Below are 51959 nucleotides of genomic sequence, written 5' to 3' on the forward strand. Positions count from 1 at the left end.
AAAAAATTGGATTTACCGGAAAAAGCAACACCGGATTTGTCACAATGGAATGAGTTCCTGCACAAACTGAAAAACCCGAAACACACCGTTAACATCGGTTTGGTAGGGAAATATGTAGAATTACAGGATTCGTATAAATCCATTTTGGAAGCATTCATTCACGCGGGAGCGGCAAATGAAACCAAAGTAAATGTAATCAGTATTCACTCGGAATACCTGGATGAGAAAACGGTTGCCGATAAACTGAAAGGTTTGGATGGTATTTTGGTTGCTCCGGGATTTGGAGGAAGAGGAATTGAAGGAAAAATAGAAACGGTTCGCTATGCCAGAGAAAACAAAATTCCATTCTTTGGAATCTGTCTGGGTATGCAGATGGCCGTTATTGAATATTCCAGAAATGTTCTGGGTTATGCTGATGCCAATTCGACAGAAATGAACGACAGCACGTCTTACCCGGTGATCAGCATCATGGAAGAACAAAAAAATATTACCGATAAAGGAGGAACCATGCGTTTGGGTGCCTGGAAATGTACTTTAAAAGAAAATACACTGGCACATTCTATTTATGGTAAAACCAATATTTTAGAGCGTCACCGTCACCGTTATGAATTTAACGGAGACTATTTGGAAGCTTTGGAAAATGCAGGATTAAAAGCATCAGGAGTAAATCCTGATACCGGTTTAGTGGAAGTAGTGGAATTAACGGATCATCCGTTTTTCATTGGGGTTCAATACCATCCGGAATATAAAAGTACGGTAGCTAATCCGCATCCGTTGTTTGTACATTTTGTAGAAGCAGCTGTGAAAAATAAAGTTTGTTGCTAAAAATTTTTGCAACTCACCATAAACAATAAACGATTAGAATGGAAGAAAAGAAATTAGACACAAAATCTATTTTAGGATTTGTTTTGATTGCAGGATTGATGATCTGGATGATGTACAACAACATCGACAAAGAGAAACAATCCATTGCAGAAGATGCTCAAAAAGCTAAAGTTGAAAAAGTAGAGAAAGCTAAAGAAGCGGCAGTTACCAAAGCAATTGCCGATACAACTCAGCCGGATTCACTTCGCGTAAAAGCATTGCAAAGTTCTTTGGGAGCTTTCGCATACAGTGCTTCATTGCCTTCTGCAAAAGAAAACGTTACCGAAATTAAAAATGAAGTTTTAACGTTAAAAATCGCTAACAAAGGTGGTTATATCGTAGAAGCTACCGTTAACGGTTTTGAGCAATTCAGCAAAAATTCGAAAAGAAATGTTGAATTAATCAAACAAAACAACGCCAATCTGAACCTTCAGATCAACACTCAGGACAATCGTATTTTAAATACTAAAGACCTTTATTTTGAGCCTACTGTAACAAAAGAAGGGGACAATCAGGTTTTAACAATGAGACTGAAAGCCGGTGCCAACCAGTTTTTGGAGTACCGTTATGTATTGAAACCAAAAGAATACATGATGGATTTCGCAATCCGTTCTCAGGGACTTAGCAATGTTATTAACACGGCTAAACCGCTGGATCTGGAGTGGCAGTTAAAATCATTCCGTAACGAAAAAAGTGTAAGCTATGAAAACAGATACACGGATTTGGTTTACGAATATGAAAGCGGAAAAGACAACTCGTTAAGCGCAACCAGTAAATTAGATGAGAAATCTGCAGAAAACGTTACGTATGTAGCCTTCAAACAACATTTCTTTACGTCTATTTTATTAACAGATACGCCGTTTAAAACAGCTCAGTTAAAATCGGAGAACCTGGTTCACGATGAAAAAATTGACACGGTTTTTACTAAAAACTTCGTCGCAAAATTACCGTTAGAATTCAAAAACGGTGAGTTGAACTATAACATGAACTGGTACTACGGACCATCAGACTATAAAACATTAAATTCATACAACAAGAACCTGGATGAAGTAATGCCTTTGGGATGGGGAATTTTCGGTTGGATTAACCGTTATGTATTTATCCCTGTTTACGGATTCTTAAGCGGATTTGTTCCTCACGGTATCGCCATTATTATCTTCACGATCTTAGTGCGTCTGGTAATGTCACCGGTAACTTATAAATCATATTTGTCTCAGGCAAAAATGAAAGTGTTGCGTCCGGAAATTGCAGAATTGAATGAAAAATTCTCTAAAGACCCGATGAAGAAACAACAGGAAACAATGAAACTGTACAATAAAGCCGGTGTGAATCCTATGGCAGGATGTTTACCAGCCGTCATGCAGATTCCGGTTTTCTATGCCCTCTTCCAGTTCTTCCCGTCTTATTTTGATTTAAGACAGAAAAGCTTCCTTTGGGCAGACGATTTATCGTCATACGATTCAGTGTTACACTTACCGTTCTACATTCCGTTCTATGGTAACCACGTGAGTTTATTCCCGATATTGGCATCAGTTGCTATTTTCTTCTATATGAAAATGACAACCGGCGACCAGGCAATGAGCACACCACCGCAGGAAGGTATGCCGGATATGGGTAAGATCATGAAAATCATGATTTATGTTTCACCAATTATGATGTTATTCTTCTTTAATAACTATGCTTCCGGATTGAGTTTGTATTACTTTATTTCGAATACGATCACTATCGGTATTATGCTGGTTATCAAGAACTATATTGTGAATGAAGAGAAAATTCACGCTCAGATTCAGGAGAATAAGACGAAACCTCAGAAGCAGAGTAAGTTTCAAAGAAAGATGCAGGAAATGATGGAGCAGGCGGAAGCACAGAAAAATGCCAAGCAAAACAAAAAATAATTGAAAAGCATCCGTCAGGGATGCTTTTTTTATACAATCCTTATTTACTTTAGCAGTTTAATCATCAGGGATTAAAATTATTTTCAGGATGATACGTTTAGTATAATTAAACCATTACAAAAATATGAGAACAACATTCTTAGCGATATTCACCTTATTGAACACCATTGCTTTTTCACAGGAAACAAATAAGAACGACGATAAAGGTCAGCGTCACGGATTGTGGAAAGGAATTTACGACGATACCAAATACCCGCGATATGAAGGAACCTTCGATCACGGAAAGGAAGTGGGTGTGTTTAAATATTTTGACAATACCAAAGCCACGGTTGTTATTGCAACCCGTGATTTTTCGGCAAATGACGGTTCCAATTATACGGTGTTTTTTGACCAGAAAGGCAATAAAGTCAGTGAAGGAAAAATAGTGGGCAGAGAATATGAAGGAGAATGGAAATACTACCATAAAGGCGGAAAAGAAATCATGACGCTGGAATACTATTCCAATGGAAAACTAAACGGAACCCGAAAAGCATTTTACCCGAACAAAGCCGTAGCCGAAGAAATTCAGTATGTAAACGGCGTTAAGCAGGGGATGTATAAAAAATATTCCGATAAAGGAGTGGTAATTGAAGAAACAACCTATGTGAACAATCTGTTTGACGGACCTTCTGTTTACCGCAACTCCAAGAATGAAATAATTACCAAAGGACAATTTAAAAAAGGGCAGAAATCCGGAATCTGGAAGTTTTACGAAAACAACAAACTGGTTAAAGAAGTAAACGCTGCCAAAATAAACGATGTGACCTTTAAGATCAAGACCGATACGGACGGGAAAAAGAAACCGACCGAGTTAAAAAGCAAAACCAATTAATAATGTAATTTTGCAAAAAAAATAGAAGAATCATAAATATAAGGTATAGAAATAGATGAAACGTGTAGTTGTTGGTCTTTCCGGTGGAGTGGATTCGAGTGTGGCAGCCTATCTTTTACAGGAACAGGGCTATGAAGTGATAGGACTGTTTATGAAAAACTGGCATGACGATTCGGTTACGATTTCGAACGAATGTCCATGGCTGGAAGACAGTAATGATGCGCTTTTAGTGGCTGAAAAATTAGGGATCCCTTTTCAGACAGTAGATTTAAGCGAACAATATAAAGAACGTATCGTGGACTATATGTTTAACGAATACGAAAAAGGAAGAACACCCAACCCGGATGTGTTGTGTAACCGTGAAATCAAGTTTGACGTATTTATGAAAATAGCGTTAAGCCTTGGTGCCGATTATGTAGCCACAGGGCACTATTGCCGTAAAGGGATTATTGAAAAAGAAGAAGGTAACGTATATCAGTTACTGGCCGGAGTAGATGGTAACAAAGACCAGTCGTATTTCCTGTGCCAGTTATCCCAGGAACAATTGGCAAAATCATTATTCCCGATCGGGGAACTGACCAAGCCTCAGGTTCGGGAAATTGCCGCAAAAATGGAACTGATCACAGCCGAAAAGAAAGATTCGCAAGGACTTTGCTTTATCGGAAAAGTACGCTTGCCGGAATTTTTACAACAGCAGTTACAGCCTAAAGAAGGCTTGATTTTTGAAGTGGATGCGAATCATGCTGTATATACCCAGACCCAAACCGGTTTTGCCTCTCTGGAAGAAGAACTGGCGTACCGGGCGAAGAATATCGACTATACTCCGGAAATGGGGAAAATTGTCGGAAAACACCAGGGTGCCCACTATTTTACGATCGGGCAAAGAAAAGGACTGAATGTAGGAGGAACAAAAGAACCGCTGTTTATTATCGCTACAGATGTAACGACCAATACCATTTACACCGGACAGGGACATAACCATCCCGGATTGTTCAAAAGAGCTTTATTTGTTCAAAAACCGGAAGTACACTGGATTCGTGAGGATCTGGCTTTAGCCAATGGCGAAAAAATGGAAGTAATGGCGAGAATCCGTTACAGACAGCCATTGCAAAAAGCAACGTTATACCAGTTTGAAGACGGTATGTATGTACTTTTCGAAGAACCGCAATCGGCAATAACAGAAGGGCAATTTGTTTCATGGCATATTGGAGATGAATTAGTTGGTTCGGGAGTAATTTCTTAAATTGCGCTTTCTAATTTGTGAAAGCATGAAAAAAATCCTCCCGTTTCTATTCGTATTACTGCACACAGTAACATTTTCACAAGAAGATGCCTGGGTTTATTTTAACGATAAGCCCAATGCACAGACCTATTTGAGCAACCCTCTTTCCATGCTTTCACAAAGAGCATTAGACAGGAGAGCTGCTCAAAATATTGCGGTCGACATTCAGGATGTACCCATCCACCAAAACTATATCGACCAGATTACAGCCATTTCCGGAATCAGCGTGATGGCAAAATCCAAATGGATGAATGCCTTACACATCAGAGGAACACAGTCGGTGATTAACGGACTGACAACACTTTCCTTTGTTCATCATGTCGATTTTGCCAACAAAACTTTAAATACCAATAAAAATACGAATACTGCCGCTTCCGGATTGTTTAATAAAACGCTGGATGTACAGGCAAACTTTCCTTATGGTGCTTCCGCAGCACAGATTCAGATGCTCAACGGACATTTACTGCACCAGCAGGATTTTACCGGAACCGGAAAGATCATTGCGGTAATGGATGCCGGTTTCCCGGGAGTGGATACCACCGATCCGTTTTTAAGATTAAGAACCAATAACCAGATTAAAGGCGGCTATAATTTCGTGAACCGAAATGCCAATTTCTATACCGGCTTCCAGCACGGTACGCAGGTATTGTCCAATATGGCTGCTTATGTAGACAATCAGTTGGTGGGCACTGCACCGGATGCTTCCTATTATTTATTTGTTACGGAAGACATCAACAGCGAAAGTCCGTTAGAAGAAAGCCTTTGGGTGGAAGCTGCCGAAACTGCCGACAGCCTGGGGGTTGATGTAATCAACTCTTCACTGGGCTATAACCTGTTTACCAATGCGGCCTATAACCATACCTACCAGGATATGGACGGGAATACCACCTTTATAACCAGAGGCGCTAATATCGCGTTTACCCGGGGGATGATTGTAGTGGTTTCCGCCGGAAATGAAGGTGCCAAACCGTGGAAATTTATAACAGCCCCAGCAGATGCTACCAATGTTCTGACGGTAGGAGCGGTGAGCGCTTCAGAAGTCAGAGCCGGATTTAGTTCACAGGGACCAACAGCCGACGGAAGGATCAAACCGGATGTAATGGCAATGGGTGCTGCTTCGGTTGTTACAACACAAACCGGAGAAATAGGCTATAATAACGGGACTTCTTTTTCGGCACCCACATTAGCCGGACTGGTAGCGTGCTTATGGCAGGCATTACCGAATAAAACAAATGCTCAGCTGGTGCAGATCATAAAAGAATCGGCTGACCGCTATACCAATCCGGATAACTTTTACGGATACGGAATACCGGATTTCCAACTGGCCTTAAATACAGCCTTATCGACCGCTTCGTTTGCAGTAAACGGCTTTAACCTTTATCCCAACCCAACAGCGGGAACGATAACCATTACGTCACCAGACAACACCGTTGCCCGTTTTGTGTTATACAACAGCCTGGGTCAGGAAATCATAAAAAAAAATATCAGCAGTCTTCAGGAAGAAACCATTTCCCTGGAATCGTTTACTTCCGGAATTTATTGCTACACCATTGTTTCGGGTGAAGCCACCTTTTCAGGAAAACTAATCAAAAAATAGTATATCTAACAGCATGAACAGAATCACAAAACTTTTCAATATCCAATACCCGATAATTCAGGGTGGGATGATATGGAATAGCGGATATAAATTAGCAAGTGCCGTAAGTAACGCCGGCGGACTGGGTTTAATCGGAGCCGGATCGATGTATCCGGAAGTACTGCGCGAGCACATTCAGAAATGTAAAAAAGCAACAGATAAACCTTTTGGAATAAACGTTCCGATGTTGTATCCCAACATCGAAGAAATAATGAACATTATTGTCGAAGAAGGCGTAAAGATCGTTTTTACCTCAGCCGGAAATCCGAAAACATGGACCGCTTTTCTAAAAGAAAAAGGCATTACGGTTGTACACGTGGTGAGCAGTTCCAAATTTGCCTTAAAAGCACAGGAAGCAGGAGTGGATGCTGTTGTAGCCGAAGGCTTTGAAGCAGGAGGACACAACGGAAGAGAAGAAACCACAACACTAACGCTGATCCCGATGGTAAAGGAACAAATCAATATTCCGTTAATCGCTGCCGGTGGTATCGCTACCGGAAGAGGAATGCTGGCGGCTATGGTTTTAGGTGCCGACGGTGTACAGATGGGATCCCGTTTTGCAGCATCGGAAGAAAGCTCATCACACGATAACTTCAAGCAAACGATCTTAAATGTAAAAGAAGGCGATACCCATTTAACGCTGAAAGAACTGGCGCCGGTTCGTTTGATAAAAAACAAATTTTATGAAGACGTACAAACATTATATACCAAATGCCCGACGCCGGAAGAACTGAAAGAACTCTTAGGCAGAGCCCGTGCAAAACGCGGAATGTTTGAAGGTGATTTGGTGGAAGGAGAACTGGAGATCGGTCAGATAGCCGGATTGATCCACGACATACAACCCGTTTCGGTAATTGTAGCCAATGTTATCGCAGAATTTGAAAAAGCAAAACAGGAAGCCGCAACTTTCTGATAAAACAAAAAACCGGCTACAGGCCGGTTTTTTTATATACAATATAATAGGTTACTATTCGGCCATTTTGCGCAGCTGATTCTTGTTTTTGATGCTGATTTTCTTTCCGGTCAGTTCGATTAACCCGGATTTATTGAAATCAGACAACAAACGAATACAACTTTCGGTAGCGGTACCGATAATACTGCTCAACTCCTCACGCGAAAGCTGAATTTTTAAGGTGCCATCTGCATTAGTGCCAAAAGTATCGCTCAGATACAGTAAGGTCTCGGCAAGGCGTTCTTTTACATTTTTCTGCGCCATAGACACCATGTGGTCATCGGCTTCTTTTAAATCACCGCAAATCGTTTTCATCACATTCATGGAAAACTGATTGTTGTTGTTAAAAAAAGAAAGGATCTCGGTTTTGGGAATAAAACAAACCTGCATGTCTTCCAATGCAATAGCGCTCAGGTTTGCCGGTTCATCACTAATCATGGAGCGTTGCCCTAAAAGCTCACCCGGTTTCACCAGTTTTACGATCTGGTCTTTACCGTTCTGGCTGAGTTTGGATAACTTACAAACACCATCTTTGACACAATAGATACCATTGGTAACATCACCTTCTTCAAAAATGGGTTCCCCTTTTTTAATAATATAAGACGTTTTACAGCTGGCAATCTTTAAAAGCTCCTCTTTACTTAAAGCTTTTAAAGAGCTAAACTCTCTAACGATACATTGTTCACATTTCCCCATATACATACTCCTTAAAATGGTTCATACAAATATACCAAAAGTATGACAAATATCATATTTTATTGCTACCCTAATTACAACCTTTGTCTCAGGTAAAATGAGCAAATTTATGGATACGCAAAATTGTTTCCATTGTGGTAATGATATTATAAAAGCAGAAGAAATCATTTTTGATGATAAATCTTTTTGTTGTCTGGGATGTAAAACCGTTTACGAGATTTTCAGCCAGAACGACCTGACCTGCTATTATGATTTCGAAAAGGCGCCCGGAGCGACACCACAAGACATAAAAGGGAAATATGATTTTTTAGAAAATGAAAGTATTGTAACCAAACTTCTGGAGTTTGAAGAAGACACAATACATATCGCTTCGTTGTATATTCCCCACATACACTGTAGTTCGTGTATCTGGATCTTAGAGAATCTGCAAAAACTTCAAAAAGGGATCAGCCTGTCGCAGGTGAACTTTTCGCAGAAGAAAGTCAGAATCACGTATGATCCGCAACAAACAAATCTTAAAGAAATAGTCCTTTTGTTAAGTTCAATAGGCTATGAACCGTATATAAGCCTGGAAAATTATGAAGGTGTCAGGAAAACGGTGGACAGGAGCTTAATTTACAAAATAGGGGTAGCATTTTTTTGCTTTGGAAATATAATGCTCCTGTCTTTTCCTGAATACTTTGAAGTAGGCGAGTACTGGATAGACCAGTACAAAGACTTTTTCAGATGGCTGATTTTCGGACTGTCATTACCGGCTTTCTTTTATTCCGGATGGGGCTATTATATATCCGCCTGGAAAAGCATTAAATCCAGAATGCTCAGTATCGACATCCCGATTGCTTTGGGGATTATCGTAATGTTCGTGAGAAGTACGGTCGATATTGTTTTCGACTACGGTCAGGGATTTTTCGACAGCATGTGCGGACTGATTTTCTTCATGCTTTTAGGGAAACTGTTCCAGCAAAAAACCTACAACTTCCTTTCGTTCGAAAGGGATTATAAATCCTATTTCCCGATTGCGGTAACCAAAATCAATACAGACGGTTCGGAAGAAGCAACCCAGGTTTATGAAATCAAAAAAGGCGACCGCCTGCTGATCCGGAACCAGGAATTAATTCCGGTTGACGGTATTTTAATATCCGGGAAGGCCTATATTGATTACAGTTTTGTGACCGGTGAGGAAATCCCGATTGAAAAGAAATCTGGAGATAAAATTTTTGCCGGCGGAAAACAGATCGGAAGGGTTATCGAAATGGAAGTACTCTATACGGTTTCCCAAAGTTACCTGACACAGTTGTGGAGCAATGATGTGTTCCAGAAAAAAGCCGATTTAAAATACAAAACCATTACCGATACGGTGAGCCGTTATTTTACACCGGCGCTGTTATTGCTGGCTTTCCTTTCCTTTGGTTACTGGATATTCATTGATGTCAACACCGCTTTTAATGTTTTCACAGCCATACTGATTGTTGCCTGCCCATGTGCGCTGGCACTGACGGCTCCGTTTACCTTGGGGAATGTACTCCGGATAATGGGGAATAAAAAACTCTACTTAAAAAATGCAACGGTGATCGAGCAGATGGCAAAAGTGGACACGATAGTGTTCGATAAAACCGGAACCATTACCTCCAATAAAAAGTCCTCGATAGCCTATACCGGACAGTCATTGAATGAAAAAGAAATCATGCTGATCAAAAATGTACTGCGTGGTTCCAATCACCCGCTAAGCAGAAGGCTGTATGATTTTTTACCCGATGCAGAAAGAGTGGTTGTTTCCGATTTTGAAGAAATTACCGGAAAAGGCATACAGGCAATAATAAAAGAAGCGGCAATAAAGATCGGTTCGGCTTCCTTCGTTGGAAAACAGGAAGAGAACGAAGTAAAACAAACGTCGGTAAATATCAGTATTGATGGTGTTTATAAAGGAAAATTCACCTTTGACAACCAATACCGGGACGGATTGGAACAACTGTTCCGCAAGCTGAATAAAACCTATAAGATCAAGGTACTTTCCGGAGATAATGAAGGAGAAAAAGAAACGCTCGCGGGATTACTGCCCAAAAATACGGAACTGATTTTTAACCAGAAACCGGAACAGAAACTGGCCTTCATCAAAACCCTGCAGGACAAAGGCGGAAATGTCATGATGATCGGTGACGGATTGAATGATGCCGGAGCCCTGGCACAGAGTAATGTCGGGATCTCCATTTCAGAAAATGTGAATGTCTTTTCGCCCGCCTGCGATGGTATTCTCGATGCCGGGCAGTTCTCTAAAATAGGCTACTTCCTGAACTATTCCAAAAACGCCATGAAAACCATTATGATGAGCTTTGGCTTGTCCTTATTGTACAATGTGATCGGGCTGAGTTTTGCTGTAACCGGGAACCTGTCGCCGCTGGTTGCTGCCATTATCATGCCGTTAAGCACCATTACCATCGTAAGCTTTGTGACCGTTATGAGTAATCTGTACTCCCGGAAAGCATAATAGTTTTTGAGGAATAGAGTAAGGTGTTGGTTTATAGTGTTTTGGTAGAATCGAAATAAATAAGAAGTATGATAAATATCATATTTTTTGAAAAACGGGTAAAGTAATTTTGTTTAACACAATTTTAAGGTATGAGTGTCATTTATATATTAATCTCCATCAGTATTATCGTTGCTGCGGTCTTTTTGTATGCTTTTATTAAAGCGGTACGAAGCGGGCAATTTGACGACGATTACACGCCATCGGTAAGAATGCTCTTTGATGATGAGCTTGCGAAGAAAAAAAAGAATAAAACAGAAACAAAAATAGAAAAACAGAACTAATTATGGAAGTGCAACAATTTTATTACGACAACAAAATTGTAAAGAAATTCCTTTATGCTTCAATACTTTTTGGAGTAGTGGGAATGTTAGTCGGGCTCCTTGTGGCTACGATGTACTTATTCCCTAATTTAACCGATGGAATTTCCTGGTTGAGTTACGGGCGTCTAAGACCATTGCATACGAATGCGGTAATTTTTGCCTTTGTAGGTAATGCCATTTTCGCAGGGGTGTACTACTCTTTACAACGTTTATTAAAAGCCAGAATGTATAGTGATATTCTGAGTAATATTAACTTCTGGGGTTGGCAGTTAATTATTGTTGCCGCCATCATAACGTTACCGCTGGGATATACAACATCTAAAGAATATGCAGAGCTGGAATGGCCTATAGATATTGCCATAGCACTTATTTGGGTAGTATTTGGTATTAATATGATTATGACCATTTTGCGACGTAGAGAACGTCATTTATATGTAGCAATCTGGTTTTATTTGGCAACATTTGTGACTGTTGCAGTACTGCATATCTTTAATAGTTTGGAATTACCAATTAGTGCGTTGAAAAGTTATTCTGTTTACGCTGGTGTTCAGGATGCTTTGGTACAATGGTGGTACGGACACAATGCAGTGGCCTTCTTCCTGACCACACCGTTTTTAGGACTGATGTATTACTTCGTTCCGAAAGCGGCTAATCGCCCGGTATATTCATACCGATTATCCATCATTCACTTTTGGTCTTTAATTTTCCTGTACATCTGGGCAGGACCACACCACTTGTTATACACCGCTTTACCGGACTGGGCACAAAATTTAGGAGTTGTTTTCTCTGTAATGCTGATCGCACCGTCCTGGGGTGGTATGATTAACGGATTACTGACACTTAGAGGTGTTTGGGATAAAGTGCGAACAGAACCGGTATTGAAATTCTTCGTAGTAGCGATTACCGGATATGGTATGGCAACTTTTGAAGGACCAATGCTATCCTTAAAAAATGTAAATGCAATTGCACACTTTACCGACTGGATCGTAGCACACGTTCACGTGGGAGCTTTAGCCTGGAACGGATTCCTGACATTCGGTATGATTTACTGGTTGATCCCGAGAATGACCAAAACACAATTATACTCTACAAAACTGGCTAATTTCCACTTCTGGATTGGTACATTGGGAATCATATTGTATGCTTTACCGCTTTATGTAGCCGGATTTGTTCAGGCACAAATGTGGAAACAATTTAATCCGGACGGTTCCCTGGTTTATGGTAACTTCCTGGAAACAGTAAAAGAAATCATGCCAATGTATGCCATGAGAGCCATAGGAGGAACCCTGTTTGTAATCGGAACTCTGGTATTGGTATACAACATCATCATGACCATCAAAGTAGGTCAGAAAATTGAAGACGAATTAGCAGAAGCTCCGGCTTTACAAAAAATAGCAAGCAGCCGATTAAAAGGAGAAAAATTCCACGGCTGGCTGGAAAGAAAACCGATCCAATTAACCATTCTGGCAACTGTTGCCATCCTGATTGGTGGTATCGTACAGATTATCCCGACCCTGGTTGTAAAATCGAATATCCCGACCATCAGCAGTGTGAAACCATATTCACCGCTTGAACTGGAAGGACGTGATCTATATATCAGAGAAGGTTGTGTGGGATGTCACTCCCAAATGGTAAGACCATTCCGTTCTGAAGTGGAACGTTACGGAGAATATTCCAAATCCGGTGAATATGTATACGATCACCCGTTCTTATGGGGATCAAAAAGAACCGGACCCGATTTAATGCGTGTTGGTGGTAAATATTCAGATAACTGGCATTTTAACCACATGTGGGATCCGCAAAGTACATCGTCAGGATCAATCATGCCGGGCTATAAATGGCTGTTTGATAACAAACCGATGGATTACTCCAAAACGCAGGACAAAATGCGTGCAATGGTTAAACTGGGCGTTCCGTATACGCAAGAAGAAATAACAAATGCTTCAAAAAGTATCAAAGAACAAACTCAGAAAATTGAGAAGAACTTACATGCAGACCCTGACTTCGTGAAAAGTTATGAGGAAAGTAAGAAAAATGCTGCCACAAGAGGGGAAACATTTGTACCGATGCACGATAGAGAAATTGTAGCCTTGATTGCTTATTTGCAACGTTTGGGTACGGATATCAAAGTAAAAAACGTAGCTGAAAATCAAAAATAATTTGTTATGCTAAAGTTTATTAAACACAATATGGAGACTATTTCAGGAATTGAAATTTATCCGATAATCTCATTACTTATTTTCTTCCTGTTTTTTGTAGGATTATATATTTGGGTATTAACCTATAAAAAAGAGAAAATTACAGAAATGAGTAATCTCCCTTTTGAGGACCAAAACACAGCAAACAATCAATAATTGTAAGAAGTATGAAAAAATTTTTTCCAGTATATGTTAGAGTTCCGGTTTTGTTTGCCATCTTTTTTATGGCTGTGGAATTCTGTGTCGACTCCGGCGACAGACCTGCCTTTATAAAGTACCCTATGGTATCGGTGATTTTATTACTGTTCTTATTTGTATTGATTGCAATGGAAATGGTTTTAAAAGCGACAAATAATATATTAAACACTTTGCTGACGGAAGAACAACGTAAGCAAAAAGAAATTGAAGAAAATCAGCCATTTACAGAATCCGCATTTTACAAAGGGATAATGCAGAAATTAACGCGCTCCCGAAAAATGGAAGAAGAAGGTGAGTTAATGATGGATCATGATTATGACGGAATCAAAGAATTGGACAACGTTTTACCGCCATGGTGGGTGTACCTTTTCTATGCCTGTATTGCTTTTGCCTTTATTTACCTTATCAAGTTCCATGTTTTAGGACACGACGATCAGAAAGCGGAATATGAAAAAGAAATGGCAGAAGCAAAAATTGCAGTTGAAGAATACAAAAAAACAGCTCCGGATTTAATGGATAAAGAAAAAGTGACCTTATTAACAGATGGTGCTTCTTTAGCCGCAGGGAAAGCAATTTTTGAAACCAACTGTGTAGCGTGCCACCGTGCTGACGGAGGTGGAGGAATCGGACCGAATTTAACCGATGACCACTGGATTTTAGGAGGCGGTATCAAAAACGTTTTCAACACCATTATGGAAGGTGGACGTGACGGAAAAGGAATGGTTTCCTGGAAACCGATAATCAAACCTTCCGATATCCAGAAAGTAGCGAGTTATGTACTGAGTCTGCAGGGTACAAATCCTAAAGACGGTAAAGCGGCCGAAGGAGATGTATGGAAAGACGATAGTGCTCCGGCTTCGGATGCTGCTGCAAAACCGGCAGACAGCGCAAAAGTGGCGACAGTTGCTTTAAAATAAAAAAACAAAATATTGCAGGATTCGCATCCGGATCCTGCAATTAAAAAAGAAAGACCATGTCTAATATCCCTGATGAGAGTTTTAGAGATAGTATAGGAACTATTGATAAAGAAGGAAAAAGAGCTTGGGTTTTCCCAAAAATACCGAAAGGAAAATTCTATGAAAAAAGAAAATGGGTCAGTTACTTTCTGTTAGCCTTCCTGTTTTCAGCACCCTTTATAAAAATTAACGGCAACCAGTTTTTGCTGTTCAATGTACTGGAAAGAAAATTCAACTTTTTCGGATTCCCTTTCTGGCCCCAGGATTTCCACTTAGTGGTAATCTCAATGATTGTAGGAGTTGTTTTCGTAACACTTTTTACAGTAGCCTTCGGGCGTATTTTCTGTGGGTGGATCTGTCCGCAGACCATATTTATGGAAATGGTATTCCGCAGAATAGAATTCTGGATTGAAGGCGACAGAGGAGCGCAGATGCGACTGGCCAAACAGGAGTGGAATGCCGAAAAAATAAGAAAAAGAGTCCTCAAGTGGCTGGTGTTCTTTATCATTTCGTTTTTAATTGCCAATGTGTTTTTAGCCTATCTGGTGGGAAGTGAGCATGTATTGGGAATGGTAAAAGAAGGACCGTTTCACAATACCAGTACGCTGATTGCCTTATTGGTTTTTACCGCGGTTTTCTATTTCGTTTTTGCCTCTTTCAGAGAACAGGTTTGTATCATTGCCTGTCCGTACGGACGATTACAGGGCGTATTACTGGATAACAAATCGATAGTAGTGGCTTACGACCACGTTAGAGGAGAACGGGAAACCGGGCGGGCCAAATTCAAAAAAAATGAAGACCGTTTGCAACTGGGAAAAGGGGACTGTATTGATTGCCGGCAATGTGTAAATGTATGTCCTACCGGAATTGACATCCGTAACGGAACCCAGCTGGAATGTATTAACTGTACCGCCTGTATTGACGAATGCGACCACATCATGGAAAGCGTGAACCTGCCAAAAGGCCTGATCCGATATGCTTCCGAAGATGAGATCGTCAAAAAAGAAAAATTCGTCTTTACCGCAAGAATGAAAGGATATGTGTCCGTATTGGTTATCCTGATCACTGCTTTGGTAGGAATGCTGTTCCTGCGAAACGATGTGGAAGCAACCGTTTTACGTTTACCGGGACAGCTCTATGAACGCAAAGGAGAAAACATCAGTAATGTGTTTACTTTTAAAATAGTTAACAAAACGGTCCGGGATTTTAAAGATGTCCATTTTAAACTGGTAAGTCCGAAAGGAAAAATCATCATGGTGGGAAAACAAAATTTCACCATTAAAAAAGAAGGACTGGCTCAGGGAACTTTATTCATTGAAATAAATCCGGCCTTTTTAAAAGACGATAAAACAAAAGCAATAATTGAAGTATATGATGGTGATTTGCTGATTGAAACCACTACAACCAACTTTTTAGGGCCTAGAAGTTTCAATTAATCAAAAGTGGCTATAGCAGGAGTTTCAAATAACAGATTTTTATTTAAAAGAACTATTATGAAAATAAACTGGGGAACAAGTATCGTAATTGCATTCGGATTGTTCATGACCTTTATTTTATACTTTGTTTTCAAAGTACAGTCAGATAAGGATTATGACCATGAAATGGTTACGGAAGAATATTATAAAAAAGAAATGATCTTTCAGCAGCAGCTGGATAAAGAACAGAACGCAGCCGGATTAGCCGATAAATTATCGGTTAATGTGGAGCAGGAAGGTATTGTAGTTACTTTTCCGAAAAGCTTTAATAGTGCCAATATTAAAGGGAAAGTGTCCCTGTACAGACCGTCTAACCAGAAATTAGATTTCGAAACTCCGATTTCGTTGTCTTCTTCAAATTTGCTCATACCTAAAACAAATTTGGTAGACGGTCGCTGGGACATTACAATCGATTGGGAATATGACGGAAAAGCATATTTGAACAAGCAAGTAGTCAATGTCAATTTGTAGTTTTTGCGCTTGTAGTCAGGAGGTTTTTAAATAGGTTTTTAGGTTGTCTCCTCTTGGCTACAAGCTTAAAAATGATAAAACTAAAAATTAGTTATGTTGTTTTCAGCTTTCATTTTCGGATTGATCAGTAGTCTGCACTGCATTGGAATGTGCGGTCCGATTGCCATGATGCTGCCGGTGGATCGAAATAATCAGGCTAAAAAAGTGCTTCAGATTATGCTCTATCATATCGGACGCTTAACGGCCTACGGAACACTCGGACTACTATTCGGAATTGTCGGTAAGGGCCTTTTTCTTGCCGGAATACAACAGCAAATATCTATTATTGCCGGTATTTTAATGATTACAGTCGTACTCATACCGGAAAAAATATTCGCCCGTTACAATTTTTCAAAACCCGTGTACCGGGTCATCTCCAAAGTAAAAACAAGTCTGGGCAGCCAGTTCCGAAAAAAAAGCTATAAAGCCTTATTTACCATAGGCCTCTTAAACGGATTCCTGCCATGTGGTTTGGTCTATGTCGCACTTTTTGGTGCGATTGCCATGCAGCATGAAGTACTGAGCGTTACCTATATGCTTCTGTACGGACTGGGAACCATCCCGATGATGAGTGCGGTAGTTTATCTTTCCAACCTGGTGAGTATGCCTGTTCGCAATAAAATTCAAAAAGCCATACCTTATGTAGCCGTTTGTATCGGAATGCTGTTTATCATGAGAGGATTAGGATTGGATATTCCTTTTGTTTCGCCTAGCAATATGAGCCTGTTTGTACGCGGAGAGGCACATTGCGGCTAACCGGCAAGCGCTTTACGGACAATTGCCCGTAATTCGGGTATGATTTCTGCTTCAAACCAGGGATTCTTTTTCTGCCATATCCTGTTTCTTGGCGACGGATGTACCAGCGGCAGAAACTTCGGTAAAAACGTCTGGTAATGCGACACATTCTCCGTTAGCGTAGCGAAAGAACGCTCTTTCAGGTAATACTGCTGTGCATACGCCCCGATTAGTAATATAAGCCTTATATCCGGCAATGCCGTGATAATTTCCGCATGCCATTTCGGCGCACATTCCGGTCTTGGTGGTAAATCGCCCGATTTTCCACGTCCCGGAAAACAAAATCCCATCGGAACAATCCCGAAAATCTCCGTATCATAAAACTGTGCTTTGTCCACATTCAGCCATCGCCGCAATTCATCGCCGCTGGCATCATTCCACGGAATTCCGCTGTCATGCGCTTTCTGCCCCGGAGCCTGACCCACAATCAGTATTTTAGACTGTTTGCTGAACGAAAGTATCGGCTTGGGTGCATACGGCAAAAAATCGCTGCATATCGTGCAGGCGCTTATCTTTTCCAGTAAAGTATCCATGTTGAAATCGTTTTGGCTTACACAAAGATAACGAATCAGGATTGCAATGCTGTTGCCTGTTTACTCCGGATCGTTCCTGGATAAAGAATCCGGTTTGGAATCTTCAGCCGGAAAAATAAGATCTTCCGGAACAAAACCTTCCGAAAAAAAATCGGCTAAGGAAACAGAATAATATTCACACAAAGTGTAAAGGGTAGAGAGCGTTAAGTTTTGAATACCCATCTCAATTCTGGAGATATTGATCCCGGTATCCATATCGACGTCTTCCTGCCGGATATTCCTGATGTTACGAATGTATTTCAGTCTTTTCGCAAGCGCTTTTAGTAAAGTAGGATGTTTGATTTGTTGCTTCATAGGTCAACAAATTTTACTAAATAAATATTACAATATTCACTACTTATAAGTAGTAATTTGTTAAATTGCTAAGAAAACAGGTATGCTCAAAAAGAAAATAAAATATATCGGAATGGCTTCTTTTATAGCGGTAGTGACCTTGTTTATCATAACCAATATTTGGCTGCTGTATTCGGAACATACCGGTACCATCAGCAAAAGCGGTATAAAAATGAGGAGGGATAGCGGGACGGCTCATGCCGGTGGATCCGATGTAGGCTTTCGGCTCACACCGGAATTATTATGGCTCATTTGTAATGATTCAATAATAGGAGACTGCCGTTTCCGCAATAGAAAAGTTATCGTGAGCGGTACGATACTGGAGGAAGGCCGCGACATCGACAACACTTCCTATATTGTATTAAAGGCAGGTAAAATAGAAAATATAGGGTGCTATCTGATCAGCCGCACCCATCCGGCAGAAAAACCGGCATCGGTTGGTGATGTTGTAACGGTTTGCGGAACCTACAAACAATACCTTTTTAACAGTATTGTTATCATTGATGCCGAAATAATAGAATAATTATATGGTCATGGAAAACAACTGCGTTTGCGGTGCTTTTCTTTTTAGACGCAAATCGAAAGCCATACAGATATTGCGGACAAAGGGTTTTCCTTTTTCGGTTACAAAAATGGTATTGTTCTCAATTTTCACCAAATCATCATTTTCCATTTCCTGTAACTGGTCAATTACCTGTTCGATTTCCGGAAAACTGGTTTCCGGCGTCCATGACGTTTCAAAACGGCACATTAGGTTCAGGATATGGCGGCGGATAATAAGATCTTCTTCGGTTAAAAGATGCCCTTTAAATACCGGAAGCTCGTTATTGTCCAGGCGGGCATAATAATCTTCCAGTGTTTTTTCATTCTGCGCAAAAGCATACCAGCTGTCGCTGATGGAAGAAACACCAAGCCCGATCATCAGCTGCGTTTTAGAAGACGTATAGCCCATAAAATTGCGATGCAGTTTTCCCTGTTTAAAAGAATCGTACATGCTGTCGCTTTCAATGGCAAAATGATCCATCCCGATTTCGTGGAAACCGTTTTTTTGCAGGATCATTTTTCCCACTTCATATAACTGGCGTTTTTTCTGATCTTTCGGAACATCTTCGTCCTTAAATCCCCGCTGTCCGTTTCCTTTGATCCACGGCACGTGTGCATAGCTGTAAAAAGCAAGCCGGTGTGGCGCCAGCGATTTTGTTTTTTCAATAGTATCAACCACATCTTTCAGTCTTTGGAACGGCAAACCGAAAACCAGGTCGTGCGAGATAGAAGTATAACCGATCTCTTTTGCCCAGAAAGTAACTTTGGCCACATTGTGGAAAGGCTGTTCCCTGTGGATGGCTTTCTGAACCCGTTCGTTATAATCCTGAACGCCGAAACTTACCCTGCGGAAACCCAGATCGTATAATTTTTGCAAATGTGCCCGTGTGGTATTGTTAGGATGTCCTTCAAAGCTGAATTCGTAATTATCGGCTCTTTGGGCTCTTTTAAAAATACCCAGCAATAACAATTCTAAGTTGGCTGGTGAGAAAAAAGTAGGCGTACCGCCACCCAGGTGAATTTCCTTGATGAGCGGTGTTTCCGGCAAGGCATCACAATACAAATCCCATTCCTTTAAAACGGCCTGGATGTACTTGTCTTCCACATCATGACGTTTTGTAATACGCTTATGACAGCCGCAAAAGGTACACAAACTCTCGCAAAAAGGTAAATGAATGTACAGGCTGATTCCTTCTGTTGCATTACTTTCGGTAAACGATTTTACAAAACTTTCCTTCCATTTGGCTGTACTGAAACTTTGCTCATCCCAGTAAGGAACGGTCGGGTAACTGGTATATCGGGGTCCGGGGACGTTGTATTTTTGAACCAATGAGATTGCCATAGTTGATGTGATTTTTCAAATTCAAAATTACGCCGGGCAGCTTCGCGAAAAAATGATATTTATCATACCGAAAACATTAACAAAGGGCTACTCACTTTTTTTGTACTTTTAGACCTTGAAAATTACCCTCATGAAAACAAAAATTTTTAGTCTGCTATTCTTTGTCTTCTTTTTAACAGCTTGCCAGGCGCAGGTAAAAAAAGGAACGCAGCTGGTTGCTCCGGATGCTTTTGAAAAAACAATCACGGAAAACAAAGGACAGCTAATCGATGTGCGTACGCCTAAAGAATACAATTCCGGACATTTGAAAGGAGCAAAAAACCTGCACCTTTACGACCAGGACTTTAGCCAGCGTGTTGACAAACTGGACAAAAAACAACCGGTATATGTATATTGCAAAGCGGGTGGCAGAAGTGCCGAAGCTGTTGAAATTTTACAGCAGAAAGGATTTCAGAAAATCGTAGAACTGGACGGTGGTATGGATGCCTGGAATGACAGTAAAAAACCGGTTCAGAAATAAACTAGCGTGACAAAACTGGATTACATATTGTTACTGTTATGCCTGCTTACCTTGTGTTTCGTGGGCTATTTGCTGTACCGTTTGAAACGTTTGGAAAAAGAAAAGAAATACATGCAGGTCAAGTATGTCGATTTTGAAGAACGCTTTAATCACCTGCAACTGGAAACACTGGAATCCAAGTTAAATCCGCATTTGTTTAAAAACATACTGAATTCCATACAGTCGCATGCCTACCAGACCTATTTTGCAATGGATAAATTATCCAACGTACTGGATTACATACTGTATGAAAGCCGGCAGCGTTTTGTGAGTCCGAAAGAAGAAATTGACTTTGCCCTGAACCTGATTGAAATCAATAAAATCAAAATCAGTCCGTTGTTTGCGCTGACAATCAAAAAGAAAATTGACGAAAACGACAGCATGTACCACCAGCGGTTACTGGCACCTTTAATTTCGATCGATTTAATCGAAAATGCATTTAAACATGCCGATTTACAAAGTTCGGATGCGTTTATTACCGTTGTGATCGAATTAAAAGCCAATGTGTTTTCCCTGACGGTCTCCAATAAGATTTCCAATAAAATGACGTTTAAAAAAGAAAACAGCGGTTTGGGTTCCGAAACGCTGGAGCAACGTCTGAAAATTATTTATAAAAACCATTACAAACTGGACAAATTCGTTGAAGGAGATGTCTATTTTGCCCATTTAAAAATTAACTTACGTGAGCACAAAACTCAAATGCTTGCTTCTTGACGACGAATTACCGGGATTAACCTATCTCAAAATGCTCTGTGAGCAAATTCCGGAACTGGAAGTGGTACGCGCCTTTAATAATCCCGAAACCTTTCTGGCGGAATGCCGGGAATATGAATTTGACGTGTTGATTTCCGATATTGAAATGCCGGGAATGAACGGTCTGCAGGTAGCGAATCTGCTGCAGGACAAAGCAGTCATTTTTACAACAGCCTATAAAGATTTTGCAGTGGAGGCTTACGAGCTTGATGCGGTGGACTATGTCGTGAAACCCATTAAAAAAGAACGTTTGCAGCAGGCAGTACAAAAAGTGCTCAAACGCGTGGAAAGTTCTGCCAAAACCGTTAAAAAACACTTACAGCTCAATACCGATAAAGGCAAAGCCATATTACCGATAGAACAGATATTCTTTATCAAATCGGCAGAAACCGACAGCAGGGATAAAATCATTTATTTACAGGACCTTACCAAACTGGTTGCTAAGAACTATTCGTTCGATAAATTGCTGAAACAGCTTCCGGCCGAAGAGTTTTGCCGCGTCAATAAAAAAGAAGCGCTGGCTATTAAAAACATCCAGTTCTATTCCCACGATGAAATTACGGCATCCCTGACGGCATCAAACGGAAAACCGTTCAGCTTTAGTTTGAGTGAAAGCTACCGTTCGGAGTTTCTGGAAAAAGTTAAGATTTAAATTTCATTACATTTTTTTACCGTCTTGTTACAAGTCGCGTTTCAAATAGTGTCAATTTGTTTTTTTTCAATTCATTATATAGCACCTTTGCGCTAAAATAAGTGTAAGCCAAAAAGATAACATCATGAAAAACTTCAAAAACAGTTTCTTCTACATTGGAATAATCGGTGTAACATCAGCTTTGATGTATTGGATTGTACAAAACGGAAAAGGATTAGAAGCCGGCCGCCATATCGTAGTCGCTAATTCCGGAAACAGCCAATGGCAGGAATTTCTAAGCTCTTTAACGCATAACTTAACGCATCCGCTGGCTATATTACTGGCACAAATCGTAACCATTATATTCGTTGCCCGTTTGTTCGGGGAACTGTGCAAAAAAATAGGACAGCCAATGGTAATTGGTGAAATCATCGCCGGTATTGTCCTTGGTCCCTCTTTGGTAGGAACCTATTTCCCGGAATTTTCGGCCGCCTTGTTCCCGGAAGCTTCGCTGGGGAACTTACAATTCCTGAGCCAGATAGGACTAATCTTGTTCATGTTTGTAGTAGGGATGGAACTGGACCTGAAAGTACTGCAAAACAAAGCTAAAGAAGCAGTGGTAATCAGTCACGCCAGTATCGTGATCCCGTTTACCTTAGGACTGGTTTTAGCCTATTTTATCTATACACAATTTGCACCGGACGGTGTTGAATTCCTTTCTTTCGGACTGTTTATCGGGATTGCAATGAGTATTACCGCCTTTCCGGTTTTAGCCAGAATTGTACAGGAAAGAGGATTGCACCGCACCAAACTGGGCGCAATGGTAATTACCTGTGCCGCAGCCGATGATATTACGGCATGGTGTATCCTGGCAGCGGTGATCGCGATTGTAAAAGCAGGTTCTTTTTTAAGTTCCCTGTACATTATCGGGCTGGCCATCGTGTATGTGATCCTGATGTTAAAAGTAGTACGCCCGTTCCTGAAAAGAATCGGCGATTTATATACCAGTAAAGAAAGCATCACCAAATCGGTAGTCGCAATTTTCTTTTTAACCTTGCTGATTTCGTCTTATGCTACCGAAGTAATCGGGATCCACGCGTTATTCGGCGCTTTTATGGCAGGAGCCATTATGCCGGAAAACATGCGATTCCGTAATATTTTCATCGAAAAAGTAGAAGATGTTTCCCAGGTAATGTTATTGCCGCTGTTCTTTGTATTTACCGGTTTGCGCACGCAGATAGGCTTACTGGATGATCCGTATTTATGGAAAGTATGCGGATTGATTGTCCTGGTTGCCGTAGTGGGTAAATTTGTGGGAAGTGCGCTCACGGCAAGATTTGTCGGGCAGAACTGGCGCGACAGTTTAACCATTGGGGCCTTAATGAATACCCGCGGACTGATGGAACTGGTGGTGTTAAACATCGGTTATGATTTAGGCGTTTTAAAACCCGAAATCTTTGCGATGATGGTTATCATGGCTTTGGGAACAACCCTAATGACCGGACCGGCGCTGGACCTGATCAACTTTATTTTCAAAACGAAAAACGATATCATTCCGTCCGAGATCAGCCAGATCAGCAAATACAAAGTACTGGTTTCGTTTGACACACCCGAAGAGGGAAGAGGCTTGCTACGTTTAGCCAATACTTTTGTAAAGAAGATGAAAAAAAATGCGATGGTTACCGCCATGCACATTCCGCTTAGCAACGAAGTGAACCCGTTTAATGTGGAAGAATTCGAGGAACAATGCTTTAAGCCGATTTTAGCGGAATCGAAAGAACTGAAACAAAAGGTAACCACCCTGTTTAAAACATCAACAGATATCGATTCGGATGTGATTGAAGTGTCCAATAAAGGAGAATTTGACCTGGTTCTGATCGCGTTGGGACAATCCATCTTTGAAGGAACCTTACTGGGGAAAATTTTAGGATTTACAACCCGTATCATCAATCCTGAAAACCTGTTGAACAAATTCACCGGAAAGGAAAAACTATTCGAAAATTCGCCTTTTGACGAACGTACGGAACAGATCCTGGCCAAAACGGATGTTCCGGTTGGCGTATTGGTCGATAAGAACTTTGAAAAAGCAGACCGCGTTTTTGTAACGCTTTTTGATAATTCGGATGCCTTTTTAATTGATTATGCCCAGAAACTGATTGCCAATGTAGAATCGCAGGTTACCGTACTGGATGTAGTGGGGAATATCAAAAACAATGCGACCATTAAAGAAGGCATTCGCGCGATCGAACAACAGGCACCGAATCATATCAAATTATTGAACGAACGTAAAATAGAAAAAGATTTCCTACAGGAGCAGGATCTGATGATTATCAGTGTGGACAGCTGGAAAAAACTGGTTGAATCCAGAAGTACATGGCTGAACAATACGCCGTCACTTTTAATTCTGAAGCCTTAAAACTTAGTTAAGAATTTAAAATACCGTTGGCAAATTGTATTTTTGACAGTAAATTTACAGTATGATGAAAATTGCAGTCAAGAATATGGTTTGCCAGCGTTGCGTTTTAGCCGTTACGCAAATTTTAGATAAAATCGATCTTCCGTACCAAACCGTTATTATGGGCGAAGTGACGCTTGCTGACGATATGCCTGCCGAACAAAAATTAAAGCAGTTTTCTGATGAACTGGAAGCCATCGGGTTTGAAATCATTGACGATAAGCGCAAACAGCTCATTGAAAAAGTGAAAGGGGCAATCATCAACTTTATTCACTACGATCAGGAAAAAACAAAACTCACCCTTTCCGAATTCCTGTCGGACAAAGTGCAATACGACTACAATTATCTGAGCAGCCTGTTTTCTGAAATGGAAGGTATTACCATTGAAAAATACCTGATCAACCAGAAAATAGAAAAAGTAAAGGAACTGATCGTTTACGATGAACTTTCCTTAAAACAAATCGCCGATTTACTGGGTTACAGCAGCGTAGCCTACCTGAGCAATCAGTTTAAAAAAGTAACCGGACTAACGCCATCCCACTTCAAAAACATCCGTTCCGAAAAAAGAATCCCTTTAGATAAAGTGTAAATCTTACAACTCTATTGTAAAATTCCACAACACTTTCCATAGCGTTATGATCGAACTTTGTACTATCAAAACGAGATACTATTATGGAAGCCACTATCAAAAATTTTCCGGTAACCGGAATGACTTGTGCTTCTTGCGCAGTGAGCGTAGAAAGCATGCTGAAACACCAGAAAGGTGTTGTCGATGCGGCCGTTAATTATGCGAATGCCTCAGCAAAAGTTGCCTATAATCCGGGAGAAGCTTCCCTGGAAGAATTCAAAAATGCCATTCAGTCCATTGGTTACGATATGATCATCGAAGAAGATGTGAATGTGAATGAAGTTATAGCAGCACAAAATAAAAATCATTACGAAAAGCTAAAAAGTAAAACAATTGGAGCTTCAATCCTGACCCTGCCGGTATTTATCATCGGTATGTTTTTTATGGATATGCCATACGGCAACCTGATCATGTGGTTTTTTGCCACTCCGGTTTTGTTTTGGTATGGAAAAGATTTTTTCAGCAATGCCTGGAAACAGCTACAGCACAAATCGGCTAATATGGATACGCTGGTGGCGTTAAGCACCGGAATTGCCTATCTGTTCAGTGTTTTTAATACTCTTTTTGCCGATTTCTGGCACAGCAGGGGCGTCCATGCCCATGTGTATTTTGAAGCGGCAACAGTGGTGATTACGTTTATCCTTTTAGGGAAACTATTGGAAGAAAAGGCAAAAGGCAATACGGCTTCGGCCATAAAAAAACTAATGGGATTGCAGCCCAAATCGGTTACGCTGGTTAAAGACAACGGTGACTATATGGAAGCACCGATAGAATCCATTGTATTTGGCGATTTGATACTGGTAAAACCGGGCGATAAAATTGCGGTTGACGGGGAAGTGGTTTCCGGTAGTTCCTTTGTGGATGAAAGCATGATTTCGGGCGAGCCGGTTCCGGTGGAAAAAGAAAAAGGTGCCAGGGTATTTGCAGGGACACTCAACCAGAAAGGAAGCCTGCAGTTCAGAGCCGAAAAAGTGGGTGGTGAAACGCTGCTGGCACACATTATCAAAATGGTTCAGAATGCACAGGGCAGTAAAGCTCCGGTTCAGAAACTGGTCGATAAAATTGCCGGGATATTCGTACCGATAGTATTGGGAATTGCCGTAGTGACCCTGATTGTCTGGATACTTCTGGGTGGCGAAAACGGCTTTACACAGGGATTAATGGCAATGGTTACCGTACTGGTTATTGCCTGTCCGTGTGCATTAGGTCTGGCCACGCCAACAGCGATTATGGTTGGTGTAGGAAAAGGTGCCGAGCAGGGAATCTTAATTAAAGATGCGGAAAGTTTAGAGCTGGCACAAAAAGTAGATACGATCATCCTGGATAAAACCGGGACAATCACCGAAGGGAAACCAAAAGTAACCGGGATACAGTGGCTTGCAGGCGACAGTTCGAAAGCCGCTATTTTAAAAACAATCGAAGCACAGTCGGAACATCCGTTAGCACAGGCCGTTGTGGATGCGTTTGAAGGGCTGAATACCGTTGCGATAAACGAATTTGAAAGCATTACCGGATTTGGAGTCCGCGCTAATGTGGACCACGAAATTTACTTTATCGGTAACCAGAGATTAATGGAGCAGAAAGGGATTGTGATTTCGGAAGAATTAAAACAGTTTGCCGCCGGTTATTATGCAAAAGCCGCTACGGTTTTATTTTTCGGTTCGCTTGAAAAAGTACTGGCGGTTATTGCCGTTCAGGATGCGATCAAACCAACTTCGGTACAGGCCATTCAGGAATTACAGGATAGCGGTATTGAAGTAATCATGCTCACAGGCGATAATGAAGCTACAGCAGCTGCGGTTGTCGGACAGCTAAACATTAAACAGTTTAAAGCAGGTGTATTGCCGCAGGATAAATCGGCCTATGTGAAACAGCTGCAGGAACAGGGAAAAGTGGTCGCGATGGTTGGTGATGGTATTAACGACAGTGCGGCTTTGGCACAGGCAAATGTGAGTATTGCCATGGGTAAAGGTTCCGATATTGCGATGGACGTAGCCCACATGACGATTATTGCGTCCGATTTAAAAAAGATACCGGTTGCGATCCAGCTGTCAAAACAAACCGTGAAAACGATCAAACAAAATTTATTCTGGGCATTTATTTACAACATTATCGGTATTCCGATTGCCGCCGGAATATTATACCCGATAAACGGATTTTTACTGAATCCGATGATCGCCGGAGCCGCTATGGCCATGAGCTCCGTGAGTGTGGTGAGCAACAGCTTACTGCTGAAATTTAAAAAGTAAAAACAAGATTAATCATAAAACAAATATCAAAATGGAAACGATGAAATTCAAAACCAATATCAACTGTTCCGGATGTGTTCAGAAAGTAACCCCGGTATTAGACCCGTTAGTAGGTGAGAACAACTGGAAAGTGGAAACGGAAAACCCTAAGAAAATATTAACCGTTACCAGCGATGTTCCGGAAAGCACGCTGATGGAACAGGTGAAAAGTGCCGGATTTAACATTGAAAAATATACCGAATAAAAAAAGCCTCAGTACTGAGGCTTTTTTTATTATTCTCCGTTTTTGTCTACAACCGGACGGTTTGGACGGTTTGCCAGTTCCCAGGCGGTGGCAAAAGCCAGTCTGGCTCTTTTTTCCAGTAAATCATATTCGATTTTATCCGGTGTATCGCCCGGCTGGTGGTAATCTTCATGCACTCCGTTGAAGAAGAAAATCGCCGGAATTCCGTGTTTTGCAAAGTTATAGTGATCGGAACGATAGTAGATTTTCTCCGGATCGTTGCGGTCGTTGTATTTATAGTCTAATAAAAGGTTGACATATTTTTTATTGGCTTCTTCGTTGATATTGTGCAAATCGGTACTCAAACGATCCGATCCGATAACATACACATAATTACCATTGTCTTTATGTGCCGGATCACGTCGGCCGATCATGTCGATATTGATATCGGCAATAGTATTTTTTAAAGGGAACAAAGGATGTTCGGAATAATATCTTGAACCGTGTAAACCGTGTTCTTCACCGGTTACGTGTAAAAACAGTATCGAACGTTTTGGTCCGTGTCCGGCTTTTTTAGCATCCATAAACGCCTGAGCGATTTCTAACAGCGCAACAGTTCCGGAACCGTCATCATCTGCACCGTTATAGATCTCACCGTTTTTCATGCCCACATGGTCATAATGTGCCGAAATGACCAATACCTCATCCGGTTTTTCCGAACCTTCAATGTACGCCCAGATGTTTTCGGAATCGTTCAGCTTCGGACTGAAAGCACGAACCATAAATTCTGAGGGTACTTTCTGGTAAAAACTATCGGCTCCTTTCGGATAGGAGATTCCCATTTTTTTATATTCCGAAATAATATATTCTCCGGCTTTCTTCTGTCCCGGTTCTCCCGTATTTCTTCCTTCCATTTCATCGGAAGCAACGATATACAGGTGCTTTTTTAATTCTTCTTGATTGATTGTGCCAATGTATTTGGAAACATAATCTTTAGAAGATCCTTTTTGGGAAGAACAACTTCCCATAAATAAGGACAGTGCCAAACTGCAAAGAATTATTTTTTTCATGCTGTTATGATTGTGGTTTTAAATATGAGTAGTCTAAAATAACTTTTTGTTTCATTATTTTCCGCGTTTTTTTCTACTTTTTTAAAAAGGATGTTAAAAAACGGTATTTTCAAAAAACAATTTAGTCAAAACATTCCATTAGCAGCAGGTCACCTTCCTGATGCTCAATCGTTACGATACCGTCCAGCACCACATGATTGCTGCTTCCGGTGCGGTAACCAATGGTCAGGCTATCGCCCTGCAATGGATAAAAAAGGTTTTTGGAATGGATACCGTTTACATTGCCGATAGGAATAAGGGAAATAATCGTATCGGCCGGGTACCATTTTTCAAATTTATTAGGTAACAGGAATATCTTTGAATGGTCATCGAGGATCACGATTTTTAACCGATTGCGGTACTGAACGATATTGGTAATATTCGTAATCGTGTGATCGGCTCTTTTGCCGGTTGCCCAAACGACGTTTACGGCAGGAATTTTTCGTTCGATAAGGTAATCGAAAGCCTTTTCCAGATCGGTTTTTTCCTGATCCGGCGTGTGGACAATCTCGATGGGATATTGAATCTGCTTATAGTATTCCGTATCAAAATCACGGTCAAAATCTCCCAGCAATACATCCACCTTAATACCCAGCTTTGCCACGCGCTCCATAGCCGAATCCAGAACAATCACCAAAGGTGACCATTCTAATAGCTGTCCCAGCAATTCTGCATCACAGGGTGCTCCGTTGGCAATTATTAAAGCGGGTTCCTGATCATCGCGGACAATATGGTGTGAAGACATTTTCTTTCTTTTGGATTCGTTCAAAAGTAAGGAATGATTTTAAAACAAAAAAGACAACTTTTAAAAGTTGTCTTTTCAGGTTTATTCTACCGTATAATCCAGTTCGGATACTTCCGAGAGGCTGAAATAGCCCAGCGGATAATTAGCCAGGTTGTTCTGGTTGATCACGTTTCCGCGAACGGTTGCCGGAGGTGTCTGAAACGGACCGCCGCCGCCGCCGTTGGCAACACTGATTAAAATGCTCATATAGTTGAAATACTGTTTTGAAATACCCATCAGGCGGATATTAACATTGTCATTCGCTGCCATATCTTCATGTATGTACAGGTCGAAAGTTCTGTTTCCCTGAACGAAACGGTCGTCGGAAACATCAAATTTTGCCAAAGTGCTGTTGCGTATATAACGGAATAAATAATAGTTGTCTTCATTTGCCGGATCATCGTAAAATGTTTTCAGCTCGATATCTTTCCCGGTAAAACCGCCATTGTTATTCTGTTCCACATATAAAATGTCGGGTACCCCTTTTAGCGTTTCGGTGGCTTTATAGGTCACGCCCTGGGAAACGATAGTCAGCGTATAGGTTTCGTTAATAACCGGCTGGAAGTTGTTACAGATGTATTCCCCGCTACCGCTCACGGTTTCGATAAAATCAAAAACAGTATTGGCACTGTTGGTAATATAAACCGTAGCCCCGGATACTTTCGGGATGGTATTGCTGTAATAATCGGTAGTAGTGGTCAGCGTGATTTTCTGAACGTCACCCGGAGTACCTTTAATCCAGTTAATGGCTGCATCTACCACCAGGCGCGGCGGTGCCGTATCCAGTTTTACATCCACGACATCTTCGCAGCTGCTGCTCAGTGCGCAGATAAAAAGTACCGATAAATATTTGAATATTGTTTTCATGATCTGATTCTTTTATAATGTCTTAATAATCAATTTAGAATTTAAAGTTGTACGTTACGGATGGCACCATTCCAAAAATGGATAGTCGTAAGGCTTCATTTCGTCCGGTATCTTCATTTTGACGGAAGGAAATGGAAGCGGCATTTTTACGGCTGTAAAGGTTGTAAATACTGAAAACCCATTCTCCCTGCCAGCCTTTTTTCTTATCCGGTTTTGGCACATAGGTAGCCGAAACATCCAGATGGTGGTACAACGGCAGACTGTTGTCGTTTCTTCCGCCATAGCTTGGCACAGAAATTCCCTGATATTGGTACTGACCGTTCGGGTAGGTTACCGGCTGTCCGGATTGTAACGCAAAGATTCCTCCAAAAGTCCATTTTTCATTATAGGCATAACTTCCCGTTACCGATAAATTATGGGTTTTGTCATAACCGGTACGGTACCAGTCACTGTTGTTGATCCCCAATTCGTCCGGTGTTCTTCCCGGTGTCTGCTGTTCTGATCGGGATAGGGTATAGGAAACCCATCCGGTTAATTTTCCGGTATTTTTGCGAAGCAGAACTTCTAAACCGTAAGCACGGGCACGTCCGGGTAAGATAACCTGCTCAATGGCATTATTCGCAATTAAGTCGGCACCGTCAATATAGTCCACACGGTTTTTGATTTTTTTATAGAACGTTTCTAATTCCAGGGAATATTTGTCGTCACTGAAATTTTTAAAGTACCCCACAGCAAACTGATCCAGAATTTGCGGTTTCAGGAAATTGTCACTTGGTGCCCAGACATCCAGTGGTGTTGGCGAAGCCGTATTGGAAATCAGGTGCAGGTACTGGCTCATACGGTTGTAACTCGCTTTTACCGACTGATCGTCGTTTAAAGCATAGGCAACCGATAAACGCGGTTCAAGATTGTTAAAGCTGGCAATGGTTTTATTGCTTCTGTAATATTCTGTTCCGATAGGCGTAGCTTTTTCATAGATTTTAATATCGTTGTTAAAAACTACAGCCTGGTCGTTTTGATATTTGTTAATGGTCTGTGCTCCCAATCTGTAAAACATGGAGTAACGCAAACCATAATTAATGGAAAGGTTTTCGGTTACTTTTTGTTCGGCATCGATATATAAGGAAGGCTCAAAAGCATATTTTTTATCCAATTGATCCGCATTGATACCGGAATTCGGTTTATTCGGTTTAATGGTTCCCGGATTAAAGTCATAATAAATGGTATTCAATCCGTAGCTTAACTGCATTTTATCGGAAACGTAGTGTTTCAGATCATATTTGAAATTGTAGTTCTTAATACCGGAATCCCAGTTAAAGCCTGCAAAATCAAGTGTTAAGCCATAATAATAGTCACTGTAAATCAGGGACATATTGGAGAATAACTTGTTTGAAAACAGGTGGTTCCATCTTAAATTCACAACGGTATTACCGTAGGTATTTTCAAAGCTGTCGTTCAGGCTGAACACATCACGGCCAAAATAGCCGGACAGGTAAAGGTTGTTGTTGTCGTTTAATTTGTAGCTCAGTTTGGTATTCAGATCATAAAAGTAAGCCGAGTTTTTGTTGTCGGTTAATTTCAGGAACAAATGTGCATACGAGCTTCTTCCGGCAACAAGGAAAGAACCTTTGTCTTTAGAAATAGGGCCTTCGGCAAGCAAACGGCTCGAAATCAGACCGATTCCGCCATTCATGTGAAACTCCTTACTGTTTCCTTCTTTCTGGTAAATGTCCAGTACGGAAGACAAACGGCCTCCGAAACGCGCCGGAATACCGCCTTTATACAGCTTTAAATCCTTTATCGCATCGGAGTTAAAAACGGAAAAGAATCCGAAAAGGTGGGAAGAATTGTAAATGGTAGCTTCATCCAGTAAAATCAGGTTCTGATCGGCAGCACCGCCACGAACGTTAAATCCGGACGCCCCTTCACCGGCATTGGTTACACCGGGCAGGGTTAGTATGGATTTCAATACGTCCGTTTCCCCTAAAACAACCGGCATTTTTTTGATCTCCTTGATCGTGAGTTTGTTCACGCTCATTTCCGGACGCCGGATATCGACTTTCTTCTTGTTTTCGGTAATCACGACTTCCTGCAGATCCTGTGAATTTTCGCCCAGTGAAAAGTTTTTCCGGGTGTTCTGATTCAGGTCTATTGTCTGTTCGATACTCTGGTAGCCGATGTAATTAATCTGAACGTTGTAGGTCCCTTTGGGAACGGTAATGGAATAAAATCCATATTCGTTTGTAGTTGTACCGGTTTGCAGGCTTTTGATGTAGATAGTAACACCAATAAGTGTTTCGTTGTTCCTGGTATCCGAAATGGTACCGCTTAAGGTCACTTTCTCCTGAGAAAACAGATAACTCGTGGAGAGTAGCAGTAGGCTGATAATAATTTTAATGTTCATTTTTTGTAACTTTCGTTTTTTGATAGTGTTGATGATTAAAACTTTTGCAAAGATATTCTGTGAAGGAAAAATTAAGTTAAAATTTATTTAAAATATTGATTTATTATACAAATGGCGTTGGTATAAAAAACAACCTCTAATTTGCTGAAAGCATTTTGATTACTTTAAATTTGCCCTCATGAGACCACGCCTTACTTATGAGAACTTCTGGGTTCGAAATACCACTTTTTACCTACTGCTTTTTTTCCTTTTTTTCTTTAACGAATACGTCGAAAAGAAACCGGAAAAGACTTCAGAAAGAATTCTGGTCGAACTAATCGTAATATTATCAGCCATTTATTCGGCTGTGCTCTTTAGTAACGTAATTCTTGTAAGAAAATTTCTTTTGGAGAAAAAATATTTTACTTTTTTTAGGTTTTTCCTTGCTTTCTGGTGCTTTTACATTATTGTTCAGGTAACTTTTATGCGGTATATGGGGGAGTTTACCTCTCTTTTTAATGAGATATTGGGAACACTTTTTATGGTTTTTATCGGTTCCGGTATTTATTTTATCCATTTATGGGTCATACAAAATGTTTTCAGGACACAGAAAAAGCTTTTAAACTCACAGGCAGAGCTCACTTTTTTAAAGCAGCAGCTCAACCCGCACTTTTTACTCAATGCAATGAACAACCTGTATGGCGACGCACTGGCCGAACCGGAAACGGTTGCTGATAAAATTCTGAAACTTTCCGGCTTGCTGCGCTACCAGATTGAAGCCACCAAAAAAGAATATGTTTCCCTGACGGAAGAAATTGATTTTGTAAACAAATACATTGGTTATCACCAGTATAAAAGCCACAATTTAAAAGTAACACAGGAGTGGCAAGGGAGCTATGAGGATTTTTATATCCTGCCGCTGGTTTTCATGACGCTGATTGAAAATGCGGTTAAGTTTTCACTGGAATGCGAAAGCCCTTATGTGGATATAAACTGGAGCTTTAAGGACGACCACCTTATTTTTACCATTGAGAACAATTGTTTGAAAGAAGGTTCGTTTTTAGAGAGTACCGGCCTCGGACTGGAAAACCTGAGAAGGAGGCTGATCGTATCGTTCGTGAAGCATAAAATTACTATTGATAAGGATATTAGCGGAATTTTTAAATTAGAATTACAATTATGGAAGCTAAATATAAATGCTTAGTTGTTGATGACGAAAAGCCAGCTCACAAAGTCATCAGGTCGCATATTTCGCATTGTAAGGAACTGGAATATTGCGATAGTGCCTATAATGGAAATGAGGCAATGAATTTCATCAGGAAGCAGGAGTACGATATCATCTTTTTGGATATCAACATGCCTTTGGTGAGTGGTATCGAGCTGATGGAAACAATGCCGCAGCGGCCGGTTACGATTGTTACCACTGCCTATTCCGATTTTGCCCTGAAATCGTACCAGCATGATGCTGTGGATTACCTGCTAAAACCAATTTCGCTGTCGCTTTTTATGAAAGCAGTAGCAAAAGCCAAATTGTTTTGTGAAGCCCGGAACAGTAAAAACACCATTAAAAGCAACATACAGCTAAAGGTAAACGGGGAAATGATGGACGTGCTTTTAGACGATATTGTCTGTATTGAAAGTGTGGGCAATTACCTCAAAATATACCTTCAATCCGGTGTGATTCCGGTGGTGGTTTACGGCAGTCTGATCGAAATCAAAGAAAATCTGGATGAGAATTTTATCCAGGTACACCGTTCACACATTGTAAACAGAAGCCACATGCACGGCAATACCAAACACAACCTGACCTTAACCGATGACAGAATAGTACCCATCGGGAGAAAATACCAGATTCTGATTGACAATGCTTAACATTGTTGTCCGGTTTCCTTTCAGCAAACAGCCGTATGGCTGTTTTTTTTATTAAGAATAGGTTTACACTGCTTAAAAACATCCTTTTCTGCCTGTTTTTTGTGTTACATTTTTGTGATATTTTACCATTAAGTTTTAAAAAAACAATATCTGCGTTATATTGTTTTAACCGTCAAAGCCTATTGCCATTGTTCACATAATCGGTACATTTGTAACTCATGTATAATAAGGGAAAAGAGCAAATGAAGTATAGCAATGTTCAATTTTATTATGTAATGCTACTCATTTTTACATTAGGATTACCATACCATTCTATTGTAGCACAAACTATGTCTAAACAGGAACTTTTGTTTAGAGAATCGGAAGAGTTGATCTATTCAAAACCCAACGAGGCTTTGAAAGTGGGACTGCACCTGCTCAAGCGGGTAACGTCCAGTAAAGAAAAGGCTAAAGTCAACTTCTTACTGGCAAGGATTTATGAAGTGAAAGGCGATTATAACAATGCGCTGACCTATTTGTTTGAAGCAGACAGGAATCCTTTTGACCTGGATAACAGGGATATGATTGAGGTTCCGGTAACCAAATCGATAATTTTAAGAGCGTTATATTTTGACGACCAATCCAAAAAATACTTTGATGTAGCCGAAAAACAGGCTTTAAAGATCAGTGACCGGAACGATAAAGCCTATGCAAAATCCTTACTGACGCTGGATAAATCCCTGATGTACCTGGATCGGGAAAAATATGAAGAAGCGGCACAGTTTATTGAAAAGCAGGGTGCTTCTTTTGAAAATACCATACGGGAATTTCCAACGATGTACCTGTGGTTTATGATCACCAAAGGAAGAGCATACTGCGGCTTAAATGATTACGAAAAAGGCCGTTTTTACTTTGAGAAAGTACTTGATTTATTAAAGAAGACAAGTATCAAAAACAATTATGCCGAAGTATATGCTTTAAGCGGAATTGCCTCTGTTTATTTTCATCAGAAAGACCACCAGAAAGCCCTTAAAGCCCTTTTGAGTGCCGGGCAGAAAGCCCAGCCGTTTGAAAATGTATACCTAACGGAAAGCATCAACAAACAGATAGCGATTAATTACCTGGCGCTGAATGATAAAACGAATTATAAGTTTTACAATACCAATTTTCTGAAAGCCAATGCCGAAGTGGAAACGATAGAACAGGAATCGGTAAATACGGCTTATAACCTGATCACACAGGATTATGAAAACATTTATAAGGTTAAGAAACAATGGTATAGCACGGTATTCTATATTGCGTTGGGACTGACATTTGTGGTCATACTCGTTTGCGGTTTGTTCTGGTTTAAATTTCAATGGAAAAAGAAAAGACTGAAAGAAATTATCAACTACCTGGAAATTACCCGTAATAACCTGATTATCCGCTTTACTGAAAAGAAAGAGGTCAAAGAAGTCAGTAAAAAGAGCAATATTCCGCTGGAAACGGAACAGGCTTTGCTAAACAAGCTAAAGCGCTTTGAAAGTTCAACGAAGTTTACCAACAACGATATGTCGCTGGCCGTACTGGCAGGACAGTTTGAAACCAATACAAAATACTTATCGGAAATAATCAACAAGCACTATGATGTAAATTTCAATACGTATATCAACAAACTGCGGATCAACTATATCGTGGAAAAACTAAAATCCGACCCCAATTTCAGAAACTATAAGATCAGTTACCTGGCGGAAAACAGTGGCTTTTCGTCCCATAGCAGCTTTGCTACCGTATTTAAATCGATAACCGGAATTGCACCGATAACGTTCATTGAGCTTTTAAAAAGCGAAATGGAAGTTAGTAATTCACAATAGTACCGCTATGAAACGAAACAGTACTTTACTTGCCGTATTCTTTCTTTTGATTGGTGTAGGTTTATCTGCCCAGTCGGGTAAAAACTTTGACAGCCTGATCCGGGCAAGCAGCCTGGAAATATACGGCAATCCGGATAAGGCAATCGCAGCCGGAAAAGAGGTTGTGAGCAAAGCCGGGAATGATATCAATACCAAAATACGCGGTTATAAGCTCATTTCCGATGCTTATTCCTCCAAACGGGATTATGAAAAGTCTTTGGAATATGTGATCAAAGCGAACCAGCTGTTGCCGCAATCCAGCGACAAGCTGCTTAAGATTCTGATTATCAATAAAGCCGGAATCCAGTACCACCAGCTAAAAATTTACGATAAAGCCATCCAGTATCTGGATCAGGCAGAACAGTTAAGCTTCGAATATCCGGTGCGCGATTCGGTCAGGATCAATCTCGGGATTAATTATATTGTGAGAGGGTTTATCTATAAAGAAAAACTAAACTGTGATATCGCGATAACCTTTTTTGACAAAGGTATTCACGAGATCCTGCAAGGCACTGACCAGATGGGCGGCGCCAGTAAAATCAGTATTGCCAAATACAACAAAGGTAATTGCTATATACTCATGTCCGATAACGAAGCAGCAATAAAGAGCTTTGAAGAATCGAGTGCTTTGGCAAAACAGGTAGATGCCTACAGCCTTCAGGGATTTGCTTTAAAAGGGCTGGCACAGGTGTACACACTGGAAGGTAAATATCAGGAAGCTATTGCAACACTGGAACAGGCACTCAAAATTTCGGGCAATGTGGAAGACCTGGTACTGAATCAGGAAATATACAAAGGTTTGTCTGAAAACTACCTCGCCGTTAACGAATGGAGTACCTATAAAAACTACCGTTCAAAATATCTGCAGGTGCAAACCAAGGTGAAAGAAAGAGAAAGAAAGTCTATAAGTGATTCGTTAAATGAGATTGAGAAAGAGGAAAAAATTAAGCTTAAAAATGCTATTCCCAAATTTATCTACGGTTTTATTTGCCTTTTTGTTATTGCTGTTCTGGCTGTAATTGGCTTCATTATTGCCGCGAAAAAATCCAAAACAAGTATCGATAGACTTAATAATGTAATCAAAAGCTTACAAAATGAAAAACCTTTAAACTAATGTAAATAAAAAGTTAATTTTTTATTTAAGTAATTGTTTTTTAGGTGTTTAAAGTTGTTTTTCAGCTTTAAAAATTCAGTAAACCACAAAGCCTTATCCTATTATAGTAGCATTAGTGTAATTATTTTTATTGCAAAACTATTAACTAACAAGTAATGAAAATGCAAAAAAAATTACAATTAACTACTTTAGGTTTTTTGTGGATTGGCTTTCTTGATTTCTTATCAGGATTTCATGAATGCTTATTGCACAAAAAAATAAAAGGGAAGATTTTGACTTTTCTTCTTTTTTTATTTTCTGTTTCAGGTTACAGTCAGCTGAGCACTGAAAATTTTGAAGGAGGAATTCCGGCTACCTGGAAAAAATTCCAAACGCCGGGCCCGACACTTCTTTGGGACATTTCTAATGATGGTTACCTGGGAGGTAATGCTGCTTATATTAATCCGGCTTCCGTGAACATCGGAGCGGGTAATACGGCAGAATACTTTTTAGTTACACCATCGGTAACACCCATACCAAACGGAGAAATCCGGTTTTTTACCAAACAGGGGAGTGCCACCAATAACGGTACGATTTACCAGCTAAGGCTTTCTACTGCCACACAGCCGGATATCAACGGATTTACCGTGGTATTAAAATCCTGGACGGAAGCCGAACTGAATTCGGGTTCACCAACTGCTTATGAGGAAAAGGTGGTTCCGATTCCGGCCGATCTGCCGTCGAATCTTAATTTTTATGTTGCATTTGTTGCCGTTAATACCCAAACAGGCGCTGCTCCTTCGGGCGATTCCTGGTTTGTAGACAATGTAAGGGTTGTGGAATCTTGTTTAAAAGTAACACAGCCTAATTTTACCGTTAGCAACATTACGGCTAACAGTGCGAATTTATCATGGACACATCCGTCGGCTACTTCTTTTGAAGTTCAGGTAGTACCGCAGGGTACGGCTCCGGCAGCAAACGGAACGGTTGTTGCCAATTCCTATCCGGCCGGTTCACTGGCTGCCAATACGTTTTATGATGTGTATATCAAAACACTATGCGGTGGTTCCGTTCCTACGAGTGAATGGGCAGGACCATTTCCTTTTAAAACATCGATTTTAGGATTATCCTGTTCAACGCCAATCGTTATTCCGGATGTGACAACACAGCCGTTTACGCTATCGACCAATCTGAACTTGTATGAAAACGCGGCAGTAACCTATCCGAACCAGGGAACAGGATGTTTATCCCCGGCAGTAACCGGGAATTACCTGGCAGGTGCCAAAGCGTTTTTAACCTATACACCCACAGCAAACGGGCTGATCACGATAACACAGACCACGCTGGGCGGAACAGGGTGTTACAATAACTCAACAGGAGTTTTTGTTTACGACAGCTGTGCCAATGTTGGTGTTTCCTGTATTGCAGGTGTGAGCACCTCAGCGGCAAACGTTCCAAAGCGAATCCAGAACTTATTTGTTCAGGCAGGCCACACGTATGTAATTGTGGTATCGTCTAATTTACTGGCTACGGCAAGTATCTGTTTTACACTAAAAGTGGAAGGTGGTAATTGTGCGCCGCCGGCAAACTATACCTACAAGGATTTGTTGCAAAACAGTGTATCGTTTTCCTGGGATAACGTTGGTGGTTTTGCCACTGCCTGGGAATACAAAGCAGTACCAACCGGATCGGGCGCTCCTGCTGGAGCCGGTACGCCAACAACGACAAATCTTAACAATGTGATCAATACCGGATTGGCTCCGGGTACTTCGTATGACCTGTATGTAAGATCGGTTTGTAATAATATTCCGGGAAGCTGGGGATTGCCTTATAAATTTACAACCCAGTGTCCGGTATTTTCAACACCATATTCCACGCAGTTCACAGGAGCATCGGCTACTGTGCCTACACCTTGCTGGACGGCAGTTGACGTTAACGGCGACGGACAGACATGGTCTTATCTGGGCGGTTATGCCACGATGCAGACCAGTACATACCAGAACTATAACAACGATATGTTTGCATCGCCTCAGGTAAATCTGAGCGGAGTGCCAAAAAGACTGCGTTACAAACATCAGGTTGTTGGCGGGGTATCCAGTTATGCTATTCGTATTTCCACAACGGGAATAGGGGCACAGAACTTTACGATTGAGCTGGCTCCGGATACACAGATTACCAATACAACCTGGCAGGAAAAAATCATCAATATTCCGACTTCGATTACAGGACCGGTTAATATTGCTTTTGTTGTTAGCCCGGCAACCGGCCATACGGCAACAAGAATTTCTATTGATGATGTTTTTATTGAAGACAAACCGGTATGTCCGGATCCGTTGAGCCCTACCGCTCAGAATATCACGGAAAACCAGGCGTTATTATCCTGGACAAACGGAGATACCGAAACACAGTGGCAGGTATCGGTTCAGCCATACGGAACTGGAGTTCCTACAGGTTCAGGAGTACTTGTTAACTCGAATCCTTATCTGGCAACCTTGTTAAATCCGGCTACACATTATGAATATTATGTGAGAGCCTACTGTTCGGCTACACAAACCAGTAACTGGATCGGGCCGTTCGATTTTACAACTGCCTGTATCACTTTCCCGACACCGTTCTCGGAAAGTTTTAACGATACGGATCCTACCACTAAAAAATTCTGCTGGTCTACCAATAATGCCAACAATGATGGCGCACAATGGACAATAGGCACAACAGAAGCAAGAATACAAAGAGGTTTTATGGGACCAAGCTCTTTTAATGACTGGTTGATTACTCCGGCAATTAATGTGTCCGGAAACAAAAAACTTTCGTTTAAATACAGAGCTTTGGCTACGCCATTCACGATAAATCCAAGACACGGTATCGAAGTATTGATTTCTACTACCGATACGAACCCGTCAAGCTTTACCGTTATCTCGCCTTTAATGGAATTTACCAATACGGTATACCAGGAAAAATCCCTGTATTTCACGGCTAACGGACCGGTATATATCGCTTTCCGCGTACCGCCGGAATTAAGTTCACCGGCTACAGCTTCTACATTAAATCTTGATGATGTAGTAATTGAAGATGCTCCGGCATGTCCGAATCCGTCTAACTTAACAGCGGCTGATATTACAGAGGATTCTGCTGCCTTATCATGGGTTCCGGGTTATGCCGAATCTGCCTGGGAAGTAAAAATCCAGATCGCCGGTACAACTAATGCGACCGTTACACCGGTGAGCAGCAGTACGTATACACCAAATACCCTATTGCCGAATACGATCTATGAATATTACGTGAGAGCTTCCTGCGGCAGCGGTGTTTACAGTGACTGGATAGGGCCATTTACTTTCAGAACTTTATGTAACCCTATTAATGCGCCATTTACAGAAACGTTCAACAGTAATTCTCAAACAGAAGATTGCTGGAGAATTGTGAACAACAACAACGATTCTAACAAATGGAACATGAATGTAACGGTTAATCCGTATGAAGGAGACCAGATGGCCGGTATGTTTACCGGAAGCAACGGTCAGAATGAAGACTGGCTGATCTCGCCAACGATTAACGTGGCAGCCAATCAAAGATTACGTTATTACTACCGTGTAAACGACAGCTTCTTTACCGAAGACTTAAAAGTACGTTTATCGACTAACGGTATCGCACTGGATCAGTTTACGACTATTTTATACGATTCTGCTACAGATCCTGTATTGATCAACAATGTGGAATACAAGGAAAAAATAATTAACCTTCCGGCAGGAATTACCGGGAATATTAATATTGCGTTCCATGTACCGTTTTATCAAAGTACCGGTCCTTACAGAGGGCAGTTATTGTTTATCGACAATGTGGTAATTGAAGATATTCCGGCTTGTCCACAGCCATCCAATTTAGTGGCGCAAAACGTAACCGATACGGAAGCGCAAATTTCATGGGATGCAAACGGAACTACAGCTCCGTGGGAAATATCGGTACAGCCTTATGGAACTCCGGCTCCGGTGGGGAACACTTTACCGCAATACCTGCATACGGCAGGAACCAACCCGTATACAATTACCAATTTAACACCGGCATTAAAATACCAGTACTATGTGAGAGCACTTTGTAGTGGTTCACAGCAAAGCGAATGGGTTGGACCGTTTGAGTTCACGACCAAATGTAGTTTCGAAAACCTGTGTGAATATACTATTGTTTTATCCAGTGGTAATTCCTTTGGCGTGGGTGGCGGAATCAATGTAATGCAAAACGGAATGTTGGTGCAAACGCTGGAATTCCCTACAGGACCTTTTAATACGGTACCACCACCGGCAGAATATACGCTACTGTTGTGTACCGGAGTGGAGTACTCTTTATTCTGGGACTCTATCGGAACCGCACCGGGACAATATCCTAATGCACAGGTTCAGGTTAAAGATGCTTCCGGAACGGTGGTTTGGGCAAGCCCGATGGGACTTGGAACACCAAGAACAACCTTATACACCGGACTTTCCATTTGCGGACCTGTTACCTGTCCGCAGCCGACAAACTTACAGGTAAATGCGCAATCAGAGTTTTCCTGGACAGCAGGCGGAACAGAAACACAATGGGAAGTATTTATACAACCGGTTGGCAACGGAACATTGCCGCAATCGGGAACTATTGTTAACACGACTTCTTATGTACCGCAACCGGCAGATTTCAACTCGCAGACCGCAACAACATTCGAATATTTTGTGCGTGCTATCTGTAGTGCAACGAACAAAAGCTACTGGTCCGGACCAAAAGTATTCATCAGAAATGATGAACCGTCAACGGCAATCAGAATCCCGGTTAACCCGAATGAAGAATGTAATACCTCAGCCAGCGATGTAACCTTTAACGGGGCTACGGCATCGGCAACACCAATGAGCTGTGGTGGTATCAATGGTGGTGATATCTGGTTTGAATTTGATGCCACATCAAAAGTTCATATTATCGAAGCAAACGGATTTACCGGTAACTTCTACCAATCATCCGGAGATGAGCCGTATCCGAACATGACGATGACGCTTTATAAAGTAGGCACAAACGGTGTACTGGAAGAAAAAGCATGCAGCAATAACAACGTAATTGTGGCAATGTATATGTCTGAATTAGTTGTTGGAGAAACCTATAAAGTACGCCTTACCCTGAACAGTACTATTCCAAGTACCCGAAAATTCAATGTGTGTGTTAAAACACCGGTGGATTTATGTGATATAAACGCGGTGAACCATGGTTTTGAATTCCCGCCTATGCAAACGGTTACCGGAGTTACGACCATCGGTACGCAATATGTTGTACCGGGATGGAGGGTTAATTTAGATACCTGGAGTGCCATTTTCTTTACAGAAGCATTAAATGCAATTAATTTAGGACCTTATTCCGGAGGACAATGTATCCAGATATTGAGTGATCCGGAAGAAGACTGGAATCCTAACGATCCAAACATCAAAGGAATATATAAAGAATTTGATACGTCCGAAATTACCCAGATGGATTATAGTTTTGCACATGCAGCCAGATCCAGCAACGGTAGTTCACTACAATTATTTGCAGGACCGCCGGCAGGACCATTCACGTTAGTACTGGAATCGGCTTCACCGGGGCCTATCTGGCACCTGAATACCGGATCATACGCAGTTCCGGCAGGTCAGAACGTTACCCGTTTTATTTTCAGATCCAAAGAAAATATAATCGGAAACCTTTTAGATGAGGCTAATTTTAAAGCGAATGTGGCTATTAAAACAGCGGCTCACACTTTAAACTGTAGTCAGAATACCACAACTGTTGAAGCAGAAGGTGTAGGGCAATGGGTAGCCGCTGCGAATAATCCGGCTACTACGGTTATTGCCACACCAAATAACAAAACAACAGCGATTTCCGGATTTACAACACCGGGTGTTTATACATTCTATTGGAGAACACGTTATTGTGAAAAATCGATCGCGATTACCTATGAAGGAATCAGCGATGCACCGGTAGTAACCACTCCGGTTGTTTATTGCCAGAATGCGACAGCGACAGCCTTAACCGCTACACCACCGGCAAACCATACCTTATTATGGTATACAGATGCTGTGGGCGGAACAGGAAATCCTGTTGCTCCGGTACCGGTTACAACTACTGTAGGAAATACTTCTTACTATGTGAGCCTTACCGATACTAACGGATGTGTAGGACCAAGAACAGAAATTGTTGTTCAGGTAAATGCTTTACCTGTTGCTACGATAACTGCTCCGGCTCCGGTTTGTTCCGGAACGACGGCTACCGTTACTTTTAACGGTACACCAAATGCGGTTATTACATATACTGTGGACGGTGGTGCGAACCAAACGGTAACGTTAGACACTAATGGTGTTGCTACCGTTACAACTCCTGCCTTAACAGTGAACAGTGTGTACACTTTGGTAAGTGTTACCGAAACCGGTACCAATGCCTGTATGCAAAACCTGACCGCTTCGGCAACAGTGAACGTATTGGCATTGCCAACCGCAGCAATATCGGGCAGTACAACGATCTGCTCCGGTGATACGGCTGCAATCACGATTACCGGTACGCCAAATGCCACAGTAACCTATACGGTAAATGGCGGTGCACAGCAAACTGTTGTTTTAGATGCAACCGGAACGGCTGTATTGAACACGGCTGCGATTACGGCAACCACTACTTTTGAATTGGTAGGGGCTACTTCTGCGGCTTCGTCCTGTACGGCAGCGGTAACCGGTTCGGCTGTGATTACAGTAGCTGCATTACCAACCGCTACGATTTCCGGAACGGCTACCATTTGCTCCGGAAGCACAACAACGATTACGTTTACCGGTACACCAAATGCTGTAGTGACCTACAACGTAAATGGCGGTGCCAACCAAACGATTGTATTGGATGCTGCCGGAAATGCGACTATTGTAACCGGAAATGCGGGTACCTATACTATTGTAAATGTAACGGCTTCCGGAGCATTAGCGTGCAGCCAGGCGGTATCAGACTCGGTTGTGATCACCGTGACACCGCTAACAGCACCAAATGTAACGTTCAGTTATGCAACAACCTGTGTAAATGCAACGGTAAATCCTTTACCGGTATTACCGGCAGGCTTTACAACCGGCGGAGTATTCAGCTCGGCGACGGTAACGGTTAATGCAGCTACAGGAGCTATTGATTTAGCAACGGCTACTGCCGGAACACACCAGGTGCAATATGTTGTAACTGCTGATCAGGCAAACTGTATTGGCGGCGACAGCTATACGGCAACGATAGTGTTAACCACAGGAGTAAACCCGGTAACGGCCTTTACGTATGACAATACTTATTGTGCCGGCAGTCCGAATGCTTTCCCTGTGACAGCATCAGGATTTACACAGGGAGGTACTTTCAGTGCCGGAACAGGTTTGACGATCAATGGTACTACAGGAGAAATCAATATTGCAGGAAGCACACCGGGAACCTATACCATTACCTATTTGGTACAGCAGGATGCGGCAACGTGTAATACGGGTGGATCGGATATTTTCACGATCACTATTTCCCAGTCTGTTGCAGTAGCAGTTGAAAGTGCCTGCGAATCGGAAACATTAGTATTGAAAGCGGTTCCGGTAAACGGTTCTTACAACCCTGATACGGTGAGTTATATCTGGAAAGATCAGAATAACATTACGGTAGGTACCAATGCCGAAACATTTAATGTAGATCAGTATCTGGCACAAAACCCGACAGCTGGTTTACCATTGAGCTTTAGTGTTACGGTACTTTCCGGAAACTGTAGCGGTTCGGCACCATTTACGGTAACCAATAATCCTTGTAAAATGATCCCTAAAGGTATTTCTCCAAACAATGACGGAGCAAACGATGCCTTTGATCTGACAGGATTAGGAGTGAGAGAACTTTCCATTTTCAACCGTTACGGTACAGAAGTGTATTCTTTCAAAGGAAACTATACCAACCAATGGAATGGTGTGTCCGGCAATGGAAACGAGTTACCAGACGGAACGTATTTCTATGCGATTCATAAAGAAAACGGAACAACTGTAACCGGTTGGGTATATATAAACAGAGAACACTAATCAATAAATTAAAATGCAGTCTGTTTGTTTTCAGGCAGACTGTATTTTTAAAAGTAATAAATAGCCGAATATGAAAAAACTATATTTTGCAGCTTTGCTAATAGTTATGGTTGCTTTAGAGGTCAAAGCACAGCAAGATCCGCATTATACACAATATATGTATAATATGAATGTCATGAATCCGGCTTATGCAGGATCCAAAGAGAGTTTATCCGGAGGATTATTATACAGACAGCAGTGGGTTGACATACAGGGAGCTCCTAAAACAGCGACCTTATCCCTGCACAGTCCGGTTGGAAAAAATGTTGGATTAGGGTTATCTGCCGTTTCCGATAAAATTGGTCCGGTGGAAGAAAATAATGTCTATGCCGATTTCTCCTATACGTTAAATTTAGGTGGCGAACACCGTTTGGCACTTGGACTTAAAGCCGGGGCGACATTCCAGAAAATCGGATTGTTCTCGGAAATAGGTAACGGATTTGTACCGCAGCCGGGTGATGTTGCCTTCCGGGAAGATACCAGCAATACCTATTTTAATGTGGGTACCGGGGTCTTTTATTATACGCAGCACTATTACCTGGCCTTTTCAGTACCCAGCATGTTGAAAAAAACACATCTGGATGTTACCCAAAACGGACAGGAATACAATTTCGGAAGCGAAACACAGCACTATTTCTTAACAGGGGGATATGTGTTTAACCTGACCGATAATATGAAATTTAAGCCCTCTTTTATGGTAAAGTCGGCATTTCAGGCACCAACCTCATTAGATTTGTCAGCAAATGTTTTATTTTTTGATAAGTTCGAACTGGGAGCAACGTACCGACTGGATGATTCCTTTGGCGGAATGGTGAATTATGCCATTACACCCAACATCAAAATCGGATACGCTTATGACCATATTGTTTCAGACTTAAAGGTAACAACGCCGGCTTCACATGAATTTATGTTGTTATTTGATTTGAACTTCCCGAAAAAAGTATCACTTTCACCAAGATATTTCTAAACCAAAGGATATAAAATGAAAAAACAGTATATAACATTAGGCTTAATGCTACTGCTAACAGCAGGTTACGGACAAAACAAAGCGACAGAAAAGGCAGACCAGCTTTTTGAAAGCTACCAGTATGTGGGGGCTATTGAGGAATATTTGAAATTAGCGGAAAGTAAAAATGCTAATGAATATGTCTATACTCAGCTGGCAGACAGTTACTACAATGTATTCAACATGAGCGAAGCGGCCAAATGGTATGCCAAAGCGACGGAAGGCAAAGCTGCGGCAGAAACCTACTACCGTTATGCACAAACGCTGAAAGCATTGGGGAAATACCAGGATGCCAATAAACAAATGGATGCTTTTGCCCGTTTGATGCCAAATGATGTCAGAGCAAAAGAACACAAAGCAAATCCCAATTATATTCCCAGCCTGACCAACCGTACAAAAATGTTTGATGTGGCGGCTACGAATATAAACAGTAAAGGACAAAGCGATTTTGGAGCGGTACTCACCAATGACAAAACACTTTATTTTACCAGTACCCGAAATACCGCTAAGAAAACGGATAAATGGGCGAATCAGCCGTACCTGGATATTTTTCAGGCAACCCGAAATGAAGACGGAACGTTTACAGAACCCAAACCGGTTGATGAGCTGAATACTCCTTTCCACGATGGTCCGGTAACCATTAGCAATGATGGTAAAACCATGTTTTTTGCCCGCGACGGTCATAGTGCCGGACAATATGAAAGAAGCAAGAACAGCAATACCAAAGTAGGGCAGCAGGGTTTGTATAAAGCCACAAAAACAGATGGAAAATGGGGACAGATTGAAGCCCTTCCGATAAACAGTACGGCCTATTCGATAACCAATCCGAGTTTGAGTAAAGACGGTAAGACCTTGTATTTTGCTTCCAATATGCCGGGTGGTTTAGGAGAATCGGATATCTGGAAAGTGTCGGTAGAACCAACAGGATATGGCAAGCCGCAAAACCTGGGCGCTGCGGTAAATACACCCGGAAAAGAGAACTTTCCGTTTATCACGGACGATAATATCTTATATTTTGCTTCTTCCGGAAAACAGGGATTTGGCGGATTGGATGTCTTTAAAATTGATTTAGGAACTTCCGAAACAGCCCAAAATGTTGGAAAACCGGTAAACAGTGAAAAAGATGATTTCTCTTTCAGCTTTAACAAAACCCTGAACATCGGTTACTTTTCTTCTAACCGTGACGGTTCGGATGCTATTTATATGGCTACACCGGTTTGTTCGGCAGAAGCGATTGCTTTGGTGACCAATAAAAAAACAGGAGCACTGTTAACCAATGCTTCGGTGGCTATACTGGATGCTAAAGGAAATATCATTGCAACCAAACAAACCAATGCCGAAGGAAAAGTAAGTTATAATGTGGACTGCGAAACGGCTTATGTGTTCCAGGCAACAGCCCCTAATTTTGAAGCCGGAACCTTCCCGGTTCAGAAAATAAAATCGGGTGAAATGATGGTCGAAACACCATTAGTACCGGTAGAAGTGATCATTACCGATAAGGAAGTATTGCTGAATCCGGTGTATTTCGATTTCAACAAAAGCAATATTACAGAGCAGGGGGCGAATGAGCTGAACAAACTGGTTAAGGTGATGAAAGATCATCCGGCAATGGTAATCATGGTAAAATCACATACCGATTCCAAAGGTAGTGCCGCTTACAACCTGAAATTGTCCGAACAAAGAGCACAGGCAACCGTACAATACCTGATCTCGAAAGGCATTGAAAAAGACCGTATTTCCGGAAAAGGATATGGAAGTTCGGAGCTTAAAATCAATTGTACGAACTGTACAGAAGAAGAACACTCTCAAAACAGACGTTCTGAATTTGTAATCATTAAAAAATAGATCTGAATCATCTCTTATTGAAAGTTGGGAATACAAAACAGTCTCATGGTTTTTTGGAAGTTAACAACAGATAGTTCGCGATTTTCATAAGAGATATTAGATCGGTTTCAATAAAAAAACAATAGCTAACCTTGATGCATACAGTTGGGGTTGGCTATTGTTCATCAATAAAAAACTGATAAATGAAGAAATTTCTATTAGCATTGTTAGCCGTAATTTTCTCAAATGTGGCGATTGCTCAAAACCAGCCTAACGATTGCGTCAATGCCATTACGGTTTGCGGTAATGGTACTTTTAGTTCCAATGCCAGCGGTATTGGAGCGGTCCAGGAAGTTTCCGGTTGTGGAGGAGCGGAACACAATTCGATTTGGTTAAAAATCAATGTGGTTCAGGCGGGAACATTGGGTTTTAACATTATACCTAATGATACCAATATTGTTGTGGATTACGATTTCTGGGTTTACGGGCCAAACAGAACCTGTTCGAGTCTGGGCAGCCCGATACGCTGTGCAACCACTAATCCGCAACTGGCAGGAATGACCAATAATCATACGGGAATGAACGGGGCAACAACCCTGACGCAAACAGGCCCGGGTGCTAATGGTAACGGTTATGTCCGCTGGTTAAATGTAACGCCGGGACAATCCTATTATATTGCAATTGACCGGCCGGAAGGCGATGGCGGATTTGACCTGGAATGGATCGGAACGGCGACTCAGAACGGAGGCGCTTTTGCACCGCCGCCGGTTGCCAATACTATTGCCGATTTAAAAGTGTGTAGTGCAACCCCGAATATCGGTCTTTTTGACCTGAATAGTGTAAGAAGCCAGATCAATCCGGATCTTGCCAATAACACGATAACTTTTCATACAACGCTTGCCAACGCAAACGATGGTATTGCACCATTGGCTAATATTATAGCCAATACAGTTAATCCCCAGATAATTTATGCGAGAGTAACGAATACTACTTCCGGATGCTACAGTATCACGGATTTTAAACTGATTGTTTATCCGGTTCCTACGGCTAATTTAAGTGTTACGCCAACGGCTATATGTGCCGGTGAAAATGCAACGGTTACTTTTACCGGAACTCCGGATGGAACTATTGAATATACGATTAACGGCGGTACAGTTCAGACAGCAGTTTTAAATGCTGCCGGAACATTTACGCTGACACAGGCACTAACAGCCGACACAACTTATACATTAAGTTATATTAAGATCATCGATAATAACGGAACGATGCTCTGCTCGCAGGCATTGAACGCTTCTGTAACCGTAACCGTTAGTCCGCTGCCGGTAGCAACGATATCCGGAACAGCCACTATATGTTCGGGCGACGCTGCAACAATTACCTTTAACGGAACACCTAACGCTACGGTTACTTATACTTTTAACGGAGGGGCAAACCAGCAAATTGTACTGGATGCTGCGGGAACCGCCACGCTTACCAGCGGAACGGCAGGAACCTACAACCTGGTTAGTGCTGCGACAACCGGAACACCGGCTTGCAGCCAGCCTCAAACGGGATCTGTGACCATTACAACCACGTCGCTGCCTACAGCTGTAATAACAGGAACAGCCTCGGTTTGTTCCGGTACCACGGCAACGATTACTTTTAGCGGAACGCCCGGCGCAACCGTTACCTATACTGTTGATGCTAACCCAAATGAGTTTATAACGTTAAACGGAACGGGAACAGCTACAGCAACAACACCAGTCTTAACGAATTCAAGTACATACACCCTGGTTGCTGTCGCTTCTGCCGGTACACCGTCCTGTAGCCAGCCGTTAACAGCTGCCCATACGGTAAACGTTATTCAGGCACCAGTTATCAATACGCCGGCAGCTTTTGAAGTGTGCAGCAACAACAGTACTAATGCGTTTGCAGTTTTTGACCTGACAACCAGGATCAATGAAATTACCGGCGGCAATCCGGCCTATACGGTAACTTTTCATGAAACGCAGGCCGATGCCAATGCGGGAACCAACCCAAAAGGACCTTTATATACCAACATTAACCCGGTGACTCAAACCTTGTATATCAGGGTTGTTAATGGCGGAGCCAATCAGTGTGCTTCCTTTACAACCTTATTGTTAAAGGTAATTGCACGTCCGGCACTCAATCCGGATGTGACAAACTATGAAGTATGCGAAACAAGTGTACCGGGCGATGGTTTTGAAATATTTGATCTGACGGTTAAAAACACCCAGTTAATCAACGGCCAGACCGGCGTTTCGGTGTCGTATTATATCAGCCAGGCAGATGCCCAGTCCGGAACGGCTCCGATTGTTCCGGCAACAGCGTTTACCAATACGGGGAACCCGCAGACCATCTGGTATCAGTTGAGAAATACAACCGGATGTATAAGCGTGGGCTCTTTCCAGTTAATTGTAAATCCGTCACCGGTCATTATGCCATTAAATCCAATGAATGCCTGTAGTAACGGAACAACTACTACGGCGGCATTTGACCTGGCGTTAAACAATCCGCTTGTAACGGGTGGTGTTGCCGGTTTGCAGGTGAGCTATCACTTAACGCAGGGAGATGCTAATACCGGACTGAATCCGTTACCGATACCGTATACCAGCGGACCGGCGACCATATTTGTTCGTGTTAAAAATCCGGTAACCGGATGTTTTGCAACCACCACCTTGGAACTGAATATCATTCAGGGACCGCTTGCAGTAACCCCGCAGCCTCTGGAATATTGCGATCCCAATAATGACGGATTCGGTCCGTTCGACTTAAACGGTGTTGCAGCAGTAATAGCCGGAGGAACTATTCCGCCCGGCGTTTCGGTGACCTTCCACGAAACACCGGAAGATGCGCAATTGGGACTGAATGCTCTTCAAAGCCCTTATACCAATATCAATCCGTGGACACAAACGCTTTATGTAAACGTTAGTTATACCTTAACCAGCTGTACCAATACGGTACAACTACAGTTAATCGTACATGAAACACCGGAAGCCGTGACACCAACACCGTTAGTGATTTGTGATGACAGTACAGCCGATGGTTTTGCCGCTTTTGACCTTACCGTTAAAGCATCCGAAATTTTAGGGACATTAAATCCGGCCAACCATACGCTTAGCTATCATGTGAACCTGAATGATGCACAGGCAGGAATCAATATAATCAATAACATATTCAGCTATACCAACATTACGAATCCACAGGTTATTTATGTTCGTGTCACGCATAACACAACCGGCTGTTTTGATGTTGTTGCATTCAAACTAATGGTTAACCCATTACCGGTTGTGCCAATGCCGGTGCCAGCTTACTCATTATGTGACTATACCGGACTACCGTTACACGAAGAATTCGATTTATCGACTAAGATTCCGGAAATCATCGGAACCACAACAGGATTGAATGTAACGTTCTATTTCAGCCAGGCAGATGCTCAGGCAGGAGTAGCCGGTACCGAATTGCCATTGTTGTATACCAATCAGGTACCTACAGTACAAACCATTTTTGTACGTGTAGAAAACACCACCACGCATTGCTTTAGCGTAACAGCTATGGACTTACGAGTAGAACCGCTTCCTG

At 41.6% G+C, this 51959-nt stretch carries 37 protein-coding genes and 1 pseudogene (1 of these 38 cut by a window edge); 30 read left to right on the top strand and 8 right to left on the bottom strand.

The genetic code is table 11. The features are described 5' to 3' along the window. The 6 genes from B3394_RS17800 to B3394_RS17825 all read left to right on the top strand — a co-directional run. Window positions 1-825: the 3' portion of a CTP synthase gene (locus B3394_RS17800; protein ID WP_177734174.1), read on the top strand. It extends 792 nt beyond the left edge of the window; 825 of the gene's 1617 nt are visible here — the last part of the coding sequence; its start codon lies beyond the left edge, outside the window; the stop codon is at window positions 823-825. 38 nt (window positions 826-863) lie between these two features. Next, window positions 864-2759 (top strand): membrane protein insertase YidC, encoded by a 1896-nt coding sequence (gene yidC / locus B3394_RS17805; protein ID WP_177734176.1) that lies wholly within the window; start codon window positions 864-866, stop codon window positions 2757-2759. A gap of 124 nt (window positions 2760-2883) precedes the next feature. Further along, window positions 2884-3630 (top strand): toxin-antitoxin system YwqK family antitoxin, encoded by a 747-nt coding sequence (locus tag B3394_RS17810; RefSeq protein WP_286928156.1) that lies wholly within the window; start codon window positions 2884-2886, stop codon window positions 3628-3630. A gap of 55 nt (window positions 3631-3685) precedes the next feature. After that, window positions 3686-4873, top strand: a complete 1188-nt coding sequence (gene mnmA, locus B3394_RS17815; protein WP_273244915.1) for a tRNA 2-thiouridine(34) synthase MnmA — start codon at window positions 3686-3688, stop codon at window positions 4871-4873. 25 nt (window positions 4874-4898) lie between these two features. After that, on the top strand, window positions 4899-6509 hold the full coding sequence (locus tag B3394_RS17820) for a S8 family serine peptidase (RefSeq protein WP_286928167.1): 1611 nt from the start codon (window positions 4899-4901) through the stop codon (window positions 6507-6509). Window positions 6510-6522: 13 nt separating this feature from the next. Then, window positions 6523-7461, top strand: coding sequence for an NAD(P)H-dependent flavin oxidoreductase (locus B3394_RS17825; RefSeq protein WP_286928178.1), 939 nt, complete (start codon window positions 6523-6525; stop codon window positions 7459-7461). 54 nt (window positions 7462-7515) lie between these two features. Here B3394_RS17825 and B3394_RS17830 read toward each other — a convergent pair whose 3' ends face one another. Then, window positions 7516-8196 (bottom strand): Crp/Fnr family transcriptional regulator, encoded by a 681-nt coding sequence (locus B3394_RS17830; protein WP_177734186.1) that lies wholly within the window; start codon window positions 8194-8196, stop codon window positions 7516-7518. Between the two features lie 109 nt (window positions 8197-8305). On the opposite strand from B3394_RS17830, the gene B3394_RS17835 reads away from it, so the two are divergent. From B3394_RS17835 to B3394_RS17870, 8 genes are all read left to right on the top strand, one after another. Beyond that, entirely contained in the window at window positions 8306-10681 is a 2376-nt protein-coding gene (locus tag B3394_RS17835; RefSeq protein ID WP_286928184.1) for a heavy metal translocating P-type ATPase, read from the top strand. Window positions 10682-10812: 131 nt separating this feature from the next. Further along, entirely contained in the window at window positions 10813-11004 is a 192-nt protein-coding gene (gene ccoS, locus B3394_RS17840) for a cbb3-type cytochrome oxidase assembly protein CcoS (protein WP_177734190.1), read from the top strand. 2 nt (window positions 11005-11006) lie between these two features. Then, window positions 11007-13202 (top strand): cytochrome-c oxidase, cbb3-type subunit I, encoded by a 2196-nt coding sequence (gene ccoN / locus B3394_RS17845; protein ID WP_286928191.1) that lies wholly within the window; start codon window positions 11007-11009, stop codon window positions 13200-13202. A gap of 6 nt (window positions 13203-13208) precedes the next feature. After that, window positions 13209-13397 (top strand): CcoQ/FixQ family Cbb3-type cytochrome c oxidase assembly chaperone, encoded by a 189-nt coding sequence (locus B3394_RS17850; RefSeq protein ID WP_177734194.1) that lies wholly within the window; start codon window positions 13209-13211, stop codon window positions 13395-13397. Window positions 13398-13408: 11 nt separating this feature from the next. After that, the gene (locus B3394_RS17855) at window positions 13409-14356 is read left to right on the top strand and encodes a cbb3-type cytochrome c oxidase N-terminal domain-containing protein (protein WP_286928196.1); all 948 of its coding nucleotides are present in this window, start codon (window positions 13409-13411) and stop codon (window positions 14354-14356) included. Between the two features lie 56 nt (window positions 14357-14412). After that, window positions 14413-15831, top strand: a complete 1419-nt coding sequence (ccoG, locus tag B3394_RS17860) for a cytochrome c oxidase accessory protein CcoG (RefSeq protein ID WP_286928208.1) — start codon at window positions 14413-14415, stop codon at window positions 15829-15831. 57 nt (window positions 15832-15888) lie between these two features. Continuing rightward, window positions 15889-16341: a FixH family protein gene (locus B3394_RS17865; protein WP_177734200.1), complete on the top strand. Its 453-nt coding sequence runs from the start codon at window positions 15889-15891 to the stop codon at window positions 16339-16341. A gap of 93 nt (window positions 16342-16434) precedes the next feature. Beyond that, window positions 16435-17136 (top strand): sulfite exporter TauE/SafE family protein, encoded by a 702-nt coding sequence (locus B3394_RS17870; RefSeq protein WP_177734202.1) that lies wholly within the window; start codon window positions 16435-16437, stop codon window positions 17134-17136. Here the strand turns inward: B3394_RS17870 and B3394_RS17875 are convergent. Then, the gene (locus B3394_RS17875) at window positions 17133-17708 is read right to left on the bottom strand and encodes a uracil-DNA glycosylase family protein (RefSeq protein ID WP_286928213.1); all 576 of its coding nucleotides are present in this window, start codon (window positions 17706-17708) and stop codon (window positions 17133-17135) included. The genes B3394_RS17870 and B3394_RS17875 overlap by 4 nt on opposite strands. A 60-nt stretch (window positions 17709-17768) precedes the next feature. Further along, complete coding sequence (locus B3394_RS17880) at window positions 17769-18062, bottom strand: helix-turn-helix domain-containing protein (RefSeq protein WP_286928219.1); 294 nt, start codon at window positions 18060-18062, stop codon at window positions 17769-17771. 112 nt (window positions 18063-18174) lie between these two features. Here B3394_RS17880 and B3394_RS17885 point away from each other — a divergent pair, with 112 nt between their 5' ends. Then, a complete protein-coding gene (locus B3394_RS17885) occupies window positions 18175-18624 on the top strand; it encodes a hypothetical protein (RefSeq protein WP_286928224.1) in 450 nt (149 codons plus the stop codon). On the opposite strand, the gene hemN is transcribed toward B3394_RS17885, so the two are convergent. Next, on the bottom strand, window positions 18625-19986 hold the full coding sequence (gene hemN, locus B3394_RS17890) for an oxygen-independent coproporphyrinogen III oxidase (RefSeq protein ID WP_286928226.1): 1362 nt from the start codon (window positions 19984-19986) through the stop codon (window positions 18625-18627). It lies immediately after the preceding gene. A 130-nt stretch (window positions 19987-20116) separates the two neighbouring features. Here hemN and B3394_RS17895 point away from each other — a divergent pair, with 130 nt between their 5' ends. The 7 genes from B3394_RS17895 (at window position 20117) to B3394_RS17925 (ending at window position 27505) form a co-directional block, all read left to right on the top strand. Then, window positions 20117-20506, top strand: a complete 390-nt coding sequence (locus B3394_RS17895) for a rhodanese-like domain-containing protein (protein ID WP_177734212.1) — start codon at window positions 20117-20119, stop codon at window positions 20504-20506. 15 nt (window positions 20507-20521) lie between these two features. Further along, window positions 20522-21259, top strand: coding sequence for a sensor histidine kinase (locus B3394_RS17900; protein ID WP_246297062.1), 738 nt, complete (start codon window positions 20522-20524; stop codon window positions 21257-21259). Continuing rightward, a complete protein-coding gene (locus B3394_RS17905) occupies window positions 21228-21950 on the top strand; it encodes a LytR/AlgR family response regulator transcription factor (RefSeq protein ID WP_177734214.1) in 723 nt (240 codons plus the stop codon). Before B3394_RS17900 ends, B3394_RS17905 begins: the two co-directional genes overlap by 32 nt. A 124-nt stretch (window positions 21951-22074) precedes the next feature. Then, window positions 22075-24345, top strand: coding sequence for a cation:proton antiporter (locus tag B3394_RS17910; protein ID WP_177734216.1), 2271 nt, complete (start codon window positions 22075-22077; stop codon window positions 24343-24345). A gap of 61 nt (window positions 24346-24406) precedes the next feature. Continuing rightward, window positions 24407-24973, top strand: coding sequence for a helix-turn-helix domain-containing protein (locus tag B3394_RS17915; protein ID WP_177734218.1), 567 nt, complete (start codon window positions 24407-24409; stop codon window positions 24971-24973). Window positions 24974-25056: 83 nt separating this feature from the next. Then, complete coding sequence (locus B3394_RS17920) at window positions 25057-27261, top strand: heavy metal translocating P-type ATPase (protein ID WP_286928281.1); 2205 nt, start codon at window positions 25057-25059, stop codon at window positions 27259-27261. A gap of 31 nt (window positions 27262-27292) precedes the next feature. Continuing rightward, a complete protein-coding gene (locus tag B3394_RS17925) occupies window positions 27293-27505 on the top strand; it encodes a heavy-metal-associated domain-containing protein (protein WP_177734222.1) in 213 nt (70 codons plus the stop codon). 29 nt (window positions 27506-27534) lie between these two features. Here the strand turns inward: B3394_RS17925 and B3394_RS17930 are convergent, their stop codons facing one another. From B3394_RS17930 to B3394_RS17945, 4 genes are all read right to left on the bottom strand, one after another. Beyond that, entirely contained in the window at window positions 27535-28554 is a 1020-nt protein-coding gene (locus B3394_RS17930) for a M28 family metallopeptidase (protein ID WP_286928287.1), read from the bottom strand. Between the two features lie 121 nt (window positions 28555-28675). Beyond that, window positions 28676-29338, bottom strand: a complete 663-nt coding sequence (locus tag B3394_RS17935) for a thiamine diphosphokinase (RefSeq protein ID WP_286928293.1) — start codon at window positions 29336-29338, stop codon at window positions 28676-28678. Between the two features lie 81 nt (window positions 29339-29419). Then, the gene (locus B3394_RS17940) at window positions 29420-30244 is read right to left on the bottom strand and encodes a DUF4249 domain-containing protein (RefSeq protein WP_286928304.1); all 825 of its coding nucleotides are present in this window, start codon (window positions 30242-30244) and stop codon (window positions 29420-29422) included. A gap of 34 nt (window positions 30245-30278) precedes the next feature. Then, on the bottom strand, window positions 30279-32648 hold the full coding sequence (locus B3394_RS17945; RefSeq protein ID WP_286928309.1) for a TonB-dependent receptor: 2370 nt from the start codon (window positions 32646-32648) through the stop codon (window positions 30279-30281). 178 nt (window positions 32649-32826) lie between these two features. On the opposite strand from B3394_RS17945, the gene B3394_RS17950 reads away from it, so the two are divergent. From B3394_RS17950 to B3394_RS17985, 8 genes and pseudogenes are all read left to right on the top strand, one after another. Continuing rightward, entirely contained in the window at window positions 32827-33831 is a 1005-nt protein-coding gene (locus B3394_RS17950; protein ID WP_177734229.1) for a sensor histidine kinase, read from the top strand. Continuing rightward, on the top strand, window positions 33807-34499 hold the full coding sequence (locus B3394_RS17955) for a LytR/AlgR family response regulator transcription factor (RefSeq protein ID WP_286928311.1): 693 nt from the start codon (window positions 33807-33809) through the stop codon (window positions 34497-34499). Before B3394_RS17950 ends, B3394_RS17955 begins: the two co-directional genes overlap by 25 nt. A gap of 329 nt (window positions 34500-34828) precedes the next feature. Next, complete coding sequence (locus B3394_RS17960) at window positions 34829-36331, top strand: helix-turn-helix domain-containing protein (RefSeq protein WP_286928323.1); 1503 nt, start codon at window positions 34829-34831, stop codon at window positions 36329-36331. A 7-nt stretch (window positions 36332-36338) separates the two neighbouring features. Further along, window positions 36339-37484: a tetratricopeptide repeat protein gene (locus tag B3394_RS17965; protein ID WP_273244950.1), complete on the top strand. Its 1146-nt coding sequence runs from the start codon at window positions 36339-36341 to the stop codon at window positions 37482-37484. A gap of 272 nt (window positions 37485-37756) precedes the next feature. Next, on the top strand, window positions 37757-45508 hold the full coding sequence (locus tag B3394_RS17970) for a choice-of-anchor J domain-containing protein (RefSeq protein WP_286928328.1): 7752 nt from the start codon (window positions 37757-37759) through the stop codon (window positions 45506-45508). A 70-nt stretch (window positions 45509-45578) separates the two neighbouring features. Then, window positions 45579-46514 carry a PorP/SprF family type IX secretion system membrane protein gene (locus B3394_RS17975; protein ID WP_177734234.1) on the top strand — a complete coding sequence of 312 codons (936 nt, stop codon included), beginning with the start codon at window positions 45579-45581 and terminating at the stop codon, window positions 46512-46514. 15 nt (window positions 46515-46529) lie between these two features. Continuing rightward, window positions 46530-48398, top strand: a complete 1869-nt coding sequence (locus B3394_RS17980; protein WP_286928338.1) for an OmpA family protein — start codon at window positions 46530-46532, stop codon at window positions 48396-48398. Between the two features lie 182 nt (window positions 48399-48580). Continuing rightward, window positions 48581-51959: pseudogene (locus B3394_RS17985) on the top strand (hypothetical protein); the annotation flags it as partial.

Origin of the sequence: Flavobacterium sp. UBA4197, from assembly GCF_002379575.1 — a bacterium.
Lineage (GTDB): Bacteria > Bacteroidota > Bacteroidia > Flavobacteriales > Flavobacteriaceae > Flavobacterium > Flavobacterium inviolabile.

Coding starts and splice junctions, on each gene's coding strand:
- yidC (WP_177734176.1), top strand. CDS start 864: ATGGAAGAAAAGAAATTAGACACAAAATCTATTTTAGGATTTGTTTTG.
- B3394_RS17810 (WP_286928156.1), top strand. CDS start 2,884: ATGAGAACAACATTCTTAGCGATATTCACCTTATTGAACACCATTGCT.
- mnmA (WP_273244915.1), top strand. CDS start 3,686: ATGAAACGTGTAGTTGTTGGTCTTTCCGGTGGAGTGGATTCGAGTGTG.
- B3394_RS17820 (WP_286928167.1), top strand. CDS start 4,899: ATGAAAAAAATCCTCCCGTTTCTATTCGTATTACTGCACACAGTAACA.
- B3394_RS17825 (WP_286928178.1), top strand. CDS start 6,523: ATGAACAGAATCACAAAACTTTTCAATATCCAATACCCGATAATTCAG.
- B3394_RS17830 (WP_177734186.1), bottom strand. CDS start 8,196: ATGGGGAAATGTGAACAATGTATCGTTAGAGAGTTTAGCTCTTTAAAA.
- B3394_RS17835 (WP_286928184.1), top strand. CDS start 8,306: ATGGATACGCAAAATTGTTTCCATTGTGGTAATGATATTATAAAAGCA.
- ccoS (WP_177734190.1), top strand. CDS start 10,813: ATGAGTGTCATTTATATATTAATCTCCATCAGTATTATCGTTGCTGCG.
- ccoN (WP_286928191.1), top strand. CDS start 11,007: ATGGAAGTGCAACAATTTTATTACGACAACAAAATTGTAAAGAAATTC.
- B3394_RS17850 (WP_177734194.1), top strand. CDS start 13,209: ATGCTAAAGTTTATTAAACACAATATGGAGACTATTTCAGGAATTGAA.
- B3394_RS17855 (WP_286928196.1), top strand. CDS start 13,409: ATGAAAAAATTTTTTCCAGTATATGTTAGAGTTCCGGTTTTGTTTGCC.
- ccoG (WP_286928208.1), top strand. CDS start 14,413: ATGTCTAATATCCCTGATGAGAGTTTTAGAGATAGTATAGGAACTATT.
- B3394_RS17865 (WP_177734200.1), top strand. CDS start 15,889: ATGAAAATAAACTGGGGAACAAGTATCGTAATTGCATTCGGATTGTTC.
- B3394_RS17870 (WP_177734202.1), top strand. CDS start 16,435: ATGTTGTTTTCAGCTTTCATTTTCGGATTGATCAGTAGTCTGCACTGC.
- B3394_RS17875 (WP_286928213.1), bottom strand. CDS start 17,708: ATGGATACTTTACTGGAAAAGATAAGCGCCTGCACGATATGCAGCGAT.
- B3394_RS17880 (WP_286928219.1), bottom strand. CDS start 18,062: ATGAAGCAACAAATCAAACATCCTACTTTACTAAAAGCGCTTGCGAAA.
- B3394_RS17885 (WP_286928224.1), top strand. CDS start 18,175: ATGGCTTCTTTTATAGCGGTAGTGACCTTGTTTATCATAACCAATATT.
- hemN (WP_286928226.1), bottom strand. CDS start 19,986: ATGGCAATCTCATTGGTTCAAAAATACAACGTCCCCGGACCCCGATAT.
- B3394_RS17895 (WP_177734212.1), top strand. CDS start 20,117: ATGAAAACAAAAATTTTTAGTCTGCTATTCTTTGTCTTCTTTTTAACA.
- B3394_RS17910 (WP_177734216.1), top strand. CDS start 22,075: ATGAAAAACTTCAAAAACAGTTTCTTCTACATTGGAATAATCGGTGTA.
- B3394_RS17915 (WP_177734218.1), top strand. CDS start 24,407: ATGATGAAAATTGCAGTCAAGAATATGGTTTGCCAGCGTTGCGTTTTA.
- B3394_RS17920 (WP_286928281.1), top strand. CDS start 25,057: ATGGAAGCCACTATCAAAAATTTTCCGGTAACCGGAATGACTTGTGCT.
- B3394_RS17925 (WP_177734222.1), top strand. CDS start 27,293: ATGGAAACGATGAAATTCAAAACCAATATCAACTGTTCCGGATGTGTT.
- B3394_RS17930 (WP_286928287.1), bottom strand. CDS start 28,554: ATGAAAAAAATAATTCTTTGCAGTTTGGCACTGTCCTTATTTATGGGA.
- B3394_RS17935 (WP_286928293.1), bottom strand. CDS start 29,338: ATGTCTTCACACCATATTGTCCGCGATGATCAGGAACCCGCTTTAATA.
- B3394_RS17940 (WP_286928304.1), bottom strand. CDS start 30,244: ATGAAAACAATATTCAAATATTTATCGGTACTTTTTATCTGCGCACTG.
- B3394_RS17945 (WP_286928309.1), bottom strand. CDS start 32,648: ATGAACATTAAAATTATTATCAGCCTACTGCTACTCTCCACGAGTTAT.
- B3394_RS17950 (WP_177734229.1), top strand. CDS start 32,827: ATGAGACCACGCCTTACTTATGAGAACTTCTGGGTTCGAAATACCACT.
- B3394_RS17955 (WP_286928311.1), top strand. CDS start 33,807: ATGGAAGCTAAATATAAATGCTTAGTTGTTGATGACGAAAAGCCAGCT.
- B3394_RS17960 (WP_286928323.1), top strand. CDS start 34,829: ATGTCTAAACAGGAACTTTTGTTTAGAGAATCGGAAGAGTTGATCTAT.
- B3394_RS17965 (WP_273244950.1), top strand. CDS start 36,339: ATGAAACGAAACAGTACTTTACTTGCCGTATTCTTTCTTTTGATTGGT.
- B3394_RS17975 (WP_177734234.1), top strand. CDS start 45,579: ATGAAAAAACTATATTTTGCAGCTTTGCTAATAGTTATGGTTGCTTTA.
- B3394_RS17980 (WP_286928338.1), top strand. CDS start 46,530: ATGAAAAAACAGTATATAACATTAGGCTTAATGCTACTGCTAACAGCA.